Source organism: Pseudomonas sp. M1, from assembly GCF_022760135.1.
GTDB lineage: Bacteria > Pseudomonadota > Gammaproteobacteria > Pseudomonadales > Pseudomonadaceae > Pseudomonas > Pseudomonas citronellolis.
The window spans coordinates 2,255,597-2,311,928 of the sequence record NZ_CP094343.1; the positions used below are offsets into that span (position 1 = coordinate 2,255,597).

General features: G+C 67.6%; 46 protein-coding genes, 2 tRNA genes, 3 rRNA genes and 1 pseudogene (1 of these 52 only partly in view). 35 read left to right on the plus strand and 17 right to left on the minus strand.

Features of this window, described 5'->3' with window-relative positions:
- Positions 1 to 121 precede the first annotated feature (121 nt).
- The gene (locus tag PM1_RS10225) at positions 122 to 394 is read right to left on the minus strand and encodes a hypothetical protein (protein ID WP_152604477.1); all 273 of its coding nucleotides are present in this window, start codon (positions 392 to 394) and stop codon (positions 122 to 124) included.
- Positions 395 to 530: 136 nt separating this feature from the next.
- Here PM1_RS10225 and PM1_RS10230 point away from each other — a divergent pair.
- The 5 genes from PM1_RS10230 (at position 531) to rrf (ending at position 5,692) form a co-directional block, all read left to right on the plus strand.
- Positions 531 to 2,067, plus strand: a 16S ribosomal RNA gene (locus PM1_RS10230).
- An 80-nt stretch (positions 2,068 to 2,147) separates the two neighbouring features.
- Positions 2,148 to 2,224: transfer RNA gene (locus tag PM1_RS10235), tRNA-Ile, on the plus strand.
- A gap of 15 nt (positions 2,225 to 2,239) precedes the next feature.
- Positions 2,240 to 2,315, plus strand: a tRNA-Ala gene (locus PM1_RS10240).
- A 236-nt stretch (positions 2,316 to 2,551) separates the two neighbouring features.
- A 23S ribosomal RNA gene (locus PM1_RS10245) occupies positions 2,552 to 5,442 on the plus strand.
- Between the two features lie 134 nt (positions 5,443 to 5,576).
- Positions 5,577 to 5,692: ribosomal RNA gene (gene rrf, locus PM1_RS10250) — 5S ribosomal RNA — on the plus strand.
- Together the 16S, 23S and 5S rRNA genes with 2 tRNA genes alongside form the textbook arrangement of a ribosomal RNA operon.
- A 715-nt stretch (positions 5,693 to 6,407) precedes the next feature.
- On the opposite strand, the gene fabB is transcribed toward rrf, so the two are convergent.
- The 3 genes from fabB to PM1_RS10265 form a co-directional block, all read right to left on the minus strand.
- Positions 6,408 to 7,625, minus strand: a complete 1,218-nt coding sequence (gene fabB, locus PM1_RS10255; protein WP_009618533.1) for a beta-ketoacyl-ACP synthase I — start codon at positions 7,623 to 7,625, stop codon at positions 6,408 to 6,410.
- Positions 7,626 to 7,636: 11 nt separating this feature from the next.
- Positions 7,637 to 8,152 carry a 3-hydroxyacyl-[acyl-carrier-protein] dehydratase FabA gene (fabA, locus tag PM1_RS10260; RefSeq protein WP_009618534.1) on the minus strand — a complete coding sequence of 172 codons (516 nt, stop codon included), beginning with the start codon at positions 8,150 to 8,152 and terminating at the stop codon, positions 7,637 to 7,639.
- Positions 8,153 to 8,392: 240 nt separating this feature from the next.
- Positions 8,393 to 10,321 (minus strand): ATP-binding protein, encoded by a 1,929-nt coding sequence (locus tag PM1_RS10265; protein WP_009618536.1) that lies wholly within the window; start codon positions 10,319 to 10,321, stop codon positions 8,393 to 8,395.
- Between the two features lie 197 nt (positions 10,322 to 10,518).
- On the opposite strand from PM1_RS10265, the gene PM1_RS10270 reads away from it, so the two are divergent.
- From PM1_RS10270 to sixA, 3 genes are read left to right on the plus strand one after another with little or no spacing between them, the layout of a single operon-like run.
- Positions 10,519 to 11,541 carry an NAD(P)H-dependent glycerol-3-phosphate dehydrogenase gene (locus tag PM1_RS10270; RefSeq protein ID WP_009618538.1) on the plus strand — a complete coding sequence of 341 codons (1,023 nt, stop codon included), beginning with the start codon at positions 10,519 to 10,521 and terminating at the stop codon, positions 11,539 to 11,541.
- Positions 11,542 to 11,578: 37 nt separating this feature from the next.
- Positions 11,579 to 11,905 carry a DUF4389 domain-containing protein gene (locus PM1_RS10275; protein ID WP_371921149.1) on the plus strand — a complete coding sequence of 109 codons (327 nt, stop codon included), beginning with the start codon at positions 11,579 to 11,581 and terminating at the stop codon, positions 11,903 to 11,905.
- Complete coding sequence (sixA, locus tag PM1_RS10280; RefSeq protein ID WP_009618542.1) at positions 11,902 to 12,366, plus strand: phosphohistidine phosphatase SixA; 465 nt, start codon at positions 11,902 to 11,904, stop codon at positions 12,364 to 12,366. Before PM1_RS10275 ends, sixA begins: the two co-directional genes overlap by 4 nt.
- A gap of 49 nt (positions 12,367 to 12,415) precedes the next feature.
- On the opposite strand, the gene PM1_RS10285 is transcribed toward sixA, so the two are convergent.
- Positions 12,416 to 12,907, minus strand: a complete 492-nt coding sequence (locus tag PM1_RS10285; RefSeq protein ID WP_009618545.1) for an MgtC/SapB family protein — start codon at positions 12,905 to 12,907, stop codon at positions 12,416 to 12,418.
- Positions 12,908 to 13,102: 195 nt separating this feature from the next.
- Here PM1_RS10285 and PM1_RS10290 point away from each other — a divergent pair, with 195 nt between their 5' ends.
- The 8 genes from PM1_RS10290 to PM1_RS10325 all read left to right on the plus strand — a co-directional run bounded on the left by PM1_RS10290 (position 13,103) and on the right by PM1_RS10325 (position 20,895).
- Complete coding sequence (locus tag PM1_RS10290) at positions 13,103 to 14,770, plus strand: AMP-binding protein (RefSeq protein ID WP_009618547.1); 1,668 nt, start codon at positions 13,103 to 13,105, stop codon at positions 14,768 to 14,770.
- 17 nt (positions 14,771 to 14,787) lie between these two features.
- Entirely contained in the window at positions 14,788 to 15,216 is a 429-nt protein-coding gene (locus PM1_RS10295) for a hotdog fold thioesterase (RefSeq protein WP_009618548.1), read from the plus strand.
- A 271-nt stretch (positions 15,217 to 15,487) separates the two neighbouring features.
- Entirely contained in the window at positions 15,488 to 16,291 is an 804-nt protein-coding gene (locus tag PM1_RS10300; protein ID WP_009618550.1) for an AraC family transcriptional regulator, read from the plus strand.
- 39 nt (positions 16,292 to 16,330) lie between these two features.
- Entirely contained in the window at positions 16,331 to 16,972 is a 642-nt protein-coding gene (locus PM1_RS10305) for a LysE family translocator (RefSeq protein WP_009618552.1), read from the plus strand.
- Positions 16,973 to 17,081: 109 nt separating this feature from the next.
- The gene (locus PM1_RS10310; protein WP_024128626.1) at positions 17,082 to 17,894 is read left to right on the plus strand and encodes an alpha/beta fold hydrolase; all 813 of its coding nucleotides are present in this window, start codon (positions 17,082 to 17,084) and stop codon (positions 17,892 to 17,894) included.
- Positions 17,891 to 18,751 carry an alpha/beta fold hydrolase gene (locus PM1_RS10315; protein WP_009618556.1) on the plus strand — a complete coding sequence of 287 codons (861 nt, stop codon included), beginning with the start codon at positions 17,891 to 17,893 and terminating at the stop codon, positions 18,749 to 18,751. The genes PM1_RS10310 and PM1_RS10315 overlap by 4 nt, the downstream gene beginning before the upstream one ends.
- Before the next feature lie 191 nt (positions 18,752 to 18,942).
- Positions 18,943 to 19,755 (plus strand): DUF4892 domain-containing protein, encoded by an 813-nt coding sequence (locus tag PM1_RS10320; RefSeq protein ID WP_009618558.1) that lies wholly within the window; start codon positions 18,943 to 18,945, stop codon positions 19,753 to 19,755.
- 72 nt (positions 19,756 to 19,827) lie between these two features.
- Positions 19,828 to 20,895 (plus strand): AI-2E family transporter, encoded by a 1,068-nt coding sequence (locus PM1_RS10325; RefSeq protein WP_009618560.1) that lies wholly within the window; start codon positions 19,828 to 19,830, stop codon positions 20,893 to 20,895.
- A gap of 171 nt (positions 20,896 to 21,066) precedes the next feature.
- On the opposite strand, the gene PM1_RS10330 is transcribed toward PM1_RS10325, so the two are convergent.
- The 5 genes from PM1_RS10330 to PM1_RS10350 all read right to left on the minus strand — a co-directional run bounded on the left by PM1_RS10330 (position 21,067) and on the right by PM1_RS10350 (position 26,511).
- The gene (locus tag PM1_RS10330) at positions 21,067 to 22,317 is read right to left on the minus strand and encodes a CynX/NimT family MFS transporter (RefSeq protein ID WP_009618562.1); all 1,251 of its coding nucleotides are present in this window, start codon (positions 22,315 to 22,317) and stop codon (positions 21,067 to 21,069) included.
- A gap of 31 nt (positions 22,318 to 22,348) precedes the next feature.
- Positions 22,349 to 22,993 (minus strand): FadR/GntR family transcriptional regulator, encoded by a 645-nt coding sequence (locus PM1_RS10335; RefSeq protein ID WP_009618564.1) that lies wholly within the window; start codon positions 22,991 to 22,993, stop codon positions 22,349 to 22,351.
- 820 nt (positions 22,994 to 23,813) lie between these two features.
- Positions 23,814 to 24,572, minus strand: coding sequence for an EF-hand domain-containing protein (xopAW, locus tag PM1_RS10340; protein ID WP_009618566.1), 759 nt, complete (start codon positions 24,570 to 24,572; stop codon positions 23,814 to 23,816).
- A gap of 112 nt (positions 24,573 to 24,684) precedes the next feature.
- Positions 24,685 to 25,737, minus strand: a complete 1,053-nt coding sequence (locus PM1_RS10345) for a sensor histidine kinase (RefSeq protein WP_009618568.1) — start codon at positions 25,735 to 25,737, stop codon at positions 24,685 to 24,687.
- Positions 25,738 to 25,761: 24 nt separating this feature from the next.
- Positions 25,762 to 26,511 carry a response regulator gene (locus tag PM1_RS10350; RefSeq protein WP_009618571.1) on the minus strand — a complete coding sequence of 250 codons (750 nt, stop codon included), beginning with the start codon at positions 26,509 to 26,511 and terminating at the stop codon, positions 25,762 to 25,764.
- Between the two features lie 260 nt (positions 26,512 to 26,771).
- Here PM1_RS10350 and kdpF point away from each other — a divergent pair, with 260 nt between their 5' ends.
- The 6 genes from kdpF to PM1_RS10380 all read left to right on the plus strand — a co-directional run bounded on the left by kdpF (position 26,772) and on the right by PM1_RS10380 (position 34,748).
- A complete protein-coding gene (kdpF, locus tag PM1_RS10355; RefSeq protein ID WP_009618573.1) occupies positions 26,772 to 26,861 on the plus strand; it encodes a K(+)-transporting ATPase subunit F in 90 nt (29 codons plus the stop codon).
- Between the two features lie 8 nt (positions 26,862 to 26,869).
- Positions 26,870 to 28,564: a potassium-transporting ATPase subunit KdpA gene (gene kdpA, locus PM1_RS10360; RefSeq protein WP_009618575.1), complete on the plus strand. Its 1,695-nt coding sequence runs from the start codon at positions 26,870 to 26,872 to the stop codon at positions 28,562 to 28,564.
- Between the two features lie 11 nt (positions 28,565 to 28,575).
- Entirely contained in the window at positions 28,576 to 30,645 is a 2,070-nt protein-coding gene (kdpB, locus tag PM1_RS10365) for a potassium-transporting ATPase subunit KdpB (protein ID WP_009618577.1), read from the plus strand.
- 129 nt (positions 30,646 to 30,774) lie between these two features.
- Positions 30,775 to 31,323, plus strand: a complete 549-nt coding sequence (gene kdpC, locus PM1_RS10370; protein ID WP_009618579.1) for a potassium-transporting ATPase subunit KdpC — start codon at positions 30,775 to 30,777, stop codon at positions 31,321 to 31,323.
- A gap of 28 nt (positions 31,324 to 31,351) precedes the next feature.
- Positions 31,352 to 34,009, plus strand: coding sequence for a sensor histidine kinase (locus PM1_RS10375; protein WP_009618581.1), 2,658 nt, complete (start codon positions 31,352 to 31,354; stop codon positions 34,007 to 34,009).
- A gap of 43 nt (positions 34,010 to 34,052) precedes the next feature.
- Positions 34,053 to 34,748: a response regulator gene (locus PM1_RS10380; protein WP_024128627.1), complete on the plus strand. Its 696-nt coding sequence runs from the start codon at positions 34,053 to 34,055 to the stop codon at positions 34,746 to 34,748.
- 313 nt (positions 34,749 to 35,061) lie between these two features.
- Here PM1_RS10380 and PM1_RS10385 read toward each other — a convergent pair whose 3' ends face one another.
- Complete coding sequence (locus tag PM1_RS10385; RefSeq protein ID WP_009618585.1) at positions 35,062 to 36,096, minus strand: patatin-like phospholipase family protein; 1,035 nt, start codon at positions 36,094 to 36,096, stop codon at positions 35,062 to 35,064.
- 150 nt (positions 36,097 to 36,246) lie between these two features.
- Here PM1_RS10385 and selD point away from each other — a divergent pair, with 150 nt between their 5' ends.
- The 6 genes and pseudogenes from selD (at position 36,247) to PM1_RS31325 (ending at position 41,779) form a co-directional block, all read left to right on the plus strand.
- Positions 36,247 to 37,281, plus strand: a complete 1,035-nt coding sequence (selD, locus tag PM1_RS10390; protein ID WP_009618587.1) for a selenide, water dikinase SelD — start codon at positions 36,247 to 36,249, stop codon at positions 37,279 to 37,281.
- Positions 37,281 to 38,381 (plus strand): tRNA 2-selenouridine(34) synthase MnmH, encoded by a 1,101-nt coding sequence (mnmH, locus tag PM1_RS10395; protein ID WP_009618589.1) that lies wholly within the window; start codon positions 37,281 to 37,283, stop codon positions 38,379 to 38,381. The genes selD and mnmH overlap by 1 nt, the downstream gene beginning before the upstream one ends.
- Positions 38,382 to 38,644: 263 nt before the next feature.
- Entirely contained in the window at positions 38,645 to 38,923 is a 279-nt protein-coding gene (locus PM1_RS10400) for a hypothetical protein (protein WP_009618591.1), read from the plus strand.
- A 76-nt stretch (positions 38,924 to 38,999) separates the two neighbouring features.
- Positions 39,000 to 39,608, plus strand: a complete 609-nt coding sequence (locus tag PM1_RS10405) for a flavin reductase family protein (protein WP_009618593.1) — start codon at positions 39,000 to 39,002, stop codon at positions 39,606 to 39,608.
- Positions 39,609 to 40,726: 1,118 nt separating this feature from the next.
- Positions 40,727 to 40,921 (plus strand): annotated as a pseudogene (locus tag PM1_RS31320) (HAMP domain-containing protein); the annotation flags it as partial.
- Between the two features lie 144 nt (positions 40,922 to 41,065).
- Positions 41,066 to 41,779, plus strand: a complete 714-nt coding sequence (locus PM1_RS31325) for a methyl-accepting chemotaxis protein (protein WP_372241097.1) — start codon at positions 41,066 to 41,068, stop codon at positions 41,777 to 41,779.
- Between the two features lie 237 nt (positions 41,780 to 42,016).
- On the opposite strand, the gene PM1_RS10415 is transcribed toward PM1_RS31325, so the two are convergent.
- Both PM1_RS10415 and PM1_RS10420 read right to left on the minus strand, forming a co-directional pair.
- The gene (locus tag PM1_RS10415) at positions 42,017 to 43,756 is read right to left on the minus strand and encodes a SulP family inorganic anion transporter (protein WP_009618598.1); all 1,740 of its coding nucleotides are present in this window, start codon (positions 43,754 to 43,756) and stop codon (positions 42,017 to 42,019) included.
- 254 nt (positions 43,757 to 44,010) lie between these two features.
- Positions 44,011 to 45,015, minus strand: coding sequence for an NADP-dependent oxidoreductase (locus tag PM1_RS10420; RefSeq protein WP_009618600.1), 1,005 nt, complete (start codon positions 45,013 to 45,015; stop codon positions 44,011 to 44,013).
- 222 nt (positions 45,016 to 45,237) lie between these two features.
- On the opposite strand from PM1_RS10420, the gene PM1_RS10425 reads away from it, so the two are divergent.
- Positions 45,238 to 45,999 (plus strand): SDR family oxidoreductase, encoded by a 762-nt coding sequence (locus tag PM1_RS10425; RefSeq protein ID WP_009618602.1) that lies wholly within the window; start codon positions 45,238 to 45,240, stop codon positions 45,997 to 45,999.
- Between the two features lie 3 nt (positions 46,000 to 46,002).
- On the opposite strand, the gene PM1_RS10430 is transcribed toward PM1_RS10425, so the two are convergent.
- From PM1_RS10430 to PM1_RS10440, 3 genes are all read right to left on the minus strand, one after another.
- On the minus strand, positions 46,003 to 48,735 hold the full coding sequence (locus tag PM1_RS10430; protein WP_009618604.1) for a cation-transporting P-type ATPase: 2,733 nt from the start codon (positions 48,733 to 48,735) through the stop codon (positions 46,003 to 46,005).
- A gap of 375 nt (positions 48,736 to 49,110) precedes the next feature.
- Positions 49,111 to 50,304, minus strand: a complete 1,194-nt coding sequence (locus PM1_RS10435) for a benzoate/H(+) symporter BenE family transporter (RefSeq protein ID WP_009618606.1) — start codon at positions 50,302 to 50,304, stop codon at positions 49,111 to 49,113.
- Entirely contained in the window at positions 50,301 to 50,912 is a 612-nt protein-coding gene (locus PM1_RS10440) for a LysE family translocator (RefSeq protein ID WP_009618608.1), read from the minus strand. Before PM1_RS10440 ends, PM1_RS10435 begins: the two co-directional genes overlap by 4 nt.
- Positions 50,913 to 51,057: 145 nt before the next feature.
- Here PM1_RS10440 and PM1_RS10445 point away from each other — a divergent pair, with 145 nt between their 5' ends.
- Positions 51,058 to 51,705, plus strand: a complete 648-nt coding sequence (locus PM1_RS10445; RefSeq protein WP_009618610.1) for a hypothetical protein — start codon at positions 51,058 to 51,060, stop codon at positions 51,703 to 51,705.
- On the opposite strand, the gene PM1_RS10450 is transcribed toward PM1_RS10445, so the two are convergent.
- Entirely contained in the window at positions 51,693 to 52,136 is a 444-nt protein-coding gene (locus tag PM1_RS10450) for a MarR family winged helix-turn-helix transcriptional regulator (protein ID WP_009618612.1), read from the minus strand. The two genes, PM1_RS10445 and PM1_RS10450, sit on opposite strands and share 13 nt — an antisense overlap.
- 80 nt (positions 52,137 to 52,216) lie before the next feature.
- On the opposite strand from PM1_RS10450, the gene PM1_RS10455 reads away from it, so the two are divergent.
- The 5 genes from PM1_RS10455 to PM1_RS10475 all read left to right on the plus strand — a co-directional run.
- A complete protein-coding gene (locus tag PM1_RS10455) occupies positions 52,217 to 53,383 on the plus strand; it encodes an aminotransferase-like domain-containing protein (RefSeq protein ID WP_009618614.1) in 1,167 nt (388 codons plus the stop codon).
- A 9-nt stretch (positions 53,384 to 53,392) separates the two neighbouring features.
- Positions 53,393 to 53,995: a glutathione S-transferase family protein gene (locus tag PM1_RS10460; protein ID WP_009618616.1), complete on the plus strand. Its 603-nt coding sequence runs from the start codon at positions 53,393 to 53,395 to the stop codon at positions 53,993 to 53,995.
- Positions 53,996 to 54,196: 201 nt separating this feature from the next.
- Complete coding sequence (locus PM1_RS10465; protein ID WP_009618618.1) at positions 54,197 to 54,658, plus strand: bacteriohemerythrin; 462 nt, start codon at positions 54,197 to 54,199, stop codon at positions 54,656 to 54,658.
- Positions 54,659 to 54,731: 73 nt separating this feature from the next.
- A complete protein-coding gene (locus tag PM1_RS10470; RefSeq protein WP_009618620.1) occupies positions 54,732 to 55,592 on the plus strand; it encodes a cache domain-containing protein in 861 nt (286 codons plus the stop codon).
- A 297-nt stretch (positions 55,593 to 55,889) separates the two neighbouring features.
- Positions 55,890 to 56,332, plus strand: partial view of an IS4 family transposase gene (locus PM1_RS10475; protein ID WP_024128628.1) — the beginning only. The gene runs 730 nt beyond the window's last position; only the first 443 of its 1,173 coding nucleotides appear in the window; its start codon is at positions 55,890 to 55,892; its stop codon lies off the right edge, out of view.

Below are 56,332 nucleotides of genomic sequence, written 5' to 3' on the forward strand. Positions count from 1 at the left end.
GATTCAAAAAGTCGTTGACGGGGGGTTTTAACTCCCTATAATGCGCACCACTCCCAGCGACGAAGCGCTGAAAGAGCTTGAAAATCAAGCACTTAAGCAGGTTCGAGGTTGAGAGTGGTGATCAGGCCGGTGATTCACTTGTCGCCTTTGGGTTCGACAGCTGCTCCGGCGGCGAGCCAAAAGGAAGATCGCCGAGGTGCTTGACAGCGAGTTTGATCGCTGTAGAATGCGCCTCCCGCTGACGAGAAGCTCCGGCCGATCGAAAGCGCAAGCGGTTGAGTAGGAACGAAAAATTCTGAAAATAACGCTTGACGAAATAAGAGGTTGGCGTAGAATGCGCGGCCTCGGTTGAGACGAAAGCCTTAACCAACTGCTCTTTAACAAGTTGAATCAAGCAATTCGTGTGGGTGCTTGTGAGCTAAGGCTGGTGATCGCAAGATTATCAGCATCACAAGTAACACTCGTGAATTCGAGAGTTTTTTGCGATTGCTGAGCCAAGTTTAGGGTTTTCTCAAAACCCGATCAGTATTGAACTGAAGAGTTTGATCATGGCTCAGATTGAACGCTGGCGGCAGGCCTAACACATGCAAGTCGAGCGGATGAAGGGAGCTTGCTCCTGGATTCAGCGGCGGACGGGTGAGTAATGCCTAGGAATCTGCCTGGTAGTGGGGGACAACGTTCCGAAAGGAGCGCTAATACCGCATACGTCCTACGGGAGAAAGTGGGGGATCTTCGGACCTCACGCTATCAGATGAGCCTAGGTCGGATTAGCTAGTAGGTGGGGTAATGGCTCACCTAGGCGACGATCCGTAACTGGTCTGAGAGGATGATCAGTCACACTGGAACTGAGACACGGTCCAGACTCCTACGGGAGGCAGCAGTGGGGAATATTGGACAATGGGCGAAAGCCTGATCCAGCCATGCCGCGTGTGTGAAGAAGGTCTTCGGATTGTAAAGCACTTTAAGTTGGGAGGAAGGGCAGTAAGTTAATACCTTGCTGTTTTGACGTTACCAACAGAATAAGCACCGGCTAACTTCGTGCCAGCAGCCGCGGTAATACGAAGGGTGCAAGCGTTAATCGGAATTACTGGGCGTAAAGCGCGCGTAGGTGGTTTGGTAAGATGGATGTGAAATCCCCGGGCTCAACCTGGGAACTGCATCCATAACTGCCTGACTAGAGTACGGTAGAGGGTGGTGGAATTTCCTGTGTAGCGGTGAAATGCGTAGATATAGGAAGGAACACCAGTGGCGAAGGCGACCACCTGGACTGATACTGACACTGAGGTGCGAAAGCGTGGGGAGCAAACAGGATTAGATACCCTGGTAGTCCACGCCGTAAACGATGTCGACTAGCCGTTGGGATCCTTGAGATCTTAGTGGCGCAGCTAACGCGATAAGTCGACCGCCTGGGGAGTACGGCCGCAAGGTTAAAACTCAAATGAATTGACGGGGGCCCGCACAAGCGGTGGAGCATGTGGTTTAATTCGAAGCAACGCGAAGAACCTTACCTGGCCTTGACATGTCCGGAATCCTGCAGAGATGCGGGAGTGCCTTCGGGAATCGGAACACAGGTGCTGCATGGCTGTCGTCAGCTCGTGTCGTGAGATGTTGGGTTAAGTCCCGTAACGAGCGCAACCCTTGTCCTTAGTTACCAGCACGTTAAGGTGGGCACTCTAAGGAGACTGCCGGTGACAAACCGGAGGAAGGTGGGGATGACGTCAAGTCATCATGGCCCTTACGGCCAGGGCTACACACGTGCTACAATGGTCGGTACAGAGGGTTGCCAAGCCGCGAGGTGGAGCTAATCCCAGAAAACCGATCGTAGTCCGGATCGCAGTCTGCAACTCGACTGCGTGAAGTCGGAATCGCTAGTAATCGTGAATCAGAATGTCACGGTGAATACGTTCCCGGGCCTTGTACACACCGCCCGTCACACCATGGGAGTGGGTTGCTCCAGAAGTAGCTAGTCTAACCGCAAGGGGGACGGTTACCACGGAGTGATTCATGACTGGGGTGAAGTCGTAACAAGGTAGCCGTAGGGGAACCTGCGGCTGGATCACCTCCTTAATCGAAGATCCCGGCTTTCTCATAAGCTCCCACACGAATTGCTTGATTCACTGGTAAGCGACGGTTAGGCAACCCTATATGGGTCTGTAGCTCAGTCGGTTAGAGCGCACCCCTGATAAGGGTGAGGTCGGCAGTTCGAATCTGCCCAGACCCACCAATCGTTGGAAATTAGGGGGCCATAGCTCAGCTGGGAGAGCGCCTGCTTTGCACGCAGGAGGTCAGGAGTTCGATCCTCCTTGGCTCCACCATCTTCCGTAATCGTCGTAAAGCTCAGACAGGAATGTTCGATAGAACGAACCTTGCTGTCTGGTCTTTGTACCGGAACCGTTCTTTAAAAATTTGGGTATGTGATAGAAGTAGACTGAATGATCTCTTTCACTGGGGATTGTTCAAGTCAAGGTAAAATTTGCGAGTTCAAGCGCGAATTTTCGGCGAATGTCGTCTTCACGTTCGAGACGTATGACCAGATTGCTTGGGGTTATATGGTCAAGTGAAGAAGCGCATACGGTGGATGCCTTGGCAGTCAGAGGCGATGAAAGACGTGGTAGCCTGCGATAAGCTTCGGGGAGTCGGCAAACAGACTTTGATCCGGAGATCTCTGAATGGGGAAACCCAGCCAGCACAAGCTGGTTATCACACACTGAATCCATAGGTGTGTGAGGCGAACCAGGGGAACTGAAACATCTAAGTACCCTGAGGAACAGAAATCAACCGAGATTCCCTTAGTAGTGGCGAGCGAACGGGGACTAGCCCTTAAGCTTCTTAGAATCTAACAGAACGCTCTGGAAAGTGCGGCCATAGTGGGTGATAGCCCCGTATGTGAAAGGTTCTAGGAAGTGAAATCGAGTAGGACGGCGCACGTGAAACGTTGTCTGAACATGGGGGGACCATCCTCCAAGGCTAAATACTACTGACTGACCGATAGTGAACCAGTACCGTGAGGGAAAGGCGAAAAGAACCCCGGAGAGGGGAGTGAAATAGAACCTGAAACCGTATGCGTACAAGCAGTGGGAGCCCACTTTGTTGGGTGACTGCGTACCTTTTGTATAATGGGTCAGCGACTTATATTCAGTGGCGAGCTTAACCGAATAGGGGAGGCGTAGCGAAAGCGAGTCTTAATAGGGCGTTTAGTCGCTGGGTATAGACCCGAAACCGGGCGATCTATCCATGAGCAGGTTGAAGGTTAGGTAACACTGACTGGAGGACCGAACCCACTCCCGTTGAAAAGGTAGGGGATGACTTGTGGATCGGAGTGAAAGGCTAATCAAGCTCGGAGATAGCTGGTTCTCCTCGAAAGCTATTTAGGTAGCGCCTCACGTATCACTCCAGGGGGTAGAGCACTGTTTCGGCTAGGGGGTCATCCCGACTTACCAAACCGATGCAAACTCCGAATACCTGGAAGTGTCAGCGTGGGAGACACACGGCGGGTGCTAACGTCCGTCGTGAAAAGGGAAACAACCCAGACCGTCAGCTAAGGTCCCAAAGTTGTGGTTAAGTGGTAAACGATGTGGGAAGGCTTAGACAGCTAGGAGGTTGGCTTAGAAGCAGCCACCCTTTAAAGAAAGCGTAATAGCTCACTAGTCGAGTCGGCCTGCGCGGAAGATGTAACGGGGCTCAAACCACACACCGAAGCTACGGGTGCATCGCAAGATGTGCGGTAGAGGAGCGTTCTGTAAGCCTGTGAAGGTGAGTTGAGAAGCTTGCTGGAGGTATCAGAAGTGCGAATGCTGACATGAGTAACGACAATGGGAGTGAAAAACTCCCACGCCGAAAGACCAAGGGTTCCTGCGCAACGTTAATCGACGCAGGGTTAGTCGGCCCCTAAGGCGAGGCAGAAATGCGTAGTCGATGGGAAACAGGTTAATATTCCTGTACTTCTAGTTACTGCGATGGAGGGACGGAGAAGGCTAGGCCAGCTTGGCGTTGGTTGTCCAAGTTTAAGGTTGTAGGCTGGGCACTTAGGCAAATCCGGGTGTTCAAGGCCGAGAGCTGATGACGAGCTTTCTTTTAGAGAGCGAAGTGGTTGATGCCATGCTTCCAGGAAAAGCTTCTAAGCTTCAGGTAACTAGGAACCGTACCCGAAACCGACACAGGTGGTCGGGTAGAGAATACCAAGGCGCTTGAGAGAACTCGGGTGAAGGAACTAGGCAAAATGGCACCGTAACTTCGGGAGAAGGTGCGCCGGTGAGGGTGAAGTATTTACTGCGTAAGCCCACGCCGGTCGAAGATACCAGGCCGCTGCGACTGTTTATTAAAAACACAGCACTCTGCAAACACGAAAGTGGACGTATAGGGTGTGACGCCTGCCCGGTGCCGGAAGGTTAATTGATGGGGTTAGCGAAAGCGAAGCTCTTGATCGAAGCCCCGGTAAACGGCGGCCGTAACTATAACGGTCCTAAGGTAGCGAAATTCCTTGTCGGGTAAGTTCCGACCTGCACGAATGGCGTAACGATGGCGGCGCTGTCTCCACCCGAGACTCAGTGAAATTGAAATCGCTGTGAAGATGCAGTGTATCCGCGGCTAGACGGAAAGACCCCGTGAACCTTTACTGTAGCTTTGCACTGGACTTTGAGCCTGCTTGTGTAGGATAGGTGGGAGGCTTTGAAGCGTGGACGCCAGTTCGCGTGGAGCCAACCTTGAAATACCACCCTGGCATGCTTGAGGTTCTAACTCTGGTCCGTGATCCGGATCGAGGACAGTGTATGGTGGGCAGTTTGACTGGGGCGGTCTCCTCCTAAAGAGTAACGGAGGAGTACGAAGGTGCGCTCAGACCGGTCGGAAATCGGTCGCAGAGTATAAAGGCAAAAGCGCGCTTGACTGCGAGACAGACACGTCGAGCAGGTACGAAAGTAGGTCTTAGTGATCCGGTGGTTCTGTATGGAAGGGCCATCGCTCAACGGATAAAAGGTACTCCGGGGATAACAGGCTGATACCGCCCAAGAGTTCATATCGACGGCGGTGTTTGGCACCTCGATGTCGGCTCATCACATCCTGGGGCTGAAGCCGGTCCCAAGGGTATGGCTGTTCGCCATTTAAAGTGGTACGCGAGCTGGGTTTAGAACGTCGTGAGACAGTTCGGTCCCTATCTGCCGTGGACGTTTGAGATTTGAGAGGGGCTGCTCCTAGTACGAGAGGACCGGAGTGGACGAACCTCTGGTGTTCCGGTTGTCACGCCAGTGGCACTGCCGGGTAGCTATGTTCGGAATAGATAACCGCTGAAAGCATCTAAGCGGGAAACTAGCCTCAAGATGAGATCTCACTGGGAACTTGATTCCCCTGAAGGGCCGTCGAAGACTACGACGTTGATAGGTCGGGTGTGTAAGCGCTGTGAGGCGTTGAGCTAACCGATACTAATTGCCCGTGAGGCTTGACCATATAACACCCAAACAATTTGTGTGTTAGACGGTGAAGTCGACGAACCGAAAGTTCGTGAGAACCGCAAAGAAGACCTGTCACATACCCGAATCAGGGTGAGCGTGCGCGAAAGCCACGAGCATCCGAAAGAATTGCTTGACGACCATAGAGCGTTGGAACCACCTGATCCCATCCCGAACTCAGCAGTGAAACGACGCATCGCCGATGGTAGTGTGGGGTTTCCCCATGTGAGAGTAGGTCATCGTCAAGCACCTATCCCAAAACCCCTGATCAGCCTGGCTGGTCGGGGGTTTTGCTTTGGCGCGCGGAAAGCCGGGGTGATCCCATCCACGCCATTGCATTCCCCTTGTAGGAGCGCGCCCTGCGCGCGAATCGCGGGCAGGGCCCGCTCCTACACGTGAGGCATGGTCATGGCGATGGGTATCGCTTCGCTCAACGCCATCCTACGCGTCCCGCCGATGCCACCATCCTACGCTGCCCCACCTGCGCCATTCCCCCTGTAGGAGCGCGCCCTGCGCGCGAATCGCGGGCAGGGCCCGTGAAGGCCATGGCGCTGATGGGCATCGCTTCGCTCAACGCCATCCTACGAGGGTACGTCCTGCACCCGTAGGAGCGGACCTTGTCCGCGATAGCCGGCGGTCCCGGCGCGATTCGCGGATGAGATCCGCTCCTACGCCGCCCCACCTGCGCCATTCCCCTGTAGGAGCGCGCCCTGCGCGCGAAATCGCGGGCAGGGCCCGTGAAGGCCACGGCGCTGATGGGTATCGCTTCGCTCAACGCCATCCTACGGGGCTGCATCCCGTAGGAGCGGATTCATCCGCGATCCGGCCAGCAGGCCGTCAGCTCCCGCGCCAGGGCCATCGGCGGATGGCTATGTGACCTGCGTGAGCGGGCCTCCGGCGGCCAAGAAACACAGGCAACAAAAAAGCGCCCCGAAGGGCGCCTTTTCCGTACCGAGCTAACGATCAGCCGTTGAAGCGGCGCAGCACCAGGGTGGCGTTGGTGCCGCCGAAGCCGAAGCTGTTGCTCATCACGGTGTCGAGCTTGGCGTTCTCGCGGGTCTCGCGCAGGATCGGCATGTCGGCGACTTCCGGGTCCAGCTCGTCGATGTTGGCGGAGCCGGCGATGAAGTTGCCCTGCATCATCAGCAGGCAGTAGATCGCCTCGTGCACGCCGGCGGCGCCCAGGGAGTGGCCGGACAGGCTCTTGGTGGAGCTGATGGCCGGGGCCTTGTCGCCGAAGACTTCGCGGATGCCGCGGATTTCCGCCACGTCGCCCACCGGGGTGGAGGTGCCGTGGGTGTTCAGGTAATCGATCGGGGTGTCGACGGTGGACAGCGCCTGCTGCATGCAGCGGATGGCGCCTTCGCCGCTCGGGGCGACCATGTCGTAGCCGTCGGAGGTGGCGCCGTAGCCGATGATCTCGGCGTAGATCTTGGCGCCGCGCTTGAGCGCATGCTCCAGTTCCTCGACCACCACCATGCCGCCACCGCCGGCGATGACGAAGCCGTCGCGCTTGGCGTCGTAGGCGCGGGAGGCCTTTTCCGGAGTGTCGTTGTACTGGGTGGAGAGGGCGCCCATGGCGTCGAACAGGCAGCTCTGGCTCCAGTGCTCTTCTTCACCGCCGCCGGCGAAGACCACGTCCTGCTTGCCCATCATGATCTGTTCCATGGCATTGCCGATGCAATGCGCGCTGGTGGCGCAGGCCGAGGAGATGGAGTAGTTCACGCCCTTGATCTGGAAGGGGGTGGCCAGGCAGGCGGAAACGGTGCTGCCCATGGTGCGGGTGACGCGGTATGGGCCGATGCGCTTGACGCCCTTTTCGCGCAGGGTGTCGATGGCTTCCATCTGGTTCAGGGTGGAAGCGCCGCCGGAGCCGGCGATCAGGCCGGTGCGCGGGTTGGAGATCTGCTCTTCGGTCAGGCCGGAGTCCTTGATCGCCTGTTCCATCGCCAGGTAGGCATAGGCCGCGGCGTCGCCCATGAAGCGGAACACCTTGCGGTCGATCAGCTCTTCGAGGTTGAGGTTCACCGAGCCGGAGACGTGGCTGCGCAGCCCCATGTCGACGTACGACTGGTTGTGGCGGATACCGGCACGGCCGGCGCGCAGGTTGGCGGAGACGGTGTCTTTGTCATTGCCCAGGCAGGATACGATGCCCAGGCCGGTGATCACGACGCGACGCATGCGGATTACCCTTAGAAGCTGTCAGTGGAGGTGAACAGGCCGACGCGGAGGCCTTCGGCGCTGTAGATTTCGCGGCCATCGACGCTGACGCTGCCATCGGCGATGGCCAGGACCAGCGAACGGTTGATGGTGCGCTTGATGTGGATGTTGTAGGTGACTTTCTTGGCGGTCGGCAGGACCTGGCCGAAGAATTTCACCTCGCCCGAACCCAGGGCGCGGCCGCGGCCAGGGTTGCCCTGCCAGCCGAGGTAGAAGCCGACCAGCTGCCACATGGCGTCCAGGCCCAGGCAGCCCGGCATCACCGGGTCGCCTTCGAAGTGGCAGGCGAAGAACCAGAGGTCGGGGTTGATGTCCAGCTCGGCGACCAGTTCGCCCTTGCCATACTTGCCGCCAACGTCGCTGATGTGGGTGATGCGGTCGATCATCAGCATGTTCGGGGCGGGCAGTTGCGCATTACCCGGGCCGAAGAGCTCGCCGCGGCTGCAGCGCAGCAGGTCTTCTCGGGTGAAGGCGTGTTGTTTGGTCATGCGAGCTCCTCAAAAATCCTGAACGGCAGGGCGAAATCGGTCGTCCTGCGGCTCCGCGCGCCTCATTCTTGTAGCGGCGTCCTGCGGCAGCCTAGTCATAGACTATTGCCTGATGGTTAAAGTCACAGCACCGGGCGAACGGTTGTTCACTTTCTTTCGATGCCTCGTTGCTCCAGCTGGGCGTGCATTTTGCCGATCAGCCTCGCAGGCCCACGAGTTTGGGCGAACAGGCCCCGCGGATCAACGGCCGGAGGTCAACCAGCGCTGCAGAATTTTCTGTAGATCGGCGCGTTTGAACGGCTTGGCCAGGTAATCGTCCATGCCCGACTCCAGGCACAGCTCGCGATCGCCCTGCAGGGCATTGGCCGTCAGGGCGATGATCGGCACCTGCTGGCGTCCGGGGAGTGCGCGAATCTGTCGCGTGGCCTCGTAGCCGTTGAGCAGCGGCAGGCGGCAATCCATGAGGATGGCATCGAATTCGTTGCGTTCTGCCGTGCGCACCGCCTGCGCGCCATCGCCGACCAGAGTGACGCGATAGCCGAGGCTGCGCAACATGGCTTCTATGACCGTTTGATTCACCGGGTTGTCCTCCACCAGCAGCACCCACTGGCCGGTGGCCTGCTCCGAAGCGCGCAGGGCGCGTTCGGCCGCGCCCAGGCTGCGCGCCTGGAAGGGCAGGGGAATCTCCAGGGTGAAAGTCGAGCCCAGGCCTTCCTCGCTGGATGCCTGCAGGGTGCCGCCCATGCGCTCGGCCAGGGTGCGGGCGATGGCCAGGCCCAGGCCGGTGCCGCCGTAGCGCCGCGAGGTGGACGAGTCGGCCTGCTTGAAGGCCTCGAACATGTGCTCCAGGCGTTCCGGGGAGATGCCGATGCCGCTGTCGTTGACCGCGCAGGTCAGCCACAGCACTTCATCGTCCAGGGCCTGCCAGCGGACTTCCAGACGGATGGCGCCTTCCTCGGTGAATTTCAGCGCGTTGCCCAGCAGGTTGACCAGGATCTGCCGCAGGCGCGTCGGATCGCCCCGTACCTCCAGGTGCTCCAGACCGGGCTGGACGTCCATGCGCAGCGTCAGGCCGCGCTGCTGGGCGCTGTGCTGGAAAGCCAGCAGCGAGCCCTGGATCAGCTCCAGCACGTTGAAGGGGATGCGCTCCAGTTCCAGGGCGCCGCGCTCGATGCGCGAGAAGTCGAGGATGTCGTTGATGACCTTGAGCAGGTGCTCGGTGGACTCGGTGGCCAGCGCCGTGTATTCGGCCTGCTCGTGGTTGAGTTCGGTGGTCTCGAGCAGTTGCAGCATGCCCAGCACACCGTTCATCGGCGTGCGCAGCTCATGGCTCATCATCGCCAGGAAGTCCGACTTGCTGCGGTTGGCCTGCTCGGCCTCCTCGCGGGCCGCCACCAGTTGGGCGATGGTGCGCTCCTGTTCCTTGCTGGCCTGCTGCAGGCCGCGCGCCAGGTTGTTGATGTGCCGTGCGAGGTCGCCGACCTCGCCATTGTCCAGCACCGGCAGGCTGGTCTGGTAGTCGCCGGTCTGGATCGCCTGCACCGCATTGGCCATGGTGCTGATCGGCGCCGCCAGGCGCTGCGCCAGGCGGCGGGCCAGCAGCAGCGTCAGCAGCAGGGCGAAGAAGGCCAGCAGGCTGGCCTTGAAGAGGATTTCCTGCTGGCGTTCGCTGAAGGCGTCGTTGGCCATGCCCACCACCACGCGGCCCAGGTAGTCGGCGTCGCTGGCCGGCTGGTCCTGGCGGCCCGGTGTGTGGCGCAGCGTGGCGGCGTCGCCCGGCACCTCGGGGGCGACGTGCTCGCGCTGGATGGCGGCGTGGAACACCTCGATCTTGGGCGCGACCTGGCCGTTGTCGCTGGGCGGCTGCTCGGCGTAGACGAGGATCTCGTCATTGCGGTTGCGCACCTCGATGAAGCGCACGTGCGGCGTGCCCAGGGTGGTGCGCAGCAGGCTCTGCAGCACCGGCAGGTTGCCCGAAAGCACGCCATACTCCGCTGCCGGAGCGAGCTGGTTGGCGATGAGCTGGCCGGTGTGGTTGAGCTCCTGGCGCAGGTCCTGCAGGCGCGAATAGGTGAAGTAGCCGGTCAGCAGCAGGGTCAGCAGCAGCGCGGGGCCGAGGCTGATGGCGAGCATGCGGTTCTGGATGTTCCAGCCCTTGCGCGGAGTCATCGTGCCTCTCCGGCGGCTGGTCGATTCTGGCGATGGTGCGTGGTGTGCACGGAACGGCCCTGTTCTCGGTTTTCTACGGGGACGGATGTTAAACGAGGCGGGGCGCTTTGCCAGCGTGCGATGTGCACTGGCCGCCTGGCGGTGGCGCCTTATAATGCCCCAATCGCCGCCCGCGTGCGGCCCGTGATGGAAGTGACATGACTGAGCAGCAACCGATCGCTGTGCTGGGCGGCGGCAGTTTCGGCACCGCCTTCGCCAACCTGCTGGCGGAGAACGGCCAACGCGTGCGCCAATGGATGCGCGACGAGGAGCAGGCCGCGAGCATCCGCGCCCTGCGCGAGAACCCGCGCTACCTCAAGGGCGTGCGCATCCACGAGAACGTCGAGCCGGTCACCGACCTCGCAGCGACCCTGAACGACTGCGAACTCATCTTCGTCGCCGTGCCCTCCAGCGCGCTGCGCAAGGTGCTGGAGCCCTTCGCCGGGCAACTGGCGGGCAAGTCGCTGGTCAGCCTGACCAAGGGCATCGAGGCGCAGAGCTTCAAGCTGATGAGCCAGATTCTCGAGGAGATCGCCCCGGCCGCGCGCATCGCGGTCATTTCCGGGCCGAACCTGGCCCGCGAGATCGCCGAGCACGAACTGACCGCCACCGTGGTCGCCAGCGAGGACGAGGCGCTCTGCAGCCGCGTGCAGGAAGCGCTGCACGGCCGCACCTTCCGCGTCTACGCCAGCGGCGACCGCTTCGGCGTCGAGCTGGGCGGCGCGCTGAAGAACGTCTACGCCATCATCGCCGGCATGGCCGCGGCCCTGGGCATGGGCGAGAACACCAAGGGCATGCTGATCACCCGCGCCCTGGCGGAGATGACGCGCTTCGCCGTCAAGCTCGGCGCCAACCCCATGACCTTCCTCGGCCTGGCCGGGGTGGGCGACCTGATCGTCACCTGTTCGTCACCGAAAAGCCGCAACTATCAGGTCGGCTTCGCCCTGGGCGAAGGCCTGAGCCTCGACGACGCCGTCGCCCGCATGGGCGAGACCGCCGAAGGGGTGAACACCCTCAAGGTGCTCAAGGCCAAGGCCGACGAGCTGGGCGTCTACATGCCGCTGGTCGCCGGGCTCTACGCCATCCTCTTCGGCGGGCGCACCCTGGCCCAGGTGATCCAGGCGCTGATGAGCGGCGAGCCGAAGACCGACACCGACTTCATTCCCACCAGTGGCTTCTGAGGAGATACCCATGTCCGCTGATCGTTTGGCCGACCGTATGAACAAGGAATCCCTGGCCCTGCGCATCCTCTGGATGCTGCTGTTCGCCCTGGTGTGGTACGTCGCGCAGATGCTGCTCGGCGCCGTGGTGGTGGTGCAGCTGGTCTACCGCATCATCTACGGCGCGCCCAGCGCCAGCCTGCTGGCCTTCGGCGACAGCCTCAGCCAGTACCTGGCGCAGATCGGCCGCTTCGGCACCTTCAACAGCGACGAGAAGCCCTGGCCCTTCGCCGACTGGCCGGCCGCCCGCGCCCCCGAGGGCGAAGCCGCCCATGCCGTGCCGCCGGCGCCGCACCCGGTGCGCGACGAGGAACCGAAGCTGTGAGGATCTGGCTGCTGCGCCACGGCCAGGCCGAGCCCCAGGCCCGCCGCGACGCCGAGCGGGAACTGACCGCCCACGGCCGCAAGGAAGTGCTGCAGAGCGCCGGGCACCTGGCCGGCCACCCGCTGGATGGCATCCTGGCCAGCCCCTACGTGCGCGCCCAGCAGACCGCCGAACTGGTGCGTGAGGCGCTGGGCTTCGACGGCGCGGTGGGCACCGCGCCCTGGCTGACGCCGGACGACGACCCGCGCGACGTGCTGCGCTTCCTCGACAACCGCAGCGAGCGCAACCTGCTGCTGGTCAGCCACCAGCCGCTGCTCGGCTCCCTGGGCGGGCTGCTGGTGCACGGCAGCCGCGACGAGGCGCTGCCGATGGCCACCGCCTCCCTGGCCGAGCTGGAAGGCGAGGGGCCGCTGGCGGGGTTGATGACCCTGGTTTCCCTCTACCATCCCGGACGCGGTTGACGGTTCCGCCAGGGCCCCGCATGGGGCCTTGGCGTTTCTGCTCTGCGCATCAATTCGGCTTGTCGTCGTCCGTCAGGCTGACGTCGTCGTTCGGCCCGCGCCCGGCCAGGCGCTGCTCCAGGCGGTTGCCCAGCACCAGGATCAGCAAGGTCAGCGCCAGGCCGACGGCGGCGGTCAGCACGTGCCCGGTGCCGCAGGCCAGGCCGAGCATCGACGAGACCCAGATGGTCGCGGCGGTGGTCAGCCCCTCGACGCGATAGCGACGCTCGTGGTGGACGATGACCCCCGCGCCGATGAAACCGATGCCGGTGAGCACGCCCTGGGCCACGCGGCTGGCGGCATCCGCGGTGGCCGGCTGCAACTGCTGGATCACCGTGATCGCCAGCGCCGCGGCCAGCGCAGTGAGGGCGTGGGTGCGCAGCCCGGCGGGGCGGTGGTGCAACTGGCGGTTGAGGCCGATCAGGCCGCCGAACAGGGTGGCGCAGAGCAGGTTGAACAGCAGCGGCAACTCGGCCAGCGCGCTGTCGGTGATGAACGGCATGGGCAGCTTTCCACAGGGGCCTGCCGCTGCTTTTAGCAGTTCGCCGTCGGACGCGCCATGCGCTGCTGAAGCATCTCCCTACAAAAGTTCACATATCCCTTCTTGCCAGTCTGTAGGACGCATGGAATATTCGACCAAGCAAGTGCTTGGTTGATCTATCGCTACACCTCTAGAACAACAAAAAAGGAGGGGCATGTGGTCACTGAAATTCGTTCTCCGCTCGAGCAATTCCTGCAACGCGAGGCGCGCCATCCGGACAAGCGCTACCTGGTCCAGCCGTTGCCGGGCGGCCAGGTGCAGAGCCTCACCTGGGGCGAGGCCGGTGACCAGGCGCGGCGTGCAGCCGCCTGGCTGCGCAGCCTGCAACTGCCGCCGGGCAGCCGCGTGGCGATCATCTCGAAGAACTGCGCGCACTGGATCATCGCCGACGTCGCCATCTGGATGGCCGGGCACGTCTCGGTGCCGCTGTACCCGAACCTCACCGCCGAATCGGCGCGCCAGGTGCTGAGCCACTCCGAAGCCGCGGTTGCCTTCGTCGGCAAGCTCGACGACTGGCCGGCGATGGCGCCCGGGCTGCCGGCCGAAGTGCTCAGCGTGTCCCTGCCGCTGCATCCGGCAGGGCGCTTCGACCATAGCTGGGACGACCTGCAGGCCTGCGAGCCGCTGCAGGAGGTGCCGCTGCCGGATCCCGCCAGCCTCGCCACCATCATCTATACCTCCGGCACCACGGGCACGCCCAAGGGCGTGATGCATTCCTACGCCAACTTCGACTTCGCCGCCAGCCACGCCATGCAACTGTTCGGCGTCGGCGAGGAGGACCGCCTGCTGTCCTACCTGCCGCTGTGCCACGTGGCCGAGCGGATGTTCGTGGAGATGGCCTCGATCTACGCCGGGCAGACGATCTTCTTCGCCGACAGCCTGGACACCTTCATCGCCGACATGCGCCGCGCGCGGCCCACGGTGTTCTTCGGCGTGCCGCGGATCTGGACCAAGTTCCAGATGGGCGTCTACGCGCAGATGCCGGCGCAGAAGCTCGACCGCCTGCTGCGCCTGCCCATCGTCGGCCGCCTGGTCGGGCGCAAGGTACTCGCCGGCCTGGGCCTGGACGCGGTGCGCTACGCCCTGTGCGGCGCGGCGCCAGTGCCGCCGGCATTGCTCGACTGGTACAGGCGCCTGGGCCTGAGCGTGCTGGAGGTCTACGGCATGACCGAGAACTGCGGCTACTCCCATGTGTGCCGCCCGGGCAAGCAGCGCGAAGGCTGGATCGGCCAGTCCAGCCCCGGGGTGGAAGTGCGCATCAGCGACGAGGGCGAGGTGCAGGTGCGCAGCGGTGCGACCATGCTCGGCTACTACAAGGACCCCGAGCGCACCGCCGAGACCCTCACCGAGGACGGCTACCTGCGCACCGGCGACAAGGGCGAGCAGGACGCCGACAGCAACCTGCGCCTGACCGGCCGGCTCAAGGAAATCTTCAAGACCGGCAAGGGCAAGTACGTCGCCCCGGCGCCCATCGAGAACCGCCTGGCGGTGCATTCGCGCATCGAGCAGATCTGCGTGGTCGGCGACGGCCTGGTGGCGCCGCTGGGGTTGTGCGTGCTGTCCGAGGTCGGCCGCCAGGAGGCCGCCAACGGCTCGCGCTCGCAACTGGAAGAGAGCCTGCGGCAGCTGGTGGAGGAGGTCAACGGCGAGCTGGACAAGCACGAGCGCCTGGCCGGGCTGGTGCTGGTGAAGGATGTGTGGAGCGTGGACAACGGCTTCCTCACGCCTACCCTGAAGATCAAGCGCAACGTGGTGGAGTCCACCTACGGCGCGCGTTTCAACGAATGGGCCGAGCGCCGCGAAGCGGTGCAGTGGCATGACTGACTGCCGGGAGTGAATGCATGAGCCAGTGGCGCACTACGCCTGACCTGGAGGCGCTCAACGCCAACCTGAAGAAGACCATCGGCGAGGTCCTGGACATCCGCTTCGAGGCGGTGGACGACGACTCGCTGACCGCCAGCATGGTGGTGGATGCGCGCACCCACCAGCCCTACGGCCTGCTGCACGGCGGCGCCTCGGTGGTGCTGGCGGAGACCGTCGGCTCCACCGCCAGCTACCTGTGTATCGACACCAGCAAGTACTACTGCGTGGGCCTGGAGGTGAACGCCAACCACCTGCGCGGCCTGCGCAGCGGGCGGGTGACGGCGGTGGCGAAGGCGGTGCACCTCGGCCGCTCCACCCACGTCTGGGAAATCCGCCTGCATGGCGACGACGGCAAGCCCAGCTGCATCTCGCGGCTGACCATGGCCATAGTGCCGCTGGAGCGCTAGGCGATACGCAAGACCTGTAGGAGCGGGCCCTGCCCGCGATATCGCGCGCAGGGCGCGCTCCTACAAGGAAATGGCGCGTGTGGGGCGGCGTAGGAGCGGATCTCATCCGCGAATCGCGCCGATACGTCCGGCTATCGCGGACAAGGTCCGCTCCTACAGGGAAGCGCCATGCCTCACGACGGACCGTAGGAGCGGACTCCGTCCGCGATTCGCCTTCCAGCCGCGCAATTTTATCCAAGACCTGCCGGCGCCCGGGCGCTAGAGTAGGCCCATGGAACGCATCGAACACCACCGCAGCGGGCTGCCCGGCGTGCGCTACATCGACGCCGAGTACCACCGTTTCGCCTTTCCCCGGCACTTTCACCTGGACTACCACATCGGGCTGATGCTCGACGGTCGCCAGCGCTACGTGCACGCCGGCGAACGCTGCCTGGCCGGTGGCGGCGACATCCTGCTGATGAGCCCGGAAAGCATCCACGACGGCGCCAGCGAGGGCGACGGCGGCTACCGCATCCGCGTGCTGTCCATCGAGCCGCAGTGGCTGGAGCAGGCCGCGCGCAGCCTCAGCGATGGCCGCCAGGGCACGCCGCGGCTGCTGGCCAGCCAACTGCGCGACGAACAGCTGCGGCAGCAACTGCACGGCCTGCACCAGGTGCTGGCCGCAGGCGAGCGCCTGGAACAGGAAGGCCGGCTCTGGCAGGGCCTGGCCACGCTGCTCGGGCATGCCTCCAGCCTGCGCATCCGCGAGCCGCGCCAGGGCTTCGACGCCGCGACCTGGCGACGCCTGCGCGACTGGCTGGAATCGCGTCTGGAGAGCCCGCCGACGCTGGACGAACTGGCGGCCTTCTGCGACCTCAGCCCCTGGCAGGTGCTGCGGCGCTTCCGCAACCACTGCGGGCTGCCGCCGCACCAGTGGCTGACCCAGCTGCGCCTGGAGCGGGCCCTGCCGCGGGTGCTCGCCGGCCAGCCGCTGAGCGAGGTGGCGCTGAGCCTGGGCTTCTACGACCAGGCGCACTTCAGCCGCCTGTTCCGCCGCACCTACGGACTGCCGCCGGCGCGCCTGCGCCAACGCTGATCCCACCCCGATACTCACTTTCCCCTGGAGAATCCCGCCATGCAGGAGGCCCACGCCTTGCTGACGCTTACCGCCGTATTCGCTGTCGCCCTGGTCAGCCCGGGCCCGGATGTCGCCCTGGTAGTGCGCACCGCCTTGCACCAGGGGCGCCGCGCCGGCGTGCTCAGCGCCCTGGGCCTGGCCTGCGGCATCCTGGTCCACGGCACCCTGGTGCTGACCGGCGTGTCGCTGCTGCTGCGCCACTCACCGGTGTTGTTCGGCCTGCTGCAGGGGGCCGGCGCGCTCTACCTGGGCTGGCTTGGCATCGGCGCGTTGCGCGCCTGGTCGCGGCGTGGCGCGGGCGGGGCAGGGCGCCTGGACGGCGAGCTGCCGGCCTCGCCGCTGGGGCCCTGGCTGCGCGGGCTGGCCACCAACCTGTTCAACCCCAAGGCGCTGGTGTTCTTCCTCGCCCTGCTCAGCAGCCTGATCCCGCTGGACATGTCCGCGCCCGGCAAGCTGGCGGTGGCGGCCATGCTGTTCTGCACCGGCTTCGCCTGGTTCAGCCTGCTCAGCGTGACCCTCACCCGCCCGGCGCTGCAGCAGCGCCTGCTGCGCGCGGTGCCGGTCATCGACGGCGCTTGCGGCCTGGTGTTCCTGCTGGTGGCCGGCGGCATCGCGCTCAGCCTGGCGCGGCAGTTCTGAGGCGCCCTGGCTTTTGGCCGGAGTGCCCTGGCCGGCAGTGGGCCCGGCCATTGTGGCCAGCCATGGCCTGGGGGAGAATTCCGCAGTCATCAGCACTGCGGTCACCGGCATGTCCCACGCGATCTTCTTCGCCCACGCCAACGGCTTCCCCTCGGCCACCTACGGCAAGCTGTTCCAGGCCCTGGCGCCGGAATTCGAGGTGCGCCACCTGGACATGCACGGCCACGACCCGCGCTTCCCGGTGAACGCCAACTGGGCGAACCTGGTGGACGAACTGCTGTTCCACCTGGAGGCCCAGGGCGCGCCGGTGTGGGGCGTCGGCCATTCCCTCGGCGGTCTGCTGCACTACCATGCCGCGCTGCGCCGCCCGGAGCTGTACCGCGGCGTGCTGATGCTCGACTCGCCGACCCTGACCTTCGCCGACCAGTGGGTGATCCGCGCCGCCAAGCGCTTTGGCTTCATCGACCGCATCACCCCGGCCGGGCGCACCCTGGGGCGGCGCGAGGCGTTTGCCGACTTCGACGAGGCGCTGCGCTACTTCGGCGGCAAGTCGCTGTTCCGCCGTTTCGACCCGGACTGCCTGGCGGACTACGTGCGCCACGGCCTGGCCGCGAGCGGCCAGGGTCTGCGCCTGAAGTTCGACCCGGCCACCGAAATCAGCATCTACCGCAACGTGCCCCATGCCGCGCCGGGCAGCCCGCGGCGCCTGGCTGTGCCGCTGGCGCTGGTGCGCGGCCGCCACAGCCGGGTGGTGCTGCCGCACCATGCCCGCGCGGTGCGCCTGGCGCCGCAGGGCGAAGCCCTGTCGCTGCCCGGTGGGCACATGTTCCCGCTGGAGCGCCCGCGCGACACCGCCGAACTGATCAAGCAGGTCGTCGAGCGCTGGCAGCGCCGCGCCGAACAGGAGAATTCCCGCCCATGAGCGCCCAGGTCGAAGAGATCCGCCTGAACCTTCCGCACATCGAACTGGCCGCGCACCTGTTCGGCCCGGAGGACGGCAAGCCGGTGCTGGCCCTGCACGGCTGGCTGGACAACGCCATGAGCTTCGCGCGCCTGGCGCCGAAGCTGGATGGGCTGCGTATCGTCGCCCTGGACTTCGCCGGCCACGGCCACTCGGCGCACCGCGCCCCCGGGGCCAGTTACCTGCTGTGGGACTACGCCTACGACGTGCTGGCGGTGGCCGAGCAACTGGGCTGGGAGCGCTTCTCGCTGCTCGGGCATTCCATGGGCGCCATCGTCTCGGTGCTGCTGGCCGGCGCCATGCCCGAGCGCATCGAGCGCCTGGCGCTGATCGACGGCCTGGTGCCCTACACCGGCGAGGCCGACAGCGCGCCGGCCAAGCTGGGCGAGGCGCTGAAGGCGCAACTGGCGCTGCCGAACAAGCGCAAGCCGGTATACGAAGCCATCGACCGCGCGGTGGAGGCACGCATGAAGGGTGTCGGCGCGGTCAGCCGCGAAGCCGCCGAACTGCTGGCCCGGCGCGGGCTGATGCCGGTGCCCGGCGGCTTCACCTGGCGCAGCGATGCGCGCCTGACCCTGCCTTCGCCGCTGCGCTTCACCCGCGCCCACGCCGCGAGCTTCGTCCAGGCCGTGCAGTGCCCGGTCAGCCTGGTATTGGCCCAGGGCGGCATGCTCGCTGCCGAGCCGGGCATCCGCAAGCTGATCGACGGGCGCCCCTTCGACGTCCACGAGCTGCCCGGCGGCCATCACCTGCACCTGGACGACGAAGCGGGGGCGCAGGCGGTGGCGGCGATCTTCCAGCCGTTCCTGGGAGAGTAGGCGCGGGGAAACACCCCGTTGCCGCACCCCGCTTGACTAAAGCGGGGCTTGCCACGACGCTGCATGGATCGCAGTCGGGAGATTCTGCATGATTCAGCTCTTCGCCACCGCCATGCCGGGCGGCCCCAAGGATTCCAGCGGCCCGGGTGTGCATGCCCCGCGGCGTGCGCAACGGAGGTGCGACGCCTGACATGCCTCGCCTTTCCCTGCTGCCCCTGGTGGGCTCGCTGCTCGCGGCCAGCGTCTTCGCCGCCGATGTTCCCGACAGCCACGACCTCGATGCGCTGCCGCGTTTCCCGAGGGCGGAGATCGTCGATTTCACCAGCGCCCCCGCCACCGAGCGCGTCTACCCGCTGGGGCCGATCAGCCGCATCAGCGGGCGCCTGCGCATGGAAGGCGAGGCGCGTGCCCTCGGCCAGCTCACCGCGCTGACCTACCGCCTGCCCGACGAGGACTCCAGCGCCAGCGCCTTCGCCGCCGCGCGCAAGGACCTGCTCAAGGCCGACGCCACCCCGCTGTTCTGGTGCGAGGGCCGTGACTGCGGCTCCAGCAGCCTGCTGGCCAACGCGGTGTTCGGCAAATCCAGCCTCTACGGCCCGGACGACCAGCAGGCCTACCTGCTGGTACGCCTGGCCGCGCCGCAGCAGGACAGCCTGCTGGCGGTCTACGCCATCACCCGCGGCAACCGCCGCGCCTACCTGCACGCCGAGCAACTGGACGCCGGCAGCGCCCTGGGCGAACTGCTGCCCAGCGCCGCGACCCTGATGCGCCTGCTCAAGGCCAACGGCGAGCTGACCCTCAGCCACGTGCCCGCCGAGCCCGGCGGCGCCTGGCTCGACCTGTTGGTGCGCACCCTGCGCCAGGACACCGGCGTGCGCGTCGAGCTGGCCGGCGCCCACGCCGCCGACTGGCGCAGCGCCCTGGCCGGCCAGGGCGTGCGCGATGCCCGCCTGGAGCTGGGCAGCGGCGAAGGGGACGGGCTGCACCTGACCTGGCTGCGCTGATTCGCCTACGCTGAAGCTGGGCGCGCCCTGTGCCCGGCTGCCGTCGCCGTACCGAGAAGGAGTCCGGCCCCGATGTTCGATAACCTGCTGTTGCGCATCCTCCTGGTGGTCCTGCTGGTCGCCACCCTGTGGGTGCTGGCGCCGTTCTGGACGGCGCTGTTCTGGGCCGCCGTGCTGGCCTTCGCCAGCTGGCCGCTGATGCGCCTGCTGACGCGCCTGCTGGGCGGCCGCGAGGCCCTGGCGGCGGGCGTGCTGACCGCCTTCTGGATCATCGTGGTGGCGCTGCCGCTGCTGGGCCTGGGCTTCGGCCTGGCGGACAAGCTGCGCGCCGGCGTCGAGCTGGTGAAGAACCTGCAGGTCTCCGGCCTGCCGCCGCCGCCGAGCTGGCTGGCGCGCACCCCGCTGATCGGCGACCGGCTGATCGGCTGGTGGTACTCCATCGACCAGCAGGGGGTGGCCATCTTCTCCGCGCTCAAGCCCTACATGGGCGAGGTCGGCAACTGGTTGCTGGCGCGTTCGGCCAAGCTGGCCGGGGGCATCTTCGAGCTGGTCCTGAGCCTGGTGTTGATCTTCTTCTTCTACCGCGACGGCAAGCGCCTGGAGGCCTTCGCCTACCAGATGCTGGAGCGCCTGATCGGCCCGCGCGCCGAGCACTACATGGAGCTCATCGCCGGCACCGTGCAGCGGGTGGTCAACGGCGTGATCGGCACCGCGGCGGCCCAGGCGGTGCTGGCCTTCATCGGCTTCAGCATCGCCGGGGTGCCCGGCCCGATCCTGCTCGGCCTGCTGACCTTCGTCTGCAGCCTGCTGATGGTCCCGCCGCTGGTCTGGGGGCCGGCCACCGTCTGGCTGTTCTTCCAGGGCGAGTACGGCTACGGGGTGTTCCTGGGCATCTGGGGCTTCTTCGTCATCAGCGGCGTGGACAACATCCTCAAGCCCTACCTGATCAGCCGCGGCGGCAACCTGCCGCTGGTGGTGGTGCTGCTCGGCGTGCTCGGCGGGCTGCTCAGCTTCGGCTTCATCGGCCTGTTCCTCGGCCCGGTGCTGCTGGCGGTGGTCTACAACCTGGTCAACGACTGGATCGAGAGCCCCAAGCGCGGCACCCTGCCGCCGGGCGGCCCGGGGGATAAGGCGCCCTAGGCCGGAATCTTCGGTTATCGCCCGTCGTAGGATTGCGTTGAGCGAAGCGATACCCATCGCCACGGCAGCATGGGTTTCGCAGGCTCAACCCATCCTACGACCGTGCTTCCCTGGAGCCGTAGGACGTATAACCGTTCGCGGTTATACGCCGTTGGCCCATGCAGCGAAGCCCTACGAAAGCGCCTCGCTGCGCACGCCGACCAGGCGGTCGCGGCCGGCGCCCAGGCCGGCCACCAGGGCGCCCAGGCTGATGGCGATGAAGATGACGCCCACCGCATTCCAGCCGTCGCTCAAGTCGTGCACCAGGCCGACCAGGAAGGGCCCCAGGGCCGCCAGGGTGTAGCCCACGCCCTGGGCCATGCCGGACAGGTGCGAGGCGACGTGGGCGTCGGGCGAGCGCAGCACGATCAGCGCCAGGCCGATGCTGAAGGTGCCGCCCTGGCCCAGGCCGAGCACCACCGCCCACAGCCACAGGCTGCCGCCGGGCGCGTAGAGCAGGCCGAGCAGGCCGGCGAGGGTCAGCGCCAGGACCAGGAACACCACCAGGCGCTGGTCGCGCCCGCGGGTGCCGAGCCAGGGCGCGCCCAGGGCGCTGAGCAACTGCACCATCACCGAGCCGGACATCATCAGCCCGGCGGCCGTCGGGCTCAGGCCGCGGTCGATGAGGATCGACGGCAGCCAGCCGAACACGATGTAGGCCAGCGACGACTGCAGGCCCATGTACAGGGTCACCTGCCAGGCCAGCGGGTCGCGCCACAGGCCGCGGACCTGGAAGGCCTGGCGGTGGGCGTGCTGGGCCTGGCGCGTCTGCGGCAGCCAGACCAGCGCGGCGAGCACCGCCGGCAGGGCCCAGGCGGCCAGGGCCGGCTGCCAGCTGCCGCCGAACAGTTCGGCCAGGGGCACGCTGGCCCCGGCGGCCAGGGCCGCGCCCAGGCACAGGGCCATGGTGTAGACGCCGGTCATGATCCCGGCGATGTGCGGGAAATCGCGCTTGACGATGCCCGGCAGCAGCACGCCGATGATGCCGATGCTGGCGCCGGCCACCAGGCTGCCGAGGAACAGCCCGGCCACCGGGAACAGGCTGCGCAGGACGATGCCGGCGGCCAGCAGCAGGAGGATCGCCAGCACCGCCCGCTCGGCCCCCAGGCGCCGTGCCAGGCGGGGCGCCAGCGGGGCGAACAGGCCCAGGCAGAGCACCGGCAGGGTGGTCAGCAGGCCAGCGGCTGCGGCTGACAGGCCGGTGTGCTCGCGCACGGTGTTCAGCAGCGGCGCCAGGCTCGACAGCGCCGGGCGCAGGTTCAGCGCCACCAGCACCAGGCCGAGCAACAGCAGCCAGGGCCGCACCGGTGCGGGTGTAGGGGCGGGGGCTTCGTCGATCTCGGCGTCGATCAGCAGTTCGTCGGCGTGATGTTGTTGGGGCATGGTGGCGATCGCAAGGCAGTGGGAAGGGAAGTCAGATCAGCAGCGCGCGGTTGGCGGCCGCGGCCGCCTCGGCGTCCTGGCGCTCCAGGGCGTCCAGCAGTTGCTGGTGCAGCTCGAAGGCCGGCTGCGGGCGGCCGGGTTCGCTGATGGTGTGTTGCAGGCCGGCGCGGATGACCTGGGAGAAGTAGCGGTACAGCTCGCTCAGCAGCGGGTTGTGGGCGCTGTCCACCACGCGCTGGTGGAAGGCCAGGTCGTGCTCGACGTAGGCCTGAAGGTCGCCGCCGAAGTGCTGCGCGCTGAGCGCCAGGGCCTGGCGCAGGGCGGCCAGGTCGGCGTCGCTGCGGCGCAGGGCGGCCAGGCGCGCGGCCTCGACCTCGATCACCCCGCGAGCTTCCAGGGCCTGCTCGATGGAGCCGCGGGCCAGGGCCAGCATGGTGTCCAGCGGGTCGGCGCAGGCGCGCACGTAGGTGCCGTCGCCCTGGCGCACTTCCAGCACGCCGGAGAAGGTCAGCACGCGCACCGCCTCGCGCACGGTGTTGCGGCTCATGCCGAGGATTTCCGCCAGCTCCGGCTCCGGTGGCAGGCGCTGGCCGAGGGCCCAGGCGCCGCTGTCGATGCGCTGGCGGATCTGCTCCAGGGCGATGTCGACCAGGGAGCGCTTGAGGGGATTGGCCATATAGACATCCAATCATCGGATGATTAGGCCGGACAGGCTACTGCAGCGGTGGGGGGCTGGCAAGGCGCGGATCGCCCCCCTGTAGGAGCGCGCCCTGCGCGCGAAATCGCGGACGGAGTCCGGCAAGCACAACACCCCGTAGGATGGTGTTGAGCGAAGCGATACCCATCACCATGGTCCGATGGGTATCGCAAGCTCAACCCATCCTACGAAAAGCATCTCGGCGCGGTTGGCAAGACAGCTGCCCCTACAGGGTTACGCCGAACCTCCCGGCGCCCGATGAAAACGGCGGATAACGCCGTAGGCGTTATCCGCCCTACGGGAGCATCCCGGCACCCGTAGGATGGTGTTGAGCGAAGCGATACCCATCGCCATGGTCCGATGGGTATCGCAAGCTCAACCCATCCTACGAAAAGCATCTCGGCTCGGTTGGCAAGACAGCTGCCCCTACAGGGTTACGCGGAACCTCCCGGTGCCCGATAAGAACGGCGGATAACGCCGTAGGCGTTATGCGCCCTACGGGAGCATCCCGGCACCCGTAGGATGGTGTTGAGCGAAGCGATACCCATCACCATGGTCCGATGGGTATCGCAAGCTCAACCCATCCTGCGAAAAGCATCTCGGCGCAGTTGGCAAGACAGCTGCCCCTACAGGATTACGCCGAACCTCCCGGCGCCCGATGAAAACGGCGGATAACGCCGTAGGCGTTATGTGCCCTACGGGAGCATCCCGGCACCCGTAGGATGGTGTTGAGCGAAGCGATACCCATCGCCATTGCCCGATGGGTATCGAAAGCGCCCCGGCGCAGCCGGCAGGAGACTCAGGCAGCGATATTGACTAGGCTACCGCTGGTGTTCTGGTAGCTGGCGGCGCTGCTGTCCTGGTAGTGCCTGGCCAGCATGGCGAGCATCTGCTGCACGGCTTCGGCGCCGGCCGAGCCGCTGTTGGTGCTGGATGCGTCGCTGCTGGTGCTGCTGGTCAGGCTGCTGTCGGTTTCCCCGGAAGCGGGCGGCGGGAGCGGCGGCATGTCGCCCTGGGCCTGTTGCAGGGCGCTGCTCAGTTCGTCCTGGCTGATGCTGCCGTTGCCGTCGCTGTCCAGGGCGCTGAACAGCTCGCTGCTGTCGGTGCCGGAGGCGCTGGCGGCGCTGAGTTCGTCGCTGCTGATGCTGCCGTCGCCATCGCTGTCCAGGGACGACAGCAGGTCGCTGGCGGCCTGGTCGGAGGAGGGCGGCGGCGGGGGCGGCGGCATGTCGCCCTGGGCCTGTTGCAGGGCGCTGCTCAGTTCGTCCTGGCTGATGCCGCCGCTGCCGTCGCTGTCCAGCTGGGCCAGCAGCGAATCGATGTCGATGTCGCCGCTGTCGCTGCCGGAGGCGGACAGGGCGCTGTCCAGCTCGCTGGAGCTGACGCTGCCGTCACCGTCGCTGTCGAGGGACTTGAACAGGTCGGCGGCGAATTTCTGCGCCTTGTCGCTGCTGCCGCTGGTGCTGGTTGTGCTGCTGGAGCTGCTGGCGCTGCGCTGGGTGCTGGCGAGCGCGGCGCTGCTGTAATAGCTGCTGTAGCTGCTGACTCCGCTGATCATCGGACTGCCTCCATGAGGTTATGGGGTCCGGAACTGGAGTTCCGGTCCTGGCAGGTTCGATGGGCGCCTTGTCGGCGGTATGTGCGCTTTGTATGCGGCGGCCGACAAAGCCTCAGGCGCGCGGCAGGCGCAGCACCGCGGTGGCGCCGCCGCCGGGGGTTTCCTCGAAGTGCAGGTCGCCGCCGTGGCGCCGCGCCGCCTCGCGGGCTATGGCCAGGCCCAGGCCGACGCCGCCGGAATTGCGGTTGCGCGAGCCTTCCAGGCGGAAGTAGGGCTCGAATACCTGCTCGCGCATCTGCGCGGGGATGCCCGGGCCGTGGTCGCGGACGAGGATTTCCACCTGCTGGCCGTTGTCGCGCAGTATCAGCTGCACCTCGCCGGCATAGCGCAGGGCGTTATCCAGCAGGTTCGACAGGCACGAGCGCAGGGCCAGCGGCTGCACCTTCAGCGGTGCGCACTGGCCTTCGACGCTGACGCGGGCGCCATGCTCGCAGGCGTCCTCGGCCAGCGATTCGACCAGGGCGTTGACGTCGAACCACTGCAGCGCCTCGCTGGTGCGCTCCTGGTGCAGGTAGTGCAGGGTGGAGTCGAGCATGCCGATCATCTCGCCCAGGTCCTGGGCGAAGCGCGCGCGCAGCTGCGGGTTGTCGATCTCCTCCACACGCAGCTTCAGCCGCGACAGCGGCGTGCGCAGGTCGTGGGACACCGCCACCAGCATGCGGCCGCGCTGCTGCACCTGCTCGCGGATGCGCTCGCGCATGCGGTTGAAGGCCTGTGCCGCGCGCTGCGCCTCCTGCGGCCCGGTTTCCGGCAGCGGCGGGCTGTCCAGGTCCTCGCTCAGCTGCAGCGCGGCATTGCCCAGGCGCTCCACCGGGCTGGCGAGCAGGCGCGCGCCGAACCAGGCGGCGCCGACCAGGGCGAGCAACTGGAACAGGAAGGGCATGCTCCAGAACGGCAGCCGCGGCGGCGGGGGCGGCGGCGGGCCGACCATGTGTCCCTCGAACTGCTCATGGGGCGGTGGCGGCGGCGGTGGAGGCGGGCCGGGATGGCGGAAGTGGCTGAACCAGACGAAGGCCAGCAGGTGCGCGACCACGATGGCCAGTAGGAACACCCCGAACAGGCGGGCGAACAGGCTGTCGGCGAGCTGCAGCGAGCGCTTCTTCATCTGGCCTCCTTGGTCGGGCCGGCGTCAGGCGATGTCACGGACGTCGAACAGGTAGCCTTCGCCGCGCACGGTCTTGATCAGCCGCGGCGAGCGCGGGTCGTCGCCGAGCTTCTGGCGCAGGCGCGAGACCAGCAGGTCGATGCTGCGGTCGAAGGCCTCGATGGCGCGGCCGCGCGCGGCGTCCAGCAGCAGCTCGCGGTTGAGCACCCGGCGCGGGCGCTCGAGGAACACCCAGAGCAGGCGGAACTCGGCGTTGGACAGCGGCACCACCAGGCCCTCCGGGGAGTGCAGCTGGCGCAGCACGCTGTCCAGCCGCCACTGGTCGAAGCGCACCTGGGCGCGCGGTTCGTTGCGCGCCTCGTCGCCACGCACGCGGCGCAGGATGGTCTGGATGCGCGCCACCAGCTCGCGCGGTTCGAAGGGCTTGGCCATGTAGTCGTCGGCGCCCAGTTCCAGGCCGATGATGCGGTCGGCCGGCTCGCAGCGCGCGGTGAGCATGAGGATCGGGATGTCCGATTCGCTGCGCAGGTAGCGGCACAGCGACAGGCCGTCCTCGCCGGGCAGCATCAGGTCCAGCACCACCACGTCGAAGTTCTCCTCGGCCAGCGCCTGGCGCATGCCCGCGCCGTCGGCCACGCCGCGCGCCTCGATGTTGAAGCGCGCCAGGTAGCCGCAAAGCAGTTCGCGGATCGGCTCGTCGTCGTCCACCAGCAGGGCGCGGATGGTCCAGCGGCGCTGGCTGTCTTGGCTGGAGGTGGGGCTGGAGGGAAACATGCAGTACCTGTCGCTGGGAGCGCCCGGGGCGCGGGGTCAATGCTAACCCGCCGTCGCACGGGGGGCCACGGTAGGCAAGGTTGACGGCAACGGATATCGACAGAGTGTCGTCAATGTATCGGCGTGCTTACAAAGCCGCGCCACAGCGCTTCTTTACGCTTTCTTTATGCCCGCCGGAAGCCCCGCCAATCGCTTCTTTACGCCCCCTTTGCGGACAATTTCGCCATCGCAAGGATCCGCCTGCGTGAGGAGAGACAGACATGAGCGTGCTCGACGGGGTGTCCCTGGTCCTGGCCACGGGACTTTTCATCTACCTGCTGGTGGCGCTGCTGCGCGCCGACCGTTCCTAGGGGGCTGCATGAACAGCCATGACGTGCTGCTGATCGCCGCCTTCTTCGCCCTGGTGCTGCTGCCCGCGCCGCTGCTCGGGCGCTTCTACTACAAGGTGATGGAGGGCGAGCGCACCTTTCTCAGCCCCGTGCTGGCGCCGGTGGAGCGCCTGATCTACCGCATCTGCGGCATCGACCCGCGGGCCGAGCAGGACTGGAAGACCTACACCCTGGCCATGCTTGCCTTCAACCTGGCCGGCCTTGCGCTGCTGTTCGCCATCCTCGTCGGCCAGGGCATGCTGCCGCTCAACCCGCAGCACCTGCCGGGCCTGGAATGGACCCTGGCCTTCAACACCGCGGTGAGCTTCGTCACCAACACCAACTGGCAGGCCTATAGCGGCGAGGCGGCGCTGAGCTACCTGAGCCAGATGCTCGGCCTGACCGTGCAGAACTTCGTCAGCCCGGCGGTGGGCCTGGCGGTGCTGGTGGTGCTGGCCCGCGGCATCGCCCGCAAGTCCACGCAGCACCTCGGCAACTTCTGGGTCGACCTGACCCGCGCGACCCTCTACGGCCTGCTGCCGCTGTGTCTGGTCCTGGCGCTGCTGCTGGTGTGGCAGGGCGTGCCGCAGACCTTCCTGGACTACGTCCACGCCACCACCCTGCAGGGCGCCGAGCAGTCCATCCCGCTGGGCCCGGCGGCCAGCCAGATCGCTATCAAGCAGTTGGGCACCAACGGCGGCGGCTTCTTCGGCGTGAACTCGGCGCACCCGTTCGAGAACCCCACGGCCTGGGCCAACCTGTTCGAGCTGGCGTCGATCATCCTGATCCCGGCGGCGCTGGTGTTCACCTTCGGCCACTACGTCAAGGACCTGCGCCAGAGCCGCGCCATCCTCGGCTGCATGCTGCTGCTGTTCGTCGTCGGCCTGGGCGTCGCCCTGTGGGCCGAGTACCAGCCCAACCCGGCGCTGGCGCACCTGCCGATCACCCAGGGCGCGCCCCTGGAAGGCAAGGAGAGCCGCTTCGGCACCACCGCCAGCGTGCTCTGGGCGGTGACCACCACGGCCGCTTCCAACGGCTCGGTGAACGCCATGCACGACAGCCTCAACCCGCTCAGCGGCCTGGTGGCGATGTTCAACATGATGCTCGGCGAGGTGGTCTTCGGCGGCGTCGGCGCCGGCCTCTACGGCATGCTGCTGTTCGTCCTGGTCGCGGTGTTCCTGGCCGGCCTGATGATCGGCCGCACCCCGGAATACCTGGGCAAGAAGCTGGAGGCCCGCGAAGTCCGCCTGCTGGTCGCCACCCTGCTGGTGATGCCGGTCGGCGTGCTGGTGCTCGGCGCCATCGCCGCCAGCCTGCCGGGCCCGGCGAGCGCGGTGAGCAACCCCGGCGCCCACGGCTTCAGCCAGCTGCTCTACGCCTATACCTCGGGCACCGCGAATAACGGTTCGGCGTTCGCCGGCTTCGGCGCCAACACCCCGTTCCACAACCTGATGATCGCCCTGGCCATGCTCATCGGCCGCTTCGGCTACATCGTCCCGGTGCTGGCCATCGCCGGCAGCCTGGCGGCGAAGAAGCGCGTGCCGGTGGGGCCGAACAGCTTCCCCACGCACGGCCTGCTGTTCGTCGGCCTGCTGGCGGCGACCATCCTCCTGGTCGGTGGCCTGAACTTCCTGCCGACCCTGGTTCTCGGCCCGGTGGCCGATCACCTGACCCTGGGCTTCTGAGGAGCCGATAGATGAACGCCAAGACCCAGGACATGCCGCTCAAGAGCGCCACGTCCGCCCCCGAGAAACGCCACAGCCTGAGCTTCGCCGCGCTGTGGAGGCCGGCGCTGCTGCAGGCCTTCGTCAAGCTCGACCCGCGCCAGCTGCAGCGCTCGCCGGTGATGCTGGTGGTGGAACTGACCGCCATCCTCACCACCGTGCTGTGCTTCACCGGCGGTGATGCGGTGCCGCTGTCGGTGGCCGCGCAGATCGCCGCCTGGCTGTGGTTCACCGTGCTCTTCGCCAACTTCGCCGAGGCCCTCGCCGAGGGCCGCGGCAAGGCCCGCGCCGACAGCCTCAAGGCCGGCACCCAAGGCCTGATGGCGCAGCGCCTGAACGTCGACGGCGCCTACGAAAGCGTGCCGGCCACCAGCCTGCGCAAGGGCGACGTGGTGCGCGTGGTTGCCGGCGAGCTGATCCCCGGCGACGGCGAGGTGATCGAGGGCGTGGCGGCGGTCAACGAGGCCGCCATCACCGGCGAATCGGCGCCGGTGATCCGCGAATCCGGCGGCGACCGCTCGGCCGTGACCGGCAACACCCGGCTGGTCTCCGACTGGCTGCTGGTGCGTATCAGCGTCAACCCCGGCGAGTCGACCCTCGACCGCATGATCGCCCTGGTGGAGGGCGCCAAGCGGCAGAAGACGCCCAACGAGGTGGCCCTGGACATCCTGCTGATCGGCCTGACGCTGATCTTCCTGCTGGTGGTGGTGACGCTCAAGCCCTTCGCCCTGTTCGCCGGCGGCAGCCTGCCGCTGGTGTTCCTGGTGGCGTTGCTGGTGACGCTGATCCCCACCACCATCGGCGGCCTGCTCTCGGCCATCGGCATCGCCGGCATGGACCGCCTGGTGCGGCTGAACGTGATCGCCAAGTCCGGCCGCGCGGTGGAGGCCGCCGGCGACGTGCACGTGCTGATGCTCGACAAGACCGGCACCATCACCTTCGGCAACCGCCGCTGCGCCGCGCTGCACGCCGCGCCGGGGGTGACCGCGCCGGAGCTGGCCGAGGGCGCCTTCCTCGCTTCGCTGGCCGACGACACCCCGGAGGGCAAGTCCATCGTCGAGTTCCTCCGCGCGCAGATCATCCTGCCGGAGCCGTCGCGCGAGCAGCTGACGCCCATCGCCTTCAGCGCCGAGACGCGCCTGTCCGGCGTTGACCTCGACGGCCGCGTGTACCGCAAGGGCGCGGTGGATGCCGCGCTGGCCTTCATCGGCCGCGCCCGCGACGAGATGCCGGAAAGCCTGGCCAAGGAAGTCGAACGCATCGCCCAGAGCGGCGGTACCCCGCTGCTGGTGGTGGCCGACGGCAGGCTGCTCGGCGCCATCCACCTCAAGGACGTGGTCAAGCCGGGCATCCGCGAGCGCTTCGCCGAACTGCGGCGCATGGGCATCCGCACCGTGATGGTGACCGGCGACAACCCGCTGACCGCCGCGGCCATCGCCGCCGAGGCCGGGGTGGACGACGTGATCGCCGAAGCCACGCCGGAGAAGAAACTGGCGCGCATCCGCCAGGAGCAGGGCGAAGGACGCATGGTCGCCATGTGCGGCGATGGCGCCAACGATGCGCCGGCGCTGGCCCAGGCGGACGTCGGCATGGCGATGAACGACGGCACCCAGGCGGCCCGCGAGGCGGCGAACCTGGTGGACCTGGACAGCGACCCGACCAAGCTGCTCGACGTGGTCCAGGTGGGCAAGGAGCTGCTGGTGACCCGCGGCGCGCTGACCACCTTCTCGGTGGCCAACGACGTGGCCAAGTACTTCGCCATCCTGCCCGCGCTGTTCGCCGGCATCTACCCGCAGCTGCAGGTGCTCAACGTCATGCGCCTGGCCAGCCCGCAGAGCGCCATCCTCTCGGCCATCGTGTTCAACGCGCTGATCATCATCGCGCTGATCCCCCTGGCCCTGCGCGGCGTGCGCGTGGCGGCCAGCGACGCCATGCACCTGCTGCGGCGCAACCTGCTGATCTACGGGGTGGGCGGGATCATCGCGCCCTTCATCGGCATCAAGGCCATCGACCTGTTGCTGGTGGCCCTGGGCCTGGCCTGAACGGGACTGCCGGCCTTGGCGATGGGTATCGCTTCGCTCAACCCATCCTACGGGCCCGGTCTTTGTCCACGATTCGCGGATGAGATCCGCTCCTACGGGGATCGTTCTGCAATCCAGAGGAAACCGAAAATGCTCAATCACATCCGTCCCGCCATCGCCTCCCTGGCCCTGCTTTCGCTGGTCACTGGCGTGGCCTATCCGCTGCTGGTCACCGGCGTCGCCCAGGTGGCTTTCCCCGCACAGGCCAATGGCAGCCTGGTGCGCGACGCCAAGGGCGAAGTCCGCGGCTCGGCGCTGCTGGCGCAGAAGTTCGAGGGCCCGCAGTGGTTCCATGAACGGCCCTCGGCCGGCGACTACGCCACCGTCTCCAGCAGCGCCTCCAACCTGGCCCCGGGCAACCCGGCGCTGGCCGAGCGCATCGCCAAGGACGCCGCCGCCGAAGCGGTGGCCGGGCGCCCGGTGCCGCTGGCGCTGGTCACCACCTCCGGCAGCGGCCTGGACCCGCAGCTGCCGCCGGACGCCGCGCTCTACCAGGTGCCGCGCATCGCCCAGGCCCGCAGCCTGCCGGAGCAGGCCGTGCACAACCTGGTCGAGGCGCACACCCGGCGGCCGCTGGTGGGTCCGGCGGTGGTCAACGTGCTGGCCCTGAACATGGCCCTCGAGCAACTGCCTCGCTAGACTTGCGCGCAACCCCCTGGAGGCCAGCATGACCGATCCCAAGCGTGCCGACGCCCTGCTCGCGGACCTGGAGCGCAACGGCCGCGGACGCCTGAAGGTGTTCCTCGGCGCCGCCCCCGGCGTGGGCAAGACCTACGCCATGCTGCTGGCCGCCCAGGGCCAACTGCGCCAGGGCGTGAACCTGCGCGTGGGCATCGTCGAGACCCACGGCCGCGCCGAGACCGAGGCGCTGCTCGCCGGCCTGCCGCAGCAGCCGCTGCTGCGCTCGGAATACCGCGGCATCCACCTCGCCGAGATGGACCTCGACGGCCTGCTGCGCGAGCCGCCGCAGCTCGCCCTGGTCGACGAGCTGGCCCACAGCAACGCCCCCGGCAGCCGCCATGCCAAGCGCTGGCAGGACATCCAGGAGCTGCTCGCCGCCGGCATCGACGTCTACACCACGGTCAACGTCCAGCACCTGGAAAGCCTCAACGACCAGGTGCGCGACATCACCGGCGTGCAGGTGCGCGAGACGGTGCCCGACTGGGTGCTGCAGGAAGCCGACGAACTGCTGCTGGTGGACCTGCCGCCGCGCGAGCTGCTGGAGCGCCTGCGCGAAGGCAAGGTCTACGTGCCGGAGCAGGCGAGGGCGGCCATCGACGCCTTCTTCAGCCAGACCAACCTCACCGCCCTGCGCGAACTGGCCATGCAGACCGCCGCCGCGCGGGTGGACGCCGACCTGGCGCATCGCTACCGCCAGCAGGGCGGCGAGGCCCCGGCGCTGCGCGGCCGCCTGCTGCTGGGCGTGGACGGCGAGCGCAACGCCGAGCGCCTGGTGCGCCACGCCTCGCGGGTGGCCGAGCGCCGTCACCTGCCCTGGAGCCTGGTCCACGTCGACACCGGCGATGCCCGCGACGAGCAGTCGCGCCTGTACCTGCAGAACGCCCAGCAACTGGCCGAGCGCCTGGGCGGCGAGGTGGTGCAACTGCGCGGCGGGGAGGTGGCGCGCACCCTGGTCGAGCACGCCCGCGAGCGCCGCGCCAGCCTGATCCTGGTCGGCCGTTCGCGCCAGCGCTGGTACCGCCGGCTGTTCGGCGGCGGCCTGGCGGCGCGCCTGCTGCGCCTGGGCGAAGGCCTGGAAATCAGCGTGCTGGACAGCGAGGCCGACCTGGCCCCGGCCACCCCGCGCCGCGGCGAGCGCGGCCACTGGCGCGACTACCTGCTGGCGGCCCTGGCCGCCGCCGGGGCCAGCGCCCTGGCCTGGGGCGTGTCGCGCCTGCTGGAGCTGCCGAACATCTCCCTGGTGTTCCTCGCCGCGGTGCTGCTGGTGGCGGTGCGCAGCAGCCTGTGGCCGGCGCTGGTGTGCGCGGTGCTGTCGTTCCTGGCCTACGACTTCCTGTTCATCCCGCCGTACTTCTCCCTTTCCATCCAGCGCGAGCAGGACGTGCTGACCCTGCTGTTCTTCCTGCTCATGGCCGCGCTCACCGGCAACCTCGCCGCGCGCCAGCGCCGCCAGCTGCAAGTGCTGCGCGACACCCAGGAGGAGACCGGCGCGCTGCTGGAACTCTCGCGCAAGCTCACCGCCGCCACCGATCGCCAGGCGGTGCTGGCCGCCGCCGCCCAGCAGTTCGCCCTGTGGAATGACCTGGACATCTGCGTGCTGGCCCGCCAGCACGACGACTGGAAGGTGGAAAGCGGCCACGCCCGCGGCTTCGACGAGCAGGAGCGCGCCGCCGCCGACTGGGCCTGGCAGCACGACCAGCCGGCCGGCCTGGGCACCGGCACATTGCCGGCGGGGCGCTGGTGGTGGTGGCCGCTGTCGGCGGAGGAGGGGCCGCTGGCGCTGCTCGGCGTGCGGCCGAAGGACGGCGAGCCGCTGCCCGGTCAGCGCCGCCGCCTGCTCGCCGCCCTCGGCCAGCCTCTGGCCCAGGCCCTGGCCCGCGCGCGCCTGGCCGACGACCTGGAAGCCGCGCGCCTGCACGGCGAGACCGAGCAACTGCGCAGCGCGCTGCTGGCCTCGGTCAGCCACGACCTGCGCACCCCGCTGACCACCATGCGCGGCGCCATCGACAGCCTGCTGGCCCTGGGCAACGCGATTCCCCCGGCCGACCGCAAGGAACTGCTGGAAAGCACCCGCGACGAGGCCGAGCGCCTGGACCGCTACATCCAGAACCTGCTGGACATGACCCGCCTGGGCCAGGGCGGGCTGAAGCTGGCGCGCGACTGGGTGGCCCCGGAGGACATCGTCGGCAGCGCCGTGCACCGCCTGCGCGCGCTGCTCGCGCCCTATCGCGTGGAAACCCGCGTGCCGGCCGAACTGCCGCTGCTGTACGTGCATGCGGCGCTGATCGAGCAGGCCCTGGTCAACGTGCTGGAGAACGCCGCGCGCTTCTCGCCGCCGGGCGGGCGCCTGCGGGTGCAGGCCGCGCAGGTCGGCGACGAGCTGCAGTTCAGCGTCAGCGACGAAGGCCCGGGGATTCCCGAGGTCGAGCGCGAGAAAATCTTCGACATGTTCTACAGCGCCGCCAGGGGCGACCGCGGCGGGCCGAGCACCGGCCTGGGCCTGGCGATCTGTCAGGGCATGGTCGGCGCCCACGGCGGGCGCATCAGCGTCGGCGATGGCCTGGATGGCCGCGGCACCACCCTGCACCTGCACCTGCCGCTGCAGCGCCAGCCGGACCTGGAGCAGCTTGATGCCGGTAGTTGAAAGGCCCAAGCTAGGCGCCACCGCCCCCAGCCAGCCGAGCCCGATGAGCACCGCCAACGCCGCCTGCATCCTGGTCATCGACGATGAGCCGCAAATCCGCAAGTTCCTGCGCATCAGCCTCAACGCCGGCGGCTACCGGGTGGTGGAAGCCGGCAGCGGCGAGGAGGGCCTGGCCCAGGCGGCGCTGAACCGTCCGGACCTGGTGGTGCTCGACCTCGGCCTGCCGGACAAGGACGGCCAGCAGGTGCTGCGCGAGTTGCGCGAATGGTCGCAGGTGCCGGTGCTGGTGCTCTCGGTGCGCGCCGCCGAGAGCGAGAAGGTGCTGGCCCTGGACGGCGGCGCCAACGACTACGTGACCAAGCCCTTCGGCATCCAGGAGTTCCTCGCCCGCATCCGCGCGCTGCTGCGCCAGGGCCACCAGGGCGAGAACCAGGAAGCGCAGGTGGCGGTGGGGCCGCTGCTGGTCGATTTCGCCTACCGCCGGGTGAGCCTCGACGGCGCCGAGGTGGCGCTCACCCGCAAGGAATACGCGGTGCTGGCCACCCTGGCCCGGCACCTGGGGCGGGTGGTCACCCAGCAGCAACTGCTCAAGGACATCTGGGGCCCGACCCACGTCGAGGACACCCACTACCTACGCGTGGTGGTCGGCCACCTGCGGCAGAAGCTGGCGGACGACCCGGCCAACCCGCGCTTCATCGTCACCGAGGCCGGCGTCGGCTATCGCCTGCGCGATGCCTGATGAAAATCGCGGACGGAGTCCGCTCCTACAATGGGGCCTGCCGCCCGGCATGAACCGTAGGAGCGCAACTTTTGCGCGAATCGCGGGTAGGGCCCGCACCTGTGTGCCAGGCGAAACCCCGTCGTAGGAGCGGACTCCGTCCGCGATAGCTCGAACCCGCGCAAAGAGCACTCTCTCCCCAGCCCTCTCCCGCAAGCGGGAGAGGGGGCTGTTCGGCGCGGGTGGAAAGGTCGGTGCAATCCTGTGGACGCGGATTCTCCACCTCGTACCGATCCAGGCCAATCGGCGGATAACGCCATAGGCGTTATGCGCCCTACGGATTCTCCGCTTCGTACCGGTCCAGCGTATCGCTGGCGATCTGCCTTCCCAGGGCTACCAGCTCCGGCGCCTTGTAGAACTCGAAGAAGCGGCACACCCGCTTGGGCACGTTGATCAGCACGTCCGGCGGGTAGCCGGCGATCTTGTACTGCGCCAGGGAGGTCTGCATCACCTCGAAGCTCTGGTTGACCAGCTCCAGCAACGAGGCCGGGCTGCTGCTGTCGATCACCTGGCTGCCGCTGGCGGACTTCGGCGAGCCCTTGCCCAGGGGCGCCGCGGCCGGCTGCTGCATCTCCGGCTCGGCCGGTTCCTCGCTGTCGGGCACCGGCTCCAGCAGGGCTTCGGCGCGCAGTTCCGGCGGCTCTAGCTCCGGGCCGTGGCGGCGGAACCGGCTGAGCTTGTCGCCGAGGCTGCCGATCAGGCTGTCGAAGCGGCCCTTGAGCGCCGCCGGCCGCTCGATCACCGGCAACTGGTACTGGCGCTGGTTGGTGGCGTTGAGGTTCACCGCGATGATCAGGTCGGCGTGGCTGGACACCACCGGCACGATCGGCAGGGGGTTGAGCAGGCCGCCATCGACCAGCATGCGCGGGCCCTGCATCACCGGGGTGAACAGGCTGGGAATGGCCGCCGAGGCGCGCATGGCCTGGTGCAGGTCGCCTTCCTGGAACCAGATTTCCTGCTGGTTGGTGAGGTCGGTGGCCACCGCCGTGTAGGGGATGGGCAGGTCCTCGATGTTGATGTCGCCGATGATCTCGTGGATCTTGCCGAACACCCGCTCGCCGCGGATGGCGCCGAGGCGGAAGCTGACGTCCAGCAGGCGCAGCACGTCCAGGTAATCCAGGCTTTCCACCCAGTCGCGGTATTCGCCCAGCTTGCCGGCGGCGTAGATGCCGCCGATCACCGAGCCCATGGAGCAGCCGGCGATGCAGGCGATCTCGTAGCCGCGCCGCTCCAGTTCCTCGATCACGCCGATATGCGCATAACCCCGTGCTCCGCCGGAGCCGAGCACCAGCGCCACTTGTTTCGACATGGACGGTTATTCCTCTGAAAACAACGCATTGCAAGGCGCGGCGGGCGGCCTGGGCCGGCGCCGGATGTCACTGACGATACGCCCGGGTAGGGCGGGGCGCCAAGGGTGTTTGCTAGAATCGGCCGATCGACTTCCCGCCCCGGAGCCAACATGAGCGAACCCATCCGCCTGACCCAGTACAGCCACGGTGCCGGCTGCGGCTGCAAGATTTCCCCCAAGGTGCTGGAAGTGATCCTGGCCGGCAGCGGCGCGCAGAACCTGGACCCGAACCTGTGGGTCGGCAACGCCTCGCGCGACGACGCTGCGGTCTATGCTATCGACGGCGAGCGCGGCGTGGTGTCCACCACCGACTTTTTCATGCCCATCGTCGACGATCCCTTCGACTTCGGCCGCATCGCCGCCACCAACGCCATCAGCGACATCTACGCCATGGGCGGCGACCCGCTTATGGCCATCGCCATCCTCGGCTGGCCGGTCAACGTGCTGGCTCCGGAAATCGCCCGCGAGGTGATCGCCGGCGGCCGCAAGGTCTGCGACGAGGCGGGCATCCCGCTGGCCGGCGGCCACTCCATCGACGCCCCCGAGCCGATCTTCGGCCTGGCCGTCACCGGCCTGGTGGAAAAGCGCTTCATGAAGCGCAACGACACCGCCACCGCCGGCTGCCGCCTGTACCTGACCAAGCCGCTGGGCATCGGCATCCTCACCACCGCCGAGAAGAAGTCCAGGCTGCGCGCCGAGGACGTGGGCCTGGCCCGCGACTGGATGTGCACCCTGAACAAGCCCGGCAGCCGCTTCGGCAAGCTCGCCGGGGTGACGGCCATGACCGACGTCACCGGCTTCGGCCTGCTCGGCCACCTGGTGGAGATGGCCGATGGCGCCGGCCTGACCGCGCGCATCCGCTTCGACGCGGTGCCGCGCCTGGAGCACGTGCAGTACTACCTGGAACAGGGCTGCGTGCCCGGCGGCACCCTGCGCAACTTCGACAGCTACGGCGAGCGCATCGCGCCGCTGCCGGAACTGCACAAGCTGCTGCTGTGCGACCCGCAGACCAGCGGCGGCCTGCTGGTGGCGGTGGCCCCCGAGGGCGACGCGGAATTCCTCGCCACTGCCGCCGAGCTGGGCCTGCGACTGGCGCCCATCGGCGAGCTGGTCGAGCGACAGAGTCACGCGGTAGAGGTGGCCTGATGCGCGACAACACCCGGCACTACCGCGAACTCTTCCTCAATGACGTCCCCCTGATGGACGTGCGCGCCCCGGTGGAATACACCAAGGGCGCCTTCCCCCACACCGAGAACCTGCCGCTGATGAACGACGTCGAGCGGCAGAAGGTGGGCACCTGCTACAAGCAGCATGGCCAGCAGGCGGCCATCGCCCTGGGCCACGAGCTGGTCTGCGGCCCGCTCAAGGCCGAGCGCATCGAAGCCTGGCTGGACTTCGCCCGGCGCCACCCGGACGGCTACCTGTACTGCTTCCGCGGCGGCCTGCGCTCGCAGATCGTCCAGCAGTGGATGAAGGACGCCGGCATCGAATATCCGCGCGTGGTCGGCGGCTACAAGGCTCTGCGCGGCTTCCTCTTCGACACCACCCGAGCGGCCACCGAGGAATGTTCCTTCGTGCTGATCGGCGGCCTCACCGGCACCGGCAAGACCGAGGTGGTGGCGCAGCTGGACAACGCCCTGGACCTGGAAGGCCACGCCAACCACCGCGGCTCCAGCTTCGGCCGCCGGGCCACGCCGCAGCCGGCGCAGATCGACTTCGAGAACCGCCTGGCCATCGACATCCTGAAGAAGCGCCACGCCGGCATGAGCCAGTTCGTGCTGGAGGACGAGGGGCGCATCGTCGGCAGCTGCTCGCTGCCGCTGGAGCTGTACCAGGGCATGCAGGGCTACCCGCTGGTGTGGCTGGAGGATAGCTTCGAGGGCCGGGTGGAACGCATCCTCAAGGACTACGTGATCGACCTGTGCGCCGAGTTCGTCGAGGTGAAGGGCGCGCCGGAGGAAGGCTTCGAGGCCTTCGCCGCCTACCTGCGCAAGAGCCTGTCGGGCATCGTCAAGCGCCTGGGCGGCGAGCGCTACCAGCGCCTGGCGGCGATCATGGACGAGGCCCTGGACGAGCAGCGCCGCAGCGGCGCGGTGGACCTGCACCGCGGCTGGATCGAAGGGCTGCTGGGCGAATACTACGACCCCATGTACGCCTACCAGCTGGAAAGCAAAGCCTCGCGCATCGAGTTCCGCGGCAACCACGACGAGGTGGTGGAGTACCTGCGTTCCCGGCCACCGCGGTAGACCGCTCCTACGAAAGGCAGGCCGTCACGTAGGGCGAATAACCGCTCGCGGTTATCCGCCGATACACCCCTGTTGCCGCCAACGCCATGGCCGAGCCTTGGCGCATACCCAGCCAATGCCCAGGTCAACCCCGGAGCCGCCGTGAACCAGGGTCAAACGGCGGATAACGCCGTAGGCGTTATGCGCCCTACGCCAAACCTACCTGTAACCTTGGGCCGCGGCGGTCTAAGCTGGAAGTCGCCCGAACCACCAAGGAGGTCGTCATGAAGGCACTTTTCGCAGTTCTCGCCGCCAGCCTGGTGCTGGCCGGCTGCTCCGGCAAGACGGTCAACCGCGACAGCTGCGCCAGCGAACTGAACGCCGCCTGGCACGAGCTGGACCTGGCCAAGGCCGAGGGCTTCGCCGGCACCGTCAGCTATTCCAAGGCGCTGGCGCTGATCAGCGCGGCCAAGACCGAACAGCAGGTCGAGTCCTACGGCGGCTGCCTGGACAAGGCCAGCAAGGCGCGCTTCTACATCAAGGAATCGCGCGCGGGCCGCTGACCGGGCGCGGGCAAGGCGGGCATAATCGCCGGGCGGACGGGCGCTCCGGCCCGCCCGGCAGTCAGGAACCCCTCCCATGCAACTCGACTTCAGCACCCTCGCGCCCGCCGACGCCTACCGCTGGCTGGCCTCCACCGTCACCCCGCGGCCCATCGCCTGGGTCTCCACCCTGTCCGCGCAGGGCCAGGGCAACCTGGCGCCGTTCAGCTTCTTCCAGGTCATCAGCGACGAGCCGCCGACGCTGATGGTCAACACCAGCATCCGCGACGACGGCAGCGTCAAGGACACCCTGCGCAACGTCCGCGAGACCGGCCAACTGGTGATCCACCTGGTCAGCGCCGCCCAGGCCGAGACCATGAATGCCACCGCCGCCACGCTGCCCCATGGCGTCAGTGAGATCGAACAGGTCGGCATCGCCACCCTGGCCAGCGTGCGCGTGGCGCCGCCGCGGGTGGCCGGCGCGGCCGTGGCCTTCGAGTGCGAGCTGGCGCAGATCCAGCCCTACCCGGCGGACAAGCCCAGCTGCTACCTGATCTTCGCCCGCGTGCTGCTGGCGCACATCGACGACGCCGTGCTGCGCGACGAGCGCCACGTCGACCCGGCGAAGCTCGACCTGGTCGGCCGCCTGGGCGGCACCCACTACAGCTTCACCCGCGATACCTTCAGCATGATCCGCCCCAAATAGGGGCGCAGGCCGCCGTGCGCCGGGACCTTGGCGCGCGACTGTCCTGGATGCGACCTGCGCATGCCCGTGCGCAACATCGAATTGCCATCATCGACGCCGCCCCTTGTTCCGCCGGTCGGCCGGCTCCTAATGTTCCGTCCCAAAGCAACGACAAAGAACGGGAGAGCTTCGGTCGAAGACTCTCCCGCAAGGCATTCGGCAAGGGGAGGGGTGGCATGGTCGCGTTCGTGCAACGGCGGTTGGCCAATCTGGGCACGGCGAAGAAACTGGCGCTGGGCTTCGGCCTGGTATTGCTGCTGACGGCGCTGGTGGCCGGGATCGGCGTCGGGGCGCTGCGCTCCATCGAGCAGCGCTTCGCCCTGCTGGACGCCATGAGCGCGGTCAACCGCGAAGTCCTGGAGATGCGCCAGAGCGAGAAGGACTTCGTCCGCGACGCCAGCCCCAAGGCCGCCGAGCAATTGCGTCAGCGCGCCAAGCTCCTCGCCGGGCATGTCGAGCAGCTCAAGGCGCACCCCGGCCAGGCCGAGGCCATGGAGCGCGTGGCCCAGGCCATGGCCGGCTACCTGGCCTCCTTCGACCGCTTCGAGCAGGCCAGCAAGAGCCGCCACCTGGCCCTGGAGGCCGCCAACTGGTCGGTGTCCAGCGCTTCCAACAGCCTGGACATCCTGCAGTCCAGCCTGGCCGACGACGGCGCCTACGAACTCAAGCAGAGCCAGGGCCAGAACGGCGAGGAACTGCTCAAGCAGGCGGCCCAGGTCGGCCAGCTCTACCGCCTGGTGCTGCAGGGCCTGAACGAGGCCCGCGCGCGCCTGGAGCAGAAGGACGGCGAGGCTGCGGGCGATGCGCGCATTAAGTCCGCCGACGAGGCCCTGGAGCTGTCGAAGCAACTGCAGACGGCAATCACCGATCCGGCCTACGTCTCGGTGATCAAGGACGTGGCCACCAACATCGACGGCTTCGGCAACAACCTCGGCGACTACTCCGCCGGCCTGGCCAAGGAGCAGCAGGCGCACCGCGAGATGTCGCAGCGCGCCGAGGAAATGATGCAGCAGGTGGACGCCTCCTACGCCACGCAGCAGACGGCCATGGTCAGCGTGCTGCACAGCAGCGTGGGCGCCATGCTCGGTTCGGCGGCGCTGGCGCTGCTGGTCGGTACCCTGGCCGCGCTGCTGATCAGCCTGCTGATCGTGCGCCCGCTGCGCCAGGTGATCGGCATGGCCAGCCGCATCGCCGAGGGCGACCTGAGCCAGACCATCCGCGTCGAGCGCAAGGACGAGGTGGGCCAGCTGATGGCCGCGGTGGACGCCATGGCGCAGAGCCTGCGCGGCATCGTCAGCCGTCTTCATGAAGGCGTCGGCCGCATCACCTCCTCGGCGCAGGCGCTGTCCGGCGTCACCGAGCGCACCCAGAGCGGCGTCAACAGCCAGAAGGCCGAGACCGACCAGGTGGCCACGGCGATGAACCAGATGGCCGCCACCGTCCACGAGGTGGCGCGCAACGCCGAGGCCGCGGCGCACTCCGCCGAGCAGGCCGATGGCACCGTGGCCAGCGGGCAGCAGGTGGTGCGGCGCACCCTCGGGCGTATTTCCGAGCTGGCCGAGGCGGTGCGCGAGGCGTCCGCCAGCATCCACGACCTGGGCCGCGAGAGCCAGAACATCGGCAGCGTGCTCGACGTGATCAAGGCGGTGGCCGAGCAGACCAACCTGCTGGCGCTCAACGCCGCCATCGAGGCGGCCCGGGCCGGCGAGCAGGGCAGGGGCTTCGCCGTGGTGGCCGACGAGGTGCGCGCCCTGGCACGGCGCACCCAGCAGTCGACGGCGGAGATCGAGAAGCTGATCGGCGCGTTGCAGAACGGCGCCCAGGCCTCGGTGCAGCACATGCAGCACAGCCATCAACTGGTGGAGAAGAGCGTCGGCGACGCCGAGCAGACCGAGACCGCGCTGGGCGAGATCGCCGCGGCGGTGGCGGTGATCCACCAGATGAACCAGCAGATCGCCACGGCCTCCGAGCAGCAGAGCGCGGTGGCCGAAGAGATCAACCGCAGCGTCACCAGCATCCGCGGCATCGCCGACGAATCGGCCCAGGCCATGGAGTCCACGGCCTCCTCCAGCGTCGAACTGGCCCAGCTCAGCCGCGACCTGCAGGGGATGGTGGGGCAGTTCCGCCTGTAGGCAGCACCGAGCCCCTGTAGGAGCGGACTCTGTCCGCGATTTGCGCGCAGGGCGCGCTCCTGCAGGGAAATGACATCTGCGTTCGGGCTTTTCCCTCACCCCAGCCCTCTCCCGGAGGGAGAAGGGGCTAGTCCGTGCCGAGAGACGGCCCGGTTTCAGCCGGCAGTCCCTGTGCTAGCCGGCTAACGCCGAAACACCCATGTACTCCGAACGGTCCCCTCTCCCTCCGGGAGAGGGTTAGGGTGAGGGGGCCGCAGGCCTGCCCAGGGCAAGAACAGTTGCGCTTGCGGCGGCCTCCTGCTGGCGCTTGTACCAGCGCCGGTAGGCGTTCACCCCCGCCCGCACCGAGCTGAACACCAGCGGCGGCTTCAGCTCGCCCAACTGGCCGGAGCGCTCCAGCATCGCCAGGGTTTCCCGCGGCACCCGCGCCAGGGACAGGTGCACGTCCTGCGCCGCCAGGGTCTGCTGCACCTCGCGCAGCACCGTCAGGCCGCTGACGTCCAGGTTCAGCACGCCCTCGGCGTTGAGCAGCACGGCGCGCGGCGCCTTGGTCTGCGCCACCACCTGCAGCAGGCGCTGCTTGAAGTAGTCGGCGTTGAAGAACAGCAACGGCGCGTCGAAGCGGTAGATCACCAGGCCCGGCAGGGTGTGCGCCTGCGGGTAGCGGCTCAGCTCGACCTGGCCGTCGATGCCGTGGACCCAGCCGAGCACCGCGTCGCTCGGCTTGTAGGTCAGGTACAGCAGGCGCAGCAGGGCGATGACGATGGCCACGAAGATGCCCGGCAGCACGCCGACGCTGAGCACCCCGACGGTGGTCAGCAGGCACAGGCCGAACTCGAAGCGCGACAGGCGCCAGAAGCCCTTGAGCGCGCTGAAGTCGATCAGCCCCCAGCCGGCCATCAGCAGCACAGCACCTAGGGCCGGCATGGGAATCCAGCCCAGCGGCGCGCTGAACAGCACCAATGCCAGACCGATGACCAGGGCGGCGACTATGCCGACCATCTGCGTCTGGCCGCCGACCATGTCGTTGACCGCGGTGCGCGAGTCGGCGCCGCTGATGACGAAGCCCTGGGACACCCCGGCGCCGATGTTGGCCACGCCCAGGGCGACCATCTCGCGGCTGGCGTCGATGCTGTAGCCGTGGCGCGCGGCGAAGCTGCGGGCGGTGAGCATGGCGCTGCAGAAGCTGACGATGGTGATGCCCAGGGCGTCGCGGAACAGGTTGCCCATTTCCTGCACGCTGGTGCGCGGCCAGCTCAGCTCCGGCAGGCCCTGGGGCACCGCGCCGAGCAGGGCGACGCCGTAGCGGTCCAGGCCCAACACCACGCTGGCCAGGGTGGCGAACAGCACGCCGACCAGGGCGCCGGGAATCTTCGGGTAGCGCCGCGGCAGCAGGATCATCAGCAGCAGGGTGGCCGCGCCCAGGGCGAGGGTCGGCCAGTGCGTGCTGCCGAGGTTGCGCAGCAAGGCCAGCAGGCCGGCGAGGAAGCCGCTGGTCTCGGTGTGGTAGCCCAGTAGCTTGCCCAACTGGCCGGCGATCAGGCTCAGGCCGATGCCGTTGAGGTAGCCCACCAGGGTCGGCCGCGACAGGAAACTGGCGATGAAGCCGGCGCGCACCAGACCGCCGACGATGGACAGCAGGCCGACCATCACCGCGACTATCATCGACAGTTGCAACAGGCGCTGCGGGTCGCCCGCCGCCAGCGGGGTGATGGCCGCCGCGACCATGGCCGCGGTGGCGGCGTCGGGGCCGACCATCAACTGTTTCGAGCTGCCGACCAGGGCGTAGATCAGCATCGGCAGGATGCAGGCGTAGAGCCCGACCTGGGCCGGGAAGCCGATGATCTGCGCATAGGCGATGGCGGTGGGAATCTGGATGGCCGCCACCGACAGGCCGGCGACGACATCCGGGCGCAGCCAGGCGGAGCGGTAGTGCAGCAGGTTGTCCAGGCCGGGCAGCCAGCGGGTGAGGGGCATGGGTGTCTTCCGTGAAACGTCGGGCTGAAGCTTAGCCACAGTGTAGGGCCGCGGCTTGCCCGGCGTCAGTTACAGGCGTAGGAAGACGAAGGATTTCGAGAGGACGCTAGAAGGGCTGCGCCGGGATGCTCTTCGTAGGATGGGTATCGCTTCGCTCAACCCATCCTACGTCAGCGTTTCTCCTGCACCTGTAGGAGCGGGCCCTGCCCGCGATTCGCGCCCAGGGGGCGCTCCTGCAGGGTGTCGCAAAGCCTTCAGAGCTTGAGGATGAGCTTGCCGAAGTTCTCCCCGCTGAACAGCTTGAGCACCGTCTGCGGGAAGGTCTGCAGGCCTTCGACTATGTCTTCCCTGGACTTCAGCTTGCCCTCGGCCAGCCAGCCGGCCATCTCGCGCATGGCCTCGGGGAAGCGGCTGGCGTAGTCCATCACCACCATGCCTTCCATGCGCGCGCGGTTGACCAGCAGCGACAGGTAGTTGGCCGGGCCTTTCACCGCCTGCCTGTTGTTGTACTGGCTGATGGCGCCGCAGATCACGATGCGCGCCTTGGGCGCCAGGCGTGCCAGGCAGGCGTCGAGGATGTCGCCGCCGACGTTGTCGAAGAACACGTCGATGCCGTTGGGGCAGCAGCGCTTCAGGCCCAGGGCGAGGTCCTCGTTCTTGTAGTCGACGGCGCCGTCGAAGCCCAGTTCCTGCACCAGGTAGCGGCACTTGTCCTCGCCGCCTGCGATGCCGATCACGTTGCAGCCCTTGATCTTGGCGATCTGCCCGACCACGCTGCCCACCGCGCCGGCCGCGGCGGAAACCACCACGGTCTCGCCGGCCTTGGGCAGGCCGACGTCGAGCAGGCCGAAGTAGGCGGTCATGCCGGTCATGCCCAGGGCCGAGAGGTACAGCGGCAGCGGCGCGCGGTTCGCGTCGACCTTGTAGAAGCCCCTGGGCTCGCCGAGGAAGTAGTCCTGCACGCCGAGGGCGCCGTTGACGTGGTCGCCGACGACGAAGGCCGGGTTGTTCGAGGCCACCACCTGGCCCACGCCGAGGGCGCGCATCACCTCGCCTATGCCCACCGGCGGAATGTAGGACTTGGCGTCGTTGAGCCAGCCGCGCATGGCCGGGTCCAGCGACAGGTACAGGTTGCGCACCAGCACCTGGCCCGGGCCGGGCTCGCCGAGCGGGGTTTCCTGGTAGCGGAAGGTGTCCTGGTCGATGGCACCCTGGGGGCGCTGGGCGAGCACGAACTGGCGGTTGAGCGGGGCGGTCATGGCAGTGGCCTCGGGGAGGGGAAAACCTAGGGATAGTCCGCGGCGGCGGCGTCGGCAAGCTGCCGCCGACCACGAGAATGCCCGGTTATCCATGTAAATGATCCAGGCGCGAGGTATTCATCACTCGCACGGATAGTACGAGCTACAGCGGCCTGATAATGCTTTGCCCGCGGCGGGCGCCGGCTAGACTCGGACGATTCTCCATCCGTTCGAGGACAGTCCATGAGTCAGCTGCTTTCCGGCCAGGTCGCCCTGGTCACCGGCGCCGCCGCCGGCATCGGCCGCGCCACCGCCCAGGCCTTCGCCCGCGAGGGCATCAAGGTGGTGGTTTCCGACGTCGACGCAGCTGGCGGCGAAGCCACCGTCGAGCTGATCCGCGCCGCCGGCGGCGATGCGCGCTTCATCCGCTGCGACGTGACCCGCGACGCCGAGGTCCAGGCGCTGGTCGCCGCCACGGTGGAGGCCTACGGCCGCCTGGACTACGCCTTCAACAACGCCGGCATCGAGATCGAGCAGGGCCGGCTGGCCGAGGGCAAGGAAAGCGAGTTCGACGCCATCATGGGGGTGAACGTCAAGGGCGTCTGGCTGTGCATGAAGCACCAGATCCCGGTGATGCTCGCCCAGGGCGGCGGCGCCATCGTCAATACCGCCTCGGTGGCCGGCCTGGGCGCGGCGCCGAAGATGAGCATCTACGCCGCTTCCAAGCACGCGGTGATCGGCCTGACCAAGTCGGCGGCCGTGGAATACGCGAAGAAGAAGGTGCGCATCAACGCCGTGTGCCCGGCGGTGATCGACACCGACATGTTCCGCCGCGCCTACGAGGCCGACCCGAAGAAGGCCGAGTTCGCCGCCGCCATGCACCCCGTCGGCCGCGTCGGCCAGGTCGAGGAGATCGCCGCGGCGGTGCTCTACCTGTGCAGCGACAACGCCGGCTTCACCACCGGCATCGCGCTGCCGGTGGATGGTGGGCACACCGCGCTCTGAGGCTCAGTGCCTGGCCAGGCGCTGCGCCAGGCCGCTGCGGCGGATCACCCACTTCTCCAGCTCGGCGCCGAGGAACACCAGCAGCCCGGCGCCCAGCGCCCGTAGCCATTCGGCCGGGCTCAGGCCCCTGGAGCCGAAGATGTCCTGCATCCAGGGCGCGTAGGTGAAGGCCAGCTGCAGCGGGATGCACGCGGCGATGGCCAGCAGCACCCAGCGGTTGCCGAACAGGCCCTCGCGGTTGAGCACCGAGCCGAAGATCGAGCGGCTGTTGATCAGGTAGAACATCTCCCCGATCACCACCGCGTTGACCGCCATGGTCCGCGCCGACTCGATGCCGGTGCCGCGCTGCAGCTCCCAGAGGAACAGGCCGAAGGCGCCGAGCATCATCAGCAGCGCCACCATCAGCACGCGCCAGACGAAGAACCCGGAAAGCAGGGCGTTGCCCGGCGGCCGCGGGCTGCGGCGCATGATGTCGTGCTCGGCCGGCTCGAAGGCCAGGGCCAGGCCCAGGGTGCTGGAGGTGACCATGTTGATCCACAGCACTTGCGCCGGCGTCAGCGGCAGGCCCAGGCCGAGGAACAGCGCGGCAATCACCACCAGCGCTTCGCCGCCGTTGGTCGGCAGCATGAACAGGATGAATTTCTTCAGGTTGTCGTAGACCGCGCGGCCCTCGCGCACGGCGCTGGCGATGCTGGCGAAGTTGTCGTCGGCCAGCACCACGTCGGCGGCCTCGCGAGCCGCCTCGGTACCCTTGCGGCCCATGGCCACGCCGACCTCGGCGCGCTTGAGCGCCGGGGCGTCGTTGACGCCGTCGCCGGTCATCGCCACCACCTGGCCGTCCTCCTGCAGGGCCTGCACCAGGCGCAGCTTGTGCTCGGGGCTGGCGCGGGCGAACACGTCCACCTCCAGGGCCACGCGGCGCAGTTCGGCGTCATCCATCACCGCCACCTCGGCGCCGGTCACCGCCGGGCGGCCGACGCCGATGCCCAGCCGCGCGCCGATGGCGCGGGCGGTCTCGGCATGGTCGCCGGTGATCATCTTGACGCGGATGCCGGCCTGCTGGCAGTGCGCCACGGCGGCGATGGCCTCGGCCCGTGGCGGGTCGATCAGGCCCACCAGGGCCAGCAGGGTGAAGCCCTCTGCGACGTCGTCGAAACCCAGTTGCGCGCCCTGCGGCGCCGCCTGCCGTGCGGCCAGGGCCAGCAGGCGCAGGCCGCGGGCGGCGGTGTCGGTGGCCATGCGCCGCCAGTAGTCCGGGTCCAGCGGCGCCGCACCGGCATCGGTGAGCTGCGTCGAGCACATTTCGAGGATGCGCTCCGGCGCGCCCTTGACCAGTATCCACGGGCGGCCTTCGGCGTCCTGGTGGCTGCTGGCCATGAAACGGTGCTGCGACTCGAAGGGAATGCTGTCCAGCCGCGGCCAGTCCCGGGCGCAGGTTTCCTGGGGCAGCCCGGCCTTGGCGCCGAGCACCAGCAGCGCGCCTTCGGTGGGGTCGCCCTCGATGCTCCACTGGCCGCCGTCCTCGCGCAGTTGGGCGTCGTTGCACAGCACCCCGGCGCGGATCGCCCGCAGCAGCGCCGGTTGCGCGTCCGGCTGCACGGCGCGGCCGTCGACGCTGAAGCCGCCCTCGGGGACGTAGCCGACGCCTTCCACCTCATACACCCGCTCGGCGCAGACCAGGCGCTGCACGGTCATCTCGTTGCAGGTCAGGGTGCCGGTCTTGTCCGAGCAGATCACCGTCACCGAGCCCAGCGTCTCCACCGCCGGCAGGCGCCGCACGATGGCGCGCTGGCGGGCCATGCGCTGCACGCCCAGGGCGAGGGTCACGGTCATGATCGCCGGCAGCCCCTCGGGGATGGCCGAGGCCACCAGGGCCACCACCATCATGAACATCTGCTCCGGCGTCTCGCCCAGCCACAGGGTGCCGAGCAGGAACACCAGGGCGCCGATGCCGAGGATGACCATGGCCAGGATGCGGCCGAAACGGTCGATCTGCCGCAGCAGCGGGGTGGTCAGGTTCTCCACGCTGCTGAGCATCTGGTTGATGCGCCCCAGCTCGGTGTCCGCCCCGGTTCCCACCACCAGGCCGCGGGCCTGGCCGTAGACCACCAGGGTGCCGGAGTAGGCCATGCCGTAGCGGTCGCCCAGGGGCGCGTCGGCGGCCACCGCCTGGGCGTTCTTCTCCACCGGCAGGGATTCGCCGGTCAAGGCCGCCTCGTCGACGCGCAGTTCCTTGCCGCCGAGCAGGCGCAGGTCGGCCGGCACGCGGTCGCCGGAGGCCAGCAGCACCAGGTCGCCGGGGACCAGGGCGGCGGCGTCGATCTGCTGGCGCTTGCCCTGGCGCACCACGGTGGCGGTGGAGGAGAGCATGCCGCGGATGGCGTCCAGCGCCGATTCGGCCTTGCCTTCCTGGATGAAGCCGATCACCGCGTTGATCAGCACCGCGCCCAGCAGCACCGCGGTGTCCACCCAGTGGCCGAGCAGCGCGGTGACGAGCGCGGCGGCGAGCATCACGTAGAGCAGGATGTTGTGGAACTGCAGCAGCAGGCGCAGCAGCGGGCCGCGCCGGCGCGGCGGCGCCAGGCGGTTCTCGCCGTATTGCTGGCGGCGGCTTTGCACCTCGGCCTCGTCGAGGCCGGTGGGGCCGCTGCGCAGGCGGGCCTGGACCTCGTCGGCGGCGAGGCTGTGCCAGGGCGTGGCGCTGGCGTCGGAGTGGGAAACGCGGCGTCGGCTCATGCAAGGCTCCTGTCGGATGGGGCAGGGATGAGCTACAGCATGGACAGGCGGGCGTCCGCCGGGCTTGACCTGGAACAGCGCAGGCGACCGGTGCCCTCCCAGTGTTTTGCATTCTGTTACAGCAGCAGCCTGTTTTGGCCGGCAGGGACTTCGGCGTCTGGGGTTGGCTCCGTTCCCTCTCCCTAACCCTCGGCTGCGCGCCCCGCCCTGAAGGGAGAGGGGACCGTTCGGAGCGCTTGGGTATTTCGGAGTCAGCCGGCAACACCGAAGGTTTCCGGCTGAAACCATTCCTCCTCTCGGCACGGACAAGCCCCCTCTCCCTTCAGGGAGAGGGCTGGGGAGAGGGGCTCTCGCCCAACCCCTGAACCTTCCTCATCAAATCGCCCGACGCCAATTCAACACCAACTGCGTCACCAACCCCGCCACCAGCCCCCAGAAGGCCGAGCCCACGGAAAACAGCGTGAAACCCGAAGCAGTCACCAGGAACGTAACCATGGCCGCCTCACGCTGGCGGGCCTCGGCCATGGCGTTGCTCAGGCCGTTGGTGATGGAGCCGAGCAGCGCCAGGGCGGCGATGGACAGCACCAGCGCCTTGGGCAGCGCGGCGAACAGCGCCGCCAGGGTGGCGCCGAAGATGCCCGCCACGCCGTAGAAGACCCCGCACCAGAGCGCCGCGGTGTAGCGCTTGTGCGGGTTCTCGTGGGCTTCCGGGCCGGTGCAGATGGCCGCGCTGATGGCCGCCAGGTTGATGCCGTGGGAGCCGAACGGCGCCAGCAGCAGCGAGGCGATGCCGGTGCTGGAGATCAGCGGCGAGGCCGGCACCTGGTAGCCGTCGGCGCGCAGCACGGCCAGGCCCGGCATGTTCTGCGAAGCCATGGCGACGATGAACAGCGGGATGCCGATGCTGATGGTGGCGGCCAGGGAGAAGCTCGGCGTGGTCCACACCGGTTTCGCCAGCTCCAGCTGGAAGTGGCTGAAGTTCAGCAGGCCCAGGGCGCCGGCCAGGGCCACGCCCACCAGCAGCGCGACGAACACCGCGTAGCGCGGCGACAGGCGCTTGGCCAGCAGGTAGCTGAGGAACATCGCCGCTACCAGCAGCGTCTGCTGCTCGGCCGCGCGGCAGATCTCGATGCAAATGCGGAACAGCACCCCGGCCAGCAGCGCCGCGGCTAGCGAGCCGGGCACCTGGCGCATCAGGCGGTCGAAGCTGCCGGTGACGCCGCACAGGGTGATCAGCCCGGCACAGACGATGAAGGCGCCGATGGCTTCCGAGTAGGGCACGCCCGGCAGGCTGCTGATCAGCAGCGCGGCGCCGGGGGTGGACCAGGCGATGACGATGGGCGTGCGGTAGCGCAGGGTCAGGCCGATGGTGGTCAGCGCCATGCCGATGGACAGCGCCCAGATCCACGAGGAAATCTGCGCGTTGCTCAGCCCGGCGGCCTGGCCGGCCTGGAACATCAGCACCAGCGAGCTGGTGTAGCCGGTGAGCATGGCGACGAAGCCGGCCACCACGGCGGCGGGGGAGGAGTCGGCGAAGGGGCGCAGGCGCGCGCTGGTCGAATCGGTCATGCGGGGGTGATGTCCACGAACAGGGGGTAGAGGGAGGCTACCAGCAGCAGGGCCATGCCGATATTGAACACGCGGCGCCGCGCCGGCTGTTCCAGCCAGTGCCGCAGGCAACTGCCGAGCACCGTCCAGACGCCGACGCTGGGCAGGTTGACCACGGCGAACAGCACCGCGATCAGCAGCACGTTGCCGGCGAAGCCCTGCTGCGGGGTATAGGTGGTGATGGCGCCGATGGCCATGATCCAGGCCTTGGGGTTGACCCACTGGAAGGCCGCCGCCTGCAGGAAGCTGAACGGCTTGCCGCTGCCGCGCCCGTTGGCCTGCGGCGCGCCGGCGCGGGCGATGCCCCAGGCCAGGTACAGCAGGTAGGCCGCGCCCAGGTAGCGCAGCGCCTGGTAGGTGAAGGGGAAGGCGTGGAACAGCTGGTCCAGCCCCAGGCCCACGGCGACCACCAGCAGCAGGAAGCCGATGCTGATGCCGAGCATGTGCGGGACGGTGCGGCGCACGCCGAAATTCACCCCGGAGGCCAGCAGCATCATGTTGTTCGGCCCGGGCGTGATGGAGGTGACGAAGGCGAAGCCGATGAAGGCGGCCAGGAGTTCGAGGGGCATGGCGGCACGCGTCTTGTGGTTTTTCCGCAGCCTAACCCCCGGCCTGCGGGCTGTCGCGTAACAGCCAGGGGCGGATCGGGCCGTACAGTGGCGCGGCCGGCGTGCTGTGGATATGGTGGGCAGGTCGCAGTCGTGGAGTCCCGCCATGGACCACAACCCCTATGCCGCGCCCAAGGTCGAGCTGATCGAGGCGCGCACCCCGGCCAGCCTCGCCGGCGGCCGCTGGAGCCCCGGCCACCTGCGCCTGCTGGCCTGGCTGAGCCTGGCGCTGCTGCTGGCGCAGAGCGTGCTGTTCGGCCTGTCGTTCCTCGGCGGCACGGGGCGCGGCGACGCCCTGGACAGCTACAGCCTGTGGCTGGGCGTGCTCTGCACGCTGCTCGGCTGCTACCTAAGCTGGCGCGCCACGCAGTTCCTGGTCGAGCGCTTCGGCGCCCGCGGCATGGCTTGGCCGCTGTGGCTGTCCATCGGCCTGGCGCTGGTGATCCAGGCCTACGCGGTGATCTTCGACGCCCAGCTCGACGGCACGCCCAACGCCGCCCTGGCCGGCTTCATGGCGCTGTTCCTGCCCAGCGGCCTGGTGGGCCTGTGGTATGGCGTGCGGGTGCTGAAGATCGGCCTGCCGTATCCCTCGGTGAAGGTGCTGGGCTGGCTCGACGTGCTCTCGGGCGTGTGCATGGCCAGCATCCTGCTGTTCATCCCCGGCACCGTCCTGGCCGCCGCGGCGCTGCTGCCGCTGGCGCTGATGTTCCTGCGCGGCGCACGGGAGCTGGAGGGCGGCGCTCAGGTTTCCTGAAGCGGCTGCGCCAGGGCCTGGTTGACCGCCAGCCAGCCGTGCACCGCCTCTTCGCCGGCCTCGGCGAAGGCGCGCTGCAGCAGGCGCGCCTGCTCGTTGCGCAGGGCCCGTTCCAGCTTGGCGCCCTCGGCGGTGAGGCTGAGCAGGCGCTTGCGCTTGTCGGCCGGCGAGGCTTCGCTGCGGATCAGCTGCATCTCCTGCAATTGCCGCAGCGGCATGTTCAGCGCCTGCTTGCTCACGCCCAGGGTGGCCAGCAGCTCCTTCACGCTCAAGCCGCTCTGGCGCGCGACGAAGAACAGGATGCGGTGGTGCACCCGGCCCAGGCCGCGGCGGGCGAGGATCTCGTCCGGCTTGGCGGTGAACGCCCGGTAGCTGAAGTAAAAGGCTTGCATGGCTTCCGACCAGGTGTCGGAGGGCAGAAGGTCAGGCATATTGACGTATCCGTTCGGCCGTCGTAGCTTCGGTCAACCAGTTTGACCCATTTGCTCCTGCCTCCGCTACCGGTGACCCCATGGCCTTCTCCGAACGTATCGCCCGCCTGAAAAGCTCCCTGATCCGTGAAATCCTCGCTGCGGCGCAACGTCCGGAGGTGATGTCCTTCGCCGGCGGCCTGCCGGCCGAACCCATGCTGCCCAAGGTGGAATGGGCGGACATGCCGGCCAGCATGGGCCAGTACGGCATGAGCGAGGGCGAGCCGGCCCTGCGCGAGGCCATCGCCGCCGAAGCGCGGGCCCTGGGCGTGCCCTGCGATGCCAGCCAGGTGCTGATCGTCAGCGGTTCGCAGCAGACCCTCGACCTTGCCAGCAAGCTGTTCATCGACCCGGGCACCGAGGTGTTGCTCGAGGCGCCGACCTACCTGGCCGCGCTGCAGGCCTTCCAGCTGTTCGGCGCCGACTGCGTGACCGTGCCGCTGGGCGCCGAGGGGCCTGACGTGGCCGCGCTGCGCCAGCGCCTGGGGCGGCACAAGCCGGCCTTCGCCTACCTCATCCCGACCTTCCAGAATCCGTCCGGCGTGCGCTACAGCGAAGAACGCCGCGACGAAGTGGCGGCGCTGCTCGACGAGTTCGGCGTGACCCTGATCGAAGACGAACCCTACCGCGAGCTGGTGTTCGACGCCGGCAGCGCCACCCCGCTGGTCAGCCGCCTGAAGAAGGCCAGCTGGATCTACACCGGCACCGTCTCCAAGACCCTGCTGCCGGGCCTGCGCGTGGGCTTCCTGATCGCCACCCCGGACCTGTTCCCGCACCTGCTGCGCCTGAAGCAGTCGGCCGACCTGCACACCAACCGCATCGGCCAGTGGCAGGCCCTGCAGTGGTTCGGCACCGAGGCCTACCGTGGTCACCTGGCCGAGCTGCGCGACTTCTACCGCATCCGCCGCGACGCCATGCAGGCCCAGCTGGAAGAACACTTCGCCAACCTGGCCGAGTGGAACGTGCCCCAGGGCGGGCTGTTCTTCTGGCTGACCCTGAAGCAGCCGCTGGACACCCGCGGCCTGCTGGACGAGGCCCTGCAGCAGAACGTGGCCTTCATGCCCGGCGAACCCTTCTTCACCGACCCCGATGCCAACCCCGGCCACCTGCGCCTGAACTTCAGCCACGTGGCGCCGGAGCGCCTGGGCGAAGGCCTGCGCCGCCTGGCTGCGGTGATCCGCGAAGCGCAAGCGGCCCAATCTGCCTGAGGAGGCGCCATGTACACCGTCTACGGCGACCGGTTGTCCGGCAACTGCTACAAGGTCAAGCTGGTCCTGCACCTGCTGGGCCTGCCGTACCAGTGGCAGGACGTCGACATCCTCAAGGGCGAGACGCAGACCCCCGGATTCCTGGCGAAGAACCCCAACGGCAAGGTGCCGGTGCTGGAACTGGAGGACGGCAGCTGCCTGTGGGAATCCAACGCCATCCTCAACTTCCTCGCCGACGGCAGCGAGTTGCTGCCGAAGGAACCGCGCCTGCGCACCCAGGTGCTGCAGTGGCAGTTCTTCGAGCAGTACAGCCACGAGCCCTACGTGGCGGTGGCGCGTTTCATCCAGTTCTACCTGAAGATGCCGGACGAGCGCCGCGCCGAGTACGAGGACTGCCTGAAGGGCGGCTACAAGGCCCTGGACGTGATGGAGCAGCAGCTGGCGCGCACGCCGTACCTGGTGGGCGACAGCTACTCCATCGCCGACATCACCCTGTACGCCTACACCCACGTGGCGCACCAGGGCGGTTTCGACCTCTCCGGCTACCCGGCGATCAATGCCTGGATGGCGCGCGTCGCGGCGCACCCGCGGCACGTCGGCATGCTCGACTGAAGGGCCCGAAGTGTCAGAAGAAGCCCGCCATCGCGCGGGCTTTTTCGTATTCGTGCGCTCTGGCTCGCAGTTTAAGGGCCTCCCCATTGACGGGCATCATGGCGCGCGCCGTTTCGCCTCCCTACCCTGGACCCAGCCAACAATAGAGCAGTAGCCGGGCCGCGGCGGCAGGAATGCCGGCGACCGGTGGGGGAGGGAAAAATGGCCTATCTGGTCTGGCAGGATGACCTGAACACCGGCATCCAGGTGATCGACAACCAGCACAAGCGAATCGTCGAGATGATCAACCAGCTGCACGAGGCCCAGGGCACCCTGGACAAGGCGCGGGTCGGCGAGGTGATCGAGGAACTGGTGGACTACACCCAGTCGCACTTCGCCTTCGAGGAAACCCTGCTGGAAGACTCCGGCTACCAGTTCACCCGCGCCCACAAGAAAGTCCACGAACTCTTCATCAAGCGCGTATCCGACTACCGCCTGCGCTTTGCCGCCGGCGAGGACGTCGCCGAGGAACTCAAGGGGTTGCTCGGGCGCTGGCTGTTCACCCACATCCGCAACGACGACGCCAACTACGTGGAGTCGGTCAAGGCCAGCATGCACGAGCTGACCCACGACCAGAGCCACGGCGGCTGGCTGTCGCGCTCGATGAAGCGCTTCTTCGGCTGACGCCGGCGGGCGAAACCGCGGCGGCCATCTATGCTCAGTCCAGAACAAGAAGGGACGACATGGAGGACCCTGCATGAAACGCCTGTTCAGTGCGCTGCTGTTCTGCCTCGCCTGCCTGGCCCCGCTGCACCTGCCGGCCGCCACCAGCACCGCGGCCGACGCCGCCCAGGCCCAGCGGGCCCGGCAGTTGCTGGAGAAGGCCGTGGCCTACTACCGCCAGGAGGGCGACAAGGCCTTCGCCGCGTTCAGCCGCCAGGGCGAGTTCATCGATAACGAGCTGTACGTCTACGTCGTCGACAGCAAGGGCGTGATGCTGGCCAGCGGCGGCCCCTCGGTGGTGCTGATCGGCCGCGACGTCTCGCAACTGCTCGACCCGAACATGCGCAAGCAGTTCGCCAAGGCCCTCAAGGCCCCGGAGAACGGCAAGGTGCAGGAAACCGAGTACCGCTGGAAGAACTGGGCCGACGGCCGCGTCGAGCGCAAGCACACCTACTACCAGCGCATAGGCGACCGCTTCCTGGCGGTGGGCTACTACATCCCGCGCGCCGACGCCCGCCAGGCCGAGGCCATGCTGCAGAAGACGGCGAAGGCGGTGGAAGGCGCGCCGGAAGCGACCTTCAAGCGCATCAACGACCTCGACAAGGCCTTCATCGAGGATGACCTCTACGCCTTCGTGGTCGACATGGACACCGGCAAGTTCGTCGCCCACGGCTACAACACCCGGATGGTCGGCACCGACTTCGCCAGCCTCAAGGACCCGGCCGGCAACGCCATCGGCCAGGCCATGCTGGCGCTGGCGAAAAGCAAGGGCGAAGGGCAGTTCGACTACCAGTGGCGCAACCCGGTGACCGGCAAGGTGGAGAACAAGCACGCCCTGCTGCGCAAGAGCGGGCATTACCTGGTGGCGGTGGGATACTACACGGCGGGGGGCTGAAAAGCCCTGAGGGCTGTTCGTAGGAGCGAGCAAGCTCGCGAACAGGGTTTGCTGGGGGCTGTGGTGTTGGGTTCAAGAGCGCCCTCTCCCCAACCCTCTCCCGCAAGCGGGAGAGGGGGCTTGTCCTGAGTGAGGGGGGAATCCTGAGTCATCCTGAAACGCCCAACCATCCCCGTCATTTCCGCGAACGCGCACTACTGTCCGGAATATTTTCGAGGGGGCGTCTGGAGGGCTTGCGGGGGCTGAAGGCACGGGTTAAACCGTTGAGCGCCAACTCAACCTCACAGCCCCCGCAAGATGTTCAGGATAAGCCGTTTTCACGATGTACTAAAAGCGCTGCCTCGCGGCGTCTTCGACCGACTGGTCGCCGAACACGGCGCCGACAAGCACAGCAAGCGCTTTGGCAGCTGGGATCACCTGGTCGCCATGGTGTATGCCCAACTGGCCGGCGTGAGCAGCCTGCGGGCGCTTGAAACCAGCTTCAACAGCCATCCCCATCAGCACTATCACCTGGGTACGGGCCCGATCCGGCGTTCCACCCTGGCCGACGCCAACGAACGCCGTAATACCGAGGTCTTCGCCCAGGTTGCGCACTACCTGATGGCGGGCGTCTGCCGGCAGTTACGCCGTGACGGGAAGGAACTGCTGTACCTGCTGGACTCCACCACGATCACCCTCAAGGGCCCTGGCTTCGACGAATGGACGCTGTCCAATCGAACCCGCTCCCAGGGGCTGAAAGT

What these genes read in the sequence shown, in the direction of transcription:
- fabB (WP_009618533.1), bottom strand. Translation starts at nt 7,625, where the DNA reads ATGCGTCGCGTCGTGATCACCGGCCTGGGCATCGTATCCTGCCTGGGC.
- fabA (WP_009618534.1), bottom strand. Translation starts at nt 8,152, where the DNA reads ATGACCAAACAACACGCCTTCACCCGAGAAGACCTGCTGCGCTGCAGC.
- PM1_RS10265 (WP_009618536.1), bottom strand. Translation starts at nt 10,321, where the DNA reads ATGACTCCGCGCAAGGGCTGGAACATCCAGAACCGCATGCTCGCCATC.
- PM1_RS10270 (WP_009618538.1), top strand. Translation starts at nt 10,519, where the DNA reads ATGACTGAGCAGCAACCGATCGCTGTGCTGGGCGGCGGCAGTTTCGGC.
- PM1_RS10275 (WP_371921149.1), top strand. Translation starts at nt 11,579, where the DNA reads ATGAACAAGGAATCCCTGGCCCTGCGCATCCTCTGGATGCTGCTGTTC.
- PM1_RS10285 (WP_009618545.1), bottom strand. Translation starts at nt 12,907, where the DNA reads ATGCCGTTCATCACCGACAGCGCGCTGGCCGAGTTGCCGCTGCTGTTC.
- PM1_RS10295 (WP_009618548.1), top strand. Translation starts at nt 14,788, where the DNA reads ATGAGCCAGTGGCGCACTACGCCTGACCTGGAGGCGCTCAACGCCAAC.
- PM1_RS10300 (WP_009618550.1), top strand. Translation starts at nt 15,488, where the DNA reads ATGGAACGCATCGAACACCACCGCAGCGGGCTGCCCGGCGTGCGCTAC.
- PM1_RS10305 (WP_009618552.1), top strand. Translation starts at nt 16,331, where the DNA reads ATGCAGGAGGCCCACGCCTTGCTGACGCTTACCGCCGTATTCGCTGTC.
- PM1_RS10310 (WP_024128626.1), top strand. Translation starts at nt 17,082, where the DNA reads ATGTCCCACGCGATCTTCTTCGCCCACGCCAACGGCTTCCCCTCGGCC.
- PM1_RS10315 (WP_009618556.1), top strand. Translation starts at nt 17,891, where the DNA reads ATGAGCGCCCAGGTCGAAGAGATCCGCCTGAACCTTCCGCACATCGAA.
- PM1_RS10320 (WP_009618558.1), top strand. Translation starts at nt 18,943, where the DNA reads ATGCCTCGCCTTTCCCTGCTGCCCCTGGTGGGCTCGCTGCTCGCGGCC.
- PM1_RS10325 (WP_009618560.1), top strand. Translation starts at nt 19,828, where the DNA reads ATGTTCGATAACCTGCTGTTGCGCATCCTCCTGGTGGTCCTGCTGGTC.
- PM1_RS10330 (WP_009618562.1), bottom strand. Translation starts at nt 22,317, where the DNA reads ATGCCCCAACAACATCACGCCGACGAACTGCTGATCGACGCCGAGATC.
- PM1_RS10335 (WP_009618564.1), bottom strand. Translation starts at nt 22,993, where the DNA reads ATGGCCAATCCCCTCAAGCGCTCCCTGGTCGACATCGCCCTGGAGCAG.
- xopAW (WP_009618566.1), bottom strand. Translation starts at nt 24,572, where the DNA reads ATGATCAGCGGAGTCAGCAGCTACAGCAGCTATTACAGCAGCGCCGCG.
- PM1_RS10345 (WP_009618568.1), bottom strand. Translation starts at nt 25,737, where the DNA reads ATGAAGAAGCGCTCGCTGCAGCTCGCCGACAGCCTGTTCGCCCGCCTG.
- PM1_RS10350 (WP_009618571.1), bottom strand. Translation starts at nt 26,511, where the DNA reads ATGTTTCCCTCCAGCCCCACCTCCAGCCAAGACAGCCAGCGCCGCTGG.
- kdpF (WP_009618573.1), top strand. Translation starts at nt 26,772, where the DNA reads ATGAGCGTGCTCGACGGGGTGTCCCTGGTCCTGGCCACGGGACTTTTC.
- kdpA (WP_009618575.1), top strand. Translation starts at nt 26,870, where the DNA reads ATGAACAGCCATGACGTGCTGCTGATCGCCGCCTTCTTCGCCCTGGTG.
- kdpB (WP_009618577.1), top strand. Translation starts at nt 28,576, where the DNA reads ATGAACGCCAAGACCCAGGACATGCCGCTCAAGAGCGCCACGTCCGCC.
- kdpC (WP_009618579.1), top strand. Translation starts at nt 30,775, where the DNA reads ATGCTCAATCACATCCGTCCCGCCATCGCCTCCCTGGCCCTGCTTTCG.
- PM1_RS10375 (WP_009618581.1), top strand. Translation starts at nt 31,352, where the DNA reads ATGACCGATCCCAAGCGTGCCGACGCCCTGCTCGCGGACCTGGAGCGC.
- PM1_RS10380 (WP_024128627.1), top strand. Translation starts at nt 34,053, where the DNA reads ATGAGCACCGCCAACGCCGCCTGCATCCTGGTCATCGACGATGAGCCG.
- PM1_RS10385 (WP_009618585.1), bottom strand. Translation starts at nt 36,096, where the DNA reads ATGTCGAAACAAGTGGCGCTGGTGCTCGGCTCCGGCGGAGCACGGGGT.
- selD (WP_009618587.1), top strand. Translation starts at nt 36,247, where the DNA reads ATGAGCGAACCCATCCGCCTGACCCAGTACAGCCACGGTGCCGGCTGC.
- mnmH (WP_009618589.1), top strand. Translation starts at nt 37,281, where the DNA reads ATGCGCGACAACACCCGGCACTACCGCGAACTCTTCCTCAATGACGTC.
- PM1_RS10400 (WP_009618591.1), top strand. Translation starts at nt 38,645, where the DNA reads ATGAAGGCACTTTTCGCAGTTCTCGCCGCCAGCCTGGTGCTGGCCGGC.
- PM1_RS10405 (WP_009618593.1), top strand. Translation starts at nt 39,000, where the DNA reads ATGCAACTCGACTTCAGCACCCTCGCGCCCGCCGACGCCTACCGCTGG.
- PM1_RS31325 (WP_372241097.1), top strand. Translation starts at nt 41,066, where the DNA reads ATGAACCAGATGGCCGCCACCGTCCACGAGGTGGCGCGCAACGCCGAG.
- PM1_RS10415 (WP_009618598.1), bottom strand. Translation starts at nt 43,756, where the DNA reads ATGCCCCTCACCCGCTGGCTGCCCGGCCTGGACAACCTGCTGCACTAC.
- PM1_RS10420 (WP_009618600.1), bottom strand. Translation starts at nt 45,015, where the DNA reads ATGACCGCCCCGCTCAACCGCCAGTTCGTGCTCGCCCAGCGCCCCCAG.
- PM1_RS10425 (WP_009618602.1), top strand. Translation starts at nt 45,238, where the DNA reads ATGAGTCAGCTGCTTTCCGGCCAGGTCGCCCTGGTCACCGGCGCCGCC.
- PM1_RS10430 (WP_009618604.1), bottom strand. Translation starts at nt 48,735, where the DNA reads ATGAGCCGACGCCGCGTTTCCCACTCCGACGCCAGCGCCACGCCCTGG.
- PM1_RS10435 (WP_009618606.1), bottom strand. Translation starts at nt 50,304, where the DNA reads ATGACCGATTCGACCAGCGCGCGCCTGCGCCCCTTCGCCGACTCCTCC.
- PM1_RS10440 (WP_009618608.1), bottom strand. Translation starts at nt 50,912, where the DNA reads ATGCCCCTCGAACTCCTGGCCGCCTTCATCGGCTTCGCCTTCGTCACC.
- PM1_RS10445 (WP_009618610.1), top strand. Translation starts at nt 51,058, where the DNA reads ATGGACCACAACCCCTATGCCGCGCCCAAGGTCGAGCTGATCGAGGCG.
- PM1_RS10450 (WP_009618612.1), bottom strand. Translation starts at nt 52,136, where the DNA reads ATGCCTGACCTTCTGCCCTCCGACACCTGGTCGGAAGCCATGCAAGCC.
- PM1_RS10455 (WP_009618614.1), top strand. Translation starts at nt 52,217, where the DNA reads ATGGCCTTCTCCGAACGTATCGCCCGCCTGAAAAGCTCCCTGATCCGT.
- PM1_RS10460 (WP_009618616.1), top strand. Translation starts at nt 53,393, where the DNA reads ATGTACACCGTCTACGGCGACCGGTTGTCCGGCAACTGCTACAAGGTC.
- PM1_RS10465 (WP_009618618.1), top strand. Translation starts at nt 54,197, where the DNA reads ATGGCCTATCTGGTCTGGCAGGATGACCTGAACACCGGCATCCAGGTG.
- PM1_RS10470 (WP_009618620.1), top strand. Translation starts at nt 54,732, where the DNA reads ATGAAACGCCTGTTCAGTGCGCTGCTGTTCTGCCTCGCCTGCCTGGCC.